The sequence below is a fragment of the Streptomyces sp. NPDC004111 genome (genome assembly GCF_042874215.1).
Lineage (GTDB): Bacteria > Actinomycetota > Actinomycetes > Streptomycetales > Streptomycetaceae > Streptomyces.
Window position 1 is genome coordinate 112,269 of sequence record NZ_JBIAMU010000015.1, and the last position, 56,499, is coordinate 168,767.

The following is a 56,499-nucleotide window of genomic DNA, read 5'->3' on the forward strand; positions in this document are numbered from 1 at the left end:
CTCTCCGAGGCGGTCATCCTGATCGACAGCTCCGGCGAGAACATCCGCTTCCTCAACGTGGTCAAGCGCCTGCAGAAGGACTACGACGCGTCGTACGACGAGTTCTACGGAATGGTCGCGGCCGTCAACAACACCTACACCGTGCTCTTCCGCGGCCACCAGCTGCCGGACTTCGCGGCGGCGGTCAAGGCGGACCCGAGCGTCCTCACCGGCCTGCGCGACTTCGCCGTCGCCCACGACGACCTGCTCGGCACCGACAGGTCCTACCTGGTCAGCAACGCGGGCCTGGAACTCGGCCGCTTCCTCCAGCACGCCGACCTGCGGGAGACCGTCAAGCCCCTGGTCAAGGAACTCCTGGCGCGCAGCCAGATCACCGGGCGCACCGCCTCGCTGTGGGTCGCCCTCGCCGGTGCGACGGACGCCTTCGACAAGGCGAACTGCGCCGAGTACGGCACCTGCGACCTGCAGAACCGGGTGCGCGAGGCCGTACTGACCGTCAAGCACTCCTGCGGCCCGAGCGCGAAGATCCTCGGCCAGGAACTGTCCGCGGCCGAACTGGCCGCCACCTGCGACAGCGTCCTCAAGCAGGACCCGGTCTTCCACAACGTCGTCAAGGACCCCGGCCCGGTCAAGGACGACAACAACACCAACATCGAGATCGTCGCCTTCAACTCCGGCAACGACTACCGCACGTACGCCGGCATCGTCTTCGGCATCGACACCAACAACGGCGGCATGTACCTGGAGGGCGACCCGGCCGCCCCGGGCAACCAGCCCCGCTTCATCGCCTACGAGCAGCCCGCCCAGGACGGCACGTTCCAGATCTGGAACCTCAACCACGAGTACACCCACTACCTCGACGGCCGCTACAACATGCACGGCGACTTCGCCGCCGGACAGACCACCGCGACCGTGATGTGGGTCGAGGGCTTCGCCGAGTACCTCTCCTACTCCTACCGCGACGTCCCCTACGACCGCGCGATCGAGGAAGCGGGCAAGAAGACCTACACCCTCAGCCAGCTCTTCGGCACCACCTACGAGAACGCCGACTCCACCCGCATCTACCAGTGGGGCTACCTCGCGGTCCGCTACCTGCTCCAGTCCCACCCCGACGACGTGGCCACCCTGCTGGGCCACTACCGCGCGGGCGAGTACGAAGCGGCCCAGACCTTCCTCCGCGACACCATCGGCACCCGCTACGACACCGACTTCGCCGACTGGCTCGACAAGTGCGCGGGCGGCAACTGCGGAACCCTGCCCACCCTGACCCCAACAACCTGACCGGCCCCTCCCGGGCCGCGCCTGTGACCGGCCCTGAGCCTTCGACCCCATAAAAGAAGCCCCAGGACTCACCGTGAGTGAGTCCTGGGGCTTCGTCCGAGCCGCCTTCGGGATTCGAACCCGAGACCTACGCATTACGAGCTCAAGATCGAAGGTGACTCGGGGGTTCAGGTCCTGACACTGCCTGACGATTCGTGCAGGTCAGAAGGTAGCTGCCGACCAACTGCTGACAGTGGTTGACGGCCGGTCCAGGGCAATCCGGCCACACATCGGCCACACGTTGGCTGCGGGTCACGGCCCGCAGAAGGGCCGCGCGGAGCGATCCGCGCGGCCCTTCTTTCACCCCTGGCGCTTCCCCTGCTCGGGTTTCGGCTGCCGCGCCTGCAAGCCGTTCAGCACGAGCTCTAAAGCAGCAGCTCCGGCGGGAGTGATGTGACGGGGGTCAATGGCGATGCGGGATTCATCAGCGCCTCGGTACGCGAGTGCTGGCACCCCCTCATCGAGCTGTACCCGTTGTACTCGGAACATCGGTCCGCCCCCCTGGTTCGGCGCGGCAGACGCCGCGCCATCCACCGCGCTTAGCCCCAGTGAGAGTCAGCAGGGGTGACAACCGCGACGGGGGTGTCGACAGGGGCGACGCCCCAATGCGAGTCGGCCAGGGTCGCCGTCGCTGCGCGATCGGCCACGCCTGCGCTGTCGTGGCTGAACGCTGCCGCACCGGTAAGAACTGCAACGGCCAGGAGGGCGGCCGAGGCGGCCCGCGCAAGGCTCTTCATGCTCTTCGTGCTCCGTTCCTCTTCTGCTTCACTCGAACGCGTGTGCGTCCAAGTGACTTACGTCCTACGGTGGACCCTTACGCAGACATGATCAAGCCGTTACCCAGTGCGTTTGTACGCACTGCGGATAGACGAAGGAGTGCCGATGAGTGAGTCGACGGGAGAGCCGTCGTTCAGGGGACCGCGTCTCTCCGCCGCCGCTGCCGCCCTTCATGCACGGCTGGGAGTCGGCGAGGCGATTGACGTCGTAGCTGATGAGCCCGCCCTCGCCGAGCTTGTCGAGATGCGGCTCGCACTTCGGCACCCTCGTGTTCCGGAGCGGCCTACCCTGCTCACTCGTGCGGACGCTGAACGCGCGATGCGCGAGGGGGTCGAGCAGCAGCTCGGTGAAGCCTTTGCGTACATGGAAGGAATCCCTTCGTTCCTTGACGAGCTGCATACGCGTTCCCGGCGTAGTTGCGGCGGCGTCACGTGGGTTGACGGAGGGGACGGAGTCAACGCCCTAATCAACGGAATCGCCGCCCAAGCCGAGAAGCTGCTCGCCTCACAACCCGGGTTGCAGCGCAACGTTCGTGAAGTGCTTCCGACCGAGCGGGACATAGCACTCTTGGAGCGAGGCGGAAGCATCCGGACCCTGTATCCCGCCAGTGCGCGTCACGAGGGGATTCAACAGCAGTGGGTCAACTCTGTAGCTCCCCTTGGCGCGCAGGTGCGGACACTGCACGGCCGATTTATGCGGTACATCGTGGCGGATCGTCGGCACCTGATCATGCGAGATCACGTGGCGGACCGAACACCCACGGAGGGCGCCTATCACGTAACGGACCCTGCGGTAATCGCATTCGTCGCCGAGTGGTTCGAACTGGACTGGGCAAGGGCGACGCCATGGGGAGCGGATGCCTCTCTACCTGGCGAGGCCATAACGAACGCGCTCCAGCGTTCTATCTTGCGCGAGCTCTGCGCGGGCCTCGATCAAGGGCAGATCGCTAAGCGCTTGACCTACAGCAAGCGCACGGTCACCAACGCCCTGACCAAGTTGCGCGAGAAGTTGGGTTTCGCCACGCTCTACCAGGTGGTCGCCTGGTGGGCGACGTCCGACGAGCAGGAGCTCGACTAGCCCTCGTCGTTCTTCCACTGGGCGAGAAGTTCAGTGGCCCGGGGCATGTCCTGGGCCGTGAGCCCCGGCACGTACGCCACGACGAGTGAGCCGTCCTCGGAGCCTTCGAGAGGGTCGCCGGCCATGAGGCCGACGAACTGCTGCGCGGCGGCGATCTGTACCTCGCGCAGCGGTCGACCTACTGCTGCGGCGACGGCCCCCACCAACGGGGGGTGGATCTTGACCGCTTCGCCTTGGCCGATCTTCCACAGAGTGTGACGGGACGCGCGATACTGCGTCTTCGGGTCGACCGCGCGTTCTGTCAGCTCGCGAATGGTGCAGGTCCCCAAGGCTTCGCGGACTAGGTCCGCGAAGGGTGCGCCGGAATCCCACACGGGCTCTCATCTCCACTCTGTCCCTGTTTCCGAACGCGGACAGTTAACCACTCATAGGGCCGATTCGCAGCCCCGGGATATGCGTTGACGTGCAGTTGTTGTGAACCTACGTTGTCCCTGTCTGCGAACGATGACAGAGCTGATCAAGGTTTCCGCATCGTTCCTGGGCTGGTCAGAGACATGTCAGGTACGCCTTTCCGGCGTCCGCTCGTGGGGAGATTCAGTGTCTGTCGAGTTCATCGGTCCGCCGCCGGCGGGGAAGAACACCAAGCACCACCGGGCCGCTACCGCGCTGCGCGGGCGTCCCGAGGAGTGGGGCGTGGTCCTGCGCTCGGCCTCACCGGCCGCCGCCGCTTCCGCCGCGCAGTCCATCCGTACGGCGCGGCTCGCCGCCTACGCCCCCGCGGGCAGCTTCCAGGCCATCGCCCGGACGATCGACGAGGGCAAGACCGAGCACCGGGTGTACGCCCGGTACGTCGGCGGCTCGCAGTGACGATGACCGAAACCCCAACTGCCGCCGCCGTCCACGGGACGAACGGGCGCGCCGAGCTCGGAAACGGGCTGCGCATCGGCTCGTTGTGCTCCGGTTACGGCGGTCTCGACCTCGGAGTGCAGCAGGCCCTCGGGGGCTCGATCGCGTGGCACTGCGAGATCGACCCGCACGCATCCAAGATCCTCGCCTCTCGATGGCCGGACGTCCCGAACCTGGGCGACCTCACGGCCGTGAACTTCGACCAGGTGCAGCCGGTCGACATCGTCACCGCCGGATTCCCCTGCCAGGACGTCAGCCTCGCCGGTCGTCGGGCCGGTATCGCCGAGGGCACCCGCTCGGGCCTGTGGCTGCACGTCGCACGGGCGATCCGAGCTCTTCAACCAAGATTGGTGGTGATCGAGAATGTCCGGGGGCTTCTCTCGGCGACGGCCCATAGCGACATGGAACCGTGCCCGTGGTGTGTGGGAGACGGAAGCGATCAACCTGCTCTGCGAGCACTCGGTGCCGTACTCGGCGACTTGGCCGGCCTCGGGCTTGATGCGACATGGGCGTGCGTTCGCGCTTCGGAGATCGGTGCGCCGCACCGCCGCGAGCGCGTGTTCGTCCTCGCCTGGCCTGCCGGCGCTGGCGGCCCGGGACTGCAAGGGCGACGGGCAGGCGGGACAACTGCCCGCCGCGGTTGTCTCGCTCCTACCGACTCCATCAGCGTCCGAGGCGACGGGCCCCGGGCACACCGGTCAGGGCGGCATGAACTTGCGGCACGTCGTATCCCTTCTGCCGACGGACACCGCTGCGCTTCTCCCCACTCCCCGATCAAGCGACGGCGAGAAGGGGAGCCCGAACCAGCGGTATCGCGACGGGACTCTGACTCTGGCGAGCACCGCCGCCCGGCTGCTGCCCACGCCCCGTGCAAGCGCCACCGGGACGCCGGGCAGAAGGGCGAGCGAGGGGTTCCGTCCTCCCCTGTCCCAAGTGGTGCTCAATGGGGCTCCTTCCGCCCGGCCATCGAGCGATGGGAGCGGCTCACCGGCCCCGCTCCCCGGCCAACTGACGATCACAGTCGGCTGAATCCGGAGTTCGTCGAGTGGCTCATGGGACTTGACCCGGGCCACGTGACCGGCGTCGGTGGCCTGTCGCGTTCGGCGCAGCTCAAGGCGTTGGGGAACGGTGTCGTACCGCAGCAGGCGGCATACGCGGTGCGAATGCTGCTCGACCGCCTCGGCTCATGATCTGCCGCCATTGGGACGGCTCCGCTCGTCGCTACTGCCGTTCGCTCCTTCGCGTCCGGCGCTACGTCATCGGGGACCGGTGCCCCCTGCACACCCCCGCAGCCCTTGCCGGACGGCCCGAACCGCCCGGTGCGACAACCCCGCACAGGAGAAGGACCGTTGAGCCTCGACGCGATGGATTGGGTGTGGACGAAGTCCACGGCCAAGGGCACCGCCCGCGTGGTGCTGCTCGCCATCGCCGACAAGTGCCCTGACGAGTCCTGCACGGCCTACGCCGGTACGACGATGCTCGTGCAGCGCACGAACGCCGCCCGCTCGTCCGTGCAGGCCGCCGTCGACAAGCTGCTCGACGGCGCCGAGCTCGACGTCGTAGGGGGTGAGACCGGGCCCCGGGGTGAAACGGTCTACCGGCTCCCGCTCGCCATCGGGCACTTCCGGGCCACGCCCGACGAGGCCCGTTCGAGGGGCCCGGAATCCGGGCCGGTACGGAATCCGGGCCCGCCCGGAAACCGGGCCCCCGGGGGCAGTGAAACCGGGCCCCAGGGGCCCGGAAACGAGGCCCCCACCGGCCCGGATTCCGGGCCCCAGAACGCAAGAGAACGCAAGCACCAAGCAGAACAGCAGCCCCGCGCGAGCTCGTCGCCGTTGATTCCCGAGCTGCGCCCCCTCGGCGATGCCCTCGACGCTTCCGGCGTCGCGGTCCGCTGGACCCTCGGCCTCGGCGAGCAGCGCGACACCTTCCGTCTCGTCCAGGCGCACGGCGTCGAGGCCCTCGTCGACCTAGCCGCCCGCCGCACCTCCCCCGGTGCCGAGGCCAAACCCGCCCGCTACTGGCTCAAGGTCTGGTCCGACCTCGACATCGTCCCGCCCGTCCGCCCCGGCTCCAACGCCGTGCCGATGCGAGCCCCGGATCCCGCCGGTCACGTCGACAACCTCGCCGCTGGCCTCGCCCTGCTGAAAGCCCAGAAGAAGGGCAACACCTGATGACTGAAGACGAGTTGACGGCCCTGCTGGCTTTCGCCCGCACCCGCGATTCCCGGGTGCGCCGCGCCCTCGCCGACCCGCAGCAGTCCGCCCGCACCATCGCCGAGTGGACCGACGCCCTCGCCGACGTCCCCGCCATGCTTCCCGCGACCGGATGGGACGCCTCGCACGCCGTGCGCCGCTACTACGAGCAGCGCACGGGCGATCGGTCCTCGCAGTTCCGGCCCGTCGAGCCGCACGACGTCCTCGCCGCATGGGCACCGCACCGGGCCGAGCTCATGAACCGGCACACCGACCCCGTACCGGCCGCCGACCCGGACAACCCGCAGGCATGGCGCGAGGAACTGCTCGGCACCCGCGCCGCCGTCGCACACGGTCACGTGCCGCCCGCGCAGTACCGGGCCGCCATTGACCGCCCCGGGCAGCGACGAGCCCTCGCTCTGGTCGAGGACGTCGGCACCATGCCCCGCCCGTACGTACCGCCCGCGGTAGCCGACGAGCTCGCCGCCCAGGGGTTCGGCACCCGGCGCAAGGCGTTTCCCGAGCTGGAAGTCGGATGCCCGCTCCACACCTGCCGCGCGCACCCTCGCCGACGCTGCCGGCGGCCCAGCGGCACCGAACTGCGCGAGCACACACACGACCTGCGCCAACGCGCCTACTCCGAACACCTCGGCCACCTCATGACCCAGACACCCGCAGCACGGCCCGTCCGCGCCCGCCACACGACCGGAGGACAGCACCGATGACCCCCGCCGCCGTCCGCGCGTCCATCGCCGCACTCTTGGCCGACGATCTCAACCTGCACCACGACGCCGCCGCAGCAACCGCGCAGAACCTCGTCGACCGCCTCACCGCCGACGGATGGGAGATCAAGAGCACCTCCCCCGCGCGACCGGTCGCGCCTCGCGCGCGGGAATCCTCCCGCGCGCTCGTCGCTCCCGTGCTCGGGGACGAGGACACCCCGACCCGTCGTCTCGTCCCTCGTCGTACCCGGACGGACGGAGCGACCCCGTGAACGGTCACCTCGTCGCCGCCCTCGTCGTCCTGCTCGTCCTCGCCTCGGGTGTCCCGCTCGGCCTGCTCGCCTGCCGGCGCGACCCCGGGCCGAGACGACGTCACCCTGCCGACACCCGGGGCGCGTGCCTCGCCGAATGCCGAACCTGCAACGCACTGAAGGAGCGCCACCAGTGAGCCGCCGTACCGAAAGCCGCCGAGCACGCGCCGCCCACCGCGACGCCGCACGCGACGAACGCCGGGCACGGCTGCGCCTGCTGCTCGCCCGCGCCGACCGAGGCGTGCTCACTCCCGAGGACTGCGCGGCCCTGCGCGCCGAGGTCGAGGCCGAGGTCGCCGAGTCGGACACCTACCGGCGCAGCGCGACCGGGCAGCAGGCAGCAGCGATGCGGCTGCACCACCGCATCGCCGCCGCCGAGCAGGCCCTCGTCGAGACCGAGACCGAACGCGACCAGGTGCTCGCCCACCTCGCCCAGGCACGCGCATGAGACCCGAGCAGACAGGAGCAGCGCCGATGCACCACGCCACCGCCGTACACGAAACCCGCGCCGCCCTGCGCACCATCCGGGAGCAGTGGGGCGAGCTGCTGCTCGCCGTCGCCACCCCGCCCGCCGACGTCTGGCCCCCGAGGCAGCTCGCGCACACCCTGCGCGGCGACGAGCAGCAGCTCGTCGTCGAGGACCGGGCGCCCCTCGTCCTGCGCGAGCACCCCGCCCCGCTGAACGTCGAAGCCCTCGACGCCGGCATCGCGATCGAGCGGGCGATCTTCGACGCAGCCGACACCCTCGCCGCCGCCGTCCAGCATGGGCAGGACCCGCAGGACCCCCGGCGGTGGACGTACGCGGACCCGGGGGCGGTCGACATCCGGCGCAGCCACGGGTCGAGGGCGCACGGCCTGCACTATGCGTGCGTGTGGGTCGAGGGGCGGGTGCTCGACGAGGACACCGAGCCCGAGCAGCAGCTCGACGGCCGCCTCGGCGCACCCCCGTTCGCGCCCCTGCCCCCGCACCTGCTGCACGAGGTGCGGCGTACCGCCCGGATCGCCGAGGCGCGGCTGCTGCGCACGCTCGGTCTCGATCAGCGGCACACCCCCGTCCCCGTGGCGTGCCCGTGGTGCGAGGGCGAGCTCACCCTGCACACCGGGCCCGACGAGGGGCCGAGGGTGACCTGCGCGGGCGGGCAGGGGTGCACCGCGCCGGTCGCTCTCGACGGCAGGGTGCGGGTGTGGGAGTGGGGTGATCTCCCCGCGTTGCTGGGTGTGTTGGGGGCCCTGCCTGCCGCAGCCTGATCGCGTCTAGGTCTGGTCCGTGTTGTCCGCCGGTACGGGGGGACGCTCGGGGAGCTCGGCCCCGGGACGTCGCAGGTACCAGCCGACGAGTTCCTTGATGACCGCCGAGCGGTCGCCGCTGCGCGTCTTCAGGTCTTCCCAGTCCTCGTCCGAGAGGCGGACGGACCGGTGCTGTGTCTTCGGCTGATTGGGCATGGCGGCGACTTTACGGGGTGTACGTACACCAATCCAGCCCCACCCCTTGAGGTGTACGTACACCTCGTGCTTAGGTGTACGTACACCCCGAGGCGGAAGCCAGACGAGAGGTCAACTCCCATGCTGCTCAAGAACGTTGAACCCGACATGCGCGTCGCCGTGACCACCCGTCGAGGCACGGCGGCCGGCACCGTACTGGAGATCACCCCGCCGTCCGACTCAGCCCCCGCCCGGGTGCGCGTCGCCTACGACCGTGGCGGGGAGTGGCAGGACGTGAGCGCGCGCGCCCTGTCGCTGCTCGACCCCGAGCAGGACACGCGCGACCCGAACACCCTCCCTCGCACTTGGCGTTGGGACATGGGTTGGCTGTTCTGGCGCGGCGGGCAGGCGTACCTCGCGTACTGCCTGGATCGCGCGTGGTGCGTGATGGAGTGGTTCGACGGCCCGGGGAGCGGACGCGTGACGTCCGGCCACCGGACGCGCGAGGCTGCCATCGCCGAGGCCGTCGAGAAGATCGACGCACGCGCGGCCATGACCTTCCACAAGTCGACCATGCCCTCGATGCGCGACGGCGAGCCCCCGGCCGGCCTGAAGCGCGAGGGGTGGGAGGTCTGGCCGAGCGCGACCCGTGTCAACCGGCGCGAGGTCGCCCACCACGGCGAACTCAAGGGGTGGATCGAGTTGCGGCACTCGGGGTGGGCCATGGTCGTACTGAACGCCGACGACGAAGAGTTCGAGCTCTGCACCGGCCTGCCCCATCCGGAGCGGGCGGCGATGCTGCTGCGCGCCGAGTTCCCGTTCGCCGACGACGAGTGAGAAGGGGTTGCGCCGTTATCGTTTCGTGACCTAGAGTCGGGAGCGCCTCCGGCGTGCCCGGAAACTCTCGCCCCCCCCGATCCGTACGCCCCGCCACCTTCCCCCCGGTGGCGGGGCGTACGCATGTCCGCCGGGAGGTGAGCAGGTGGCCGAGCCGATCACCGACCGGGACCGGGCCGAGGTCCGCCGCCTGCACGCCGAGGGCAAGTCCCGGAACCAGATCGCCCGCTCGACCGGCCGCAGCGCATCCACCATCAGCAAAATCGCCCGAGCCGAGGGCCTCGCGTTCAGCGGGGGCGCACGCGTCGCCGCCGCCACCGAGGCACGGCGGGCGGACGCTGCCGCACGGCGCGAGCAGCTCGCCGACGAGGCCCTCAACGGCGCGCTGGGCCAAGTCGTCCGCACGGGCGGGGCCGAGAACGCCCGGGACGCACGCGACCACGCCACCGCCGCCCGCGCCCTCACCGAGGTGCACGCCCGAGTCGCCGAGCTCACCCGCCGCACCGGCACCGGGAGCAGCGGCGGCTCGATGCTCGACCGTCTCGGCGAGGCCCTGCTCGGCCGTCCCGGGGGTGACAGTGAGGGGGCGTGATGGGCGGGCCCCTTCCCCTCTCCGACAAGCAGCTCGCCTCGATCCGGGGAGCGACCGCCCGGATCAACTTGTGGCACGGGTCGGTGCGCAGCGGTAAGACGATCGCCTCGCTTGTCTTCTTCCTGCTCATGGTGCGCCGCGCCCCCGCATCGGGCCTGATCGTCGTGTGCGGGCGCAGTCTCCAGACGATCGAGCGCAACTGCCTTGACGTTCTCCAGGACCCGGAACTCTTCGGAGAGGTCGCCGCCGAGGTGCACCACACCCGGGGCGCGACAACCGCCGTGATCCTGGGGCGCGTTGTGCACCTGATCGGGGCGAGCGACGCGCGGGCCGAGGGCCGGCTGCGAGGTCTGACGGCGTGCCTCGCGTACTGCGACGAGGTGACGCTGCTGCCCGCAGCGTTCTTCCGTCAACTGCTCGCCCGTCTCTCCGTGGCGGGCGCGAAGCTGGTCGGGACGACCAACCCGGACGGGCCTCGGCACTGGCTGCGGACCGAGTACCTCGACCGGGCCGACGAGCTCGACCTCGTCGATTTCCATTTCAAGCTGTCCGACAACCCGAGTCTTTCGGCTGAGTACGTCTCCGCGCTCGCCGCCGAGTTCACGGGCCTATGGCGCCGCAGGATGATCGAGGGCGAGTGGGTTGTCGCCGAGGGCTCGATCTACGACTGCTACGACGAGCAGCGGCACGTCGTCGACGAGCTGCCGGCCATGCACCGGTACTGGTGCGGCGTGGACTACGGCACGTCGAATCCCTTCTCTGCGGTTCTGCTCGGCCTCGGCGTCGACGGGCACCTGTATGCAGTGAGCGAGTGGCGTCACGACGCCCGCAAAGCGCACCGTCAGATGACCGACGCCGAGTACAGCCGTGCCGTACGCGGGTGGCTCGACGAGCTCGGCGTCGCCCCCGAGTGGACGTTCGTGGACCCCTCGGCCCTGAGCTTCTCCACCCAGCTTTGGGCCGACGGGCACCAGGGCGTCACCCGGGCCGTGAACGACGTCCTCGACGGCATCCGGTCGACCTCGGTCGCTCTGTCATCGGGCCTGCTCCGCATTCATCGCTCGTGCGCGGGCCTGCTCGCTGAGTTCCCCAACTACGTGTGGGATGACGCCGCCGCCGAGCGGGGCGAGGACAAGCCGGTGAAGAAGGACGACCACTCGCTCGACGCCCTGCGGTACGTGCTCCATTCGACGGCGCACGAGTGGCGGCACCTCGTCGCCCCCTCCACCTGAACCACCGCGCCCCGGCGCCTGCTCACACGAGGGGGTGCACCGTGGCACGCACATGGGCCGACCGCCTGCTCGACCGTCTCATCGACGCCCCGGGCGGCTGCTGGATATGGACCGGCTGCCTCGACCGCGACGGGTACGGGCGGATGCGGGTGGACGGCCGCCGGCAGTACGTGCACCGCCTCTCTTACGAGGGCCTGCGTGGGCGGATACCGGCGGGGCTGGAGATAGACCATCTGTGCAGGGTGCGCGCCTGCGCGAACCCTGACCACCTAGAACCGGTCCCGCACCGGGTCAACGTGCTGCGCGGCGAGTCCTTCGCCGCCCTCAAGGCCCGTCAGACGCAATGCGTCAACGGCCACACCTTCACCGCGGGCAGCGTCTACCGGGCGCCCAACGGCACCCGCAAGTGCCGGCCGTGCAGGGCCGCCGCAAACCAGCGATACCGGCAACGGCGAACGGGGGTGCACCGTGCCCCTTCCTGACACCAACGCACCGTGGCCCCCGCCGCATCTTGCCCGGCTGCTCGCCGAGATGCGCGTCGATGACGCGTGGTACTCCGGGGATCACAAGCGGCTCGCCGCCGTCTACCGGAACAACCCGACGCGCAAGGACGGACGCCGCCGGCTGTGGGCACGCGACAACCCAGTGCCCGGCAAGCACGAGTCGCGCCTGCACATCCCCCTCGCCGGCGACATCGCCACCGCCTCCGCTGATCTCCTTTTCGCCGAACCGCCCGTGTTCACTGTGGGGGACCCGGCGACGCAGGACCGGCTCGACGAGCTCGCCGAGACCGACGGCATCGCGAACACCCTTCTGGAAGCGGCCGAGGTCGCCGCCGCCCTCGGCGGCGTCTATCTCCGTGTGACATGGGACCGTGAACTCGTCGACCGGCCCCTGCTCACGGTCGTGCACGCCGACGCCGCCGTGCCCACCTTCCGATGGGGGCAGTTGATCGCCGTCACTTTCTGGCGCGAGCTCCCGTCGGACGCCGCCACCGTGTGGCGCCACTTGGAGAGGCACGAGACGGGTCGCATCCTGCACGGCTTGTACCAGGGGACGCCCGACAACCTCGGCCGACGGGTGCCGCTCACCGAGCACCCCGACACCGCGCCGCTCGCCGCTTCCCTCGGCCCCGAGGGCGACGCCATCGAGACCGGCCTCGACCGGCTCACCGCCGCCTACGTTCCCAACGTCCGCCCGAACCGCCGTCACCGCGGGAGCCCGTTCGGCCTCAGTGACTACGGCGTCCCGCTGTACGACCTGTTCGACGCCCTCGACACCACATGGACGTCATGGATTCGCGACCTGCGGCTCGCCCGAGCCCGGTTGATCATCCCCGACGCCTACCTGCGCGACCACGGGCCGGGCAGGGGTGCCTCGTTCGACGACGACCGCGAGGTCTGGCAGCTCCTGAACATCCCGCCGACCGAGACCAACGGCGGTATCACCATGGCCCAGTTCGCGATCCGGGTCGAGGAGCACGAGCGGACATCCGACGCAGCCACCAAGCAGGCCGTACGGTCCGCCGGCTACTCGCTCGGGACATTCGGCCTCGGCGATGACGGCGGCGCGGTCACCGCGACCGAGGTCAAGTCCCGGGACCGCCGCAGCCTGACCACCCGGGGTAAGAAGTCGCGTTACTGGGTGCCGCAGGTCGGCGAGATGCTGTTCGTGATGCTGCTGCTCGACCGGGCCCTGTTCACTCCGAGCCTCGTGCCTGAGCGTCCTCGAACCGAGTTCGGCGATTCCGTGAGCGAGGACATGAACACCCTCGCGCAGACCCTTTCCCTGTTCCAGCAGGCACAGGCCGTAAGCGTCGACACGAAGGTGCGCATGGTCCACCCCGAGTGGGACGAGACGGCCGTGCAGGAAGAGGTCGCGCGCATCCTCACCGAAACCGGCGCGGATGTGCCCGACCCTATGCAGTCTGGTGCCCTGGTTTAACTAACCGGCCCTGAAGATCACTCCCAAAAGGCGTTCAGCCCTTGCGCGCACTTCCGGGTCGGGGTGCGCCATCGCTACAGCAAGCAGCACTGTGAGCAGCGCAAAGAAGGGGGCAGAGACGGCCGCAACGGCCTGCACATCTGTCGTCATGCGGGAACAGTAGGCCAACTCCGTGACTCTTTAAATATACCCATTGCGAGAATCTGGATTACATTTAAAGAGTCACGCCCTAAATGCGCAGCTCACGCATTACGCAAGTTGACTTTCCTTTACGTGCGTTCGAATAGAGGCGTGATGCAAGTCACTTGAGAGTGCCTGGTTCACCATTCTCTGCACTTCTTTAGCAGCGAATGGGGGACTTGATGCCCATTCACCCCGGGATGGTCGAGGATCTCTCGGCCGGTGTCCGCGACCTGTACGCGGACGCCGAGCAGCGGCTGCTCGGCATCGTCGCCCGGCAGCTCGCCGCCGGGTACGACGCCCCCGGTTGGGCCGTGGCCAAGCTCGCCGACATCCAGCCCCTTCGCCGAGCCGCGCAGGGAGTCGTCGACTCCCTCGCCACGGCGACGCAGTTGGAAGTGTGGGACGCCGTCGCCGAGGCGTACAACGACGGCTCACGCGCAGGACTCGCCGAGCTCGGCGCCCTGCACGACGACGACGTACGACGCATCGCCGAGAGCACCCCCAACACGCGGGCGCTCGACCGCCTCGCCGCCGAGACAACCCAGCTCGTCACCGAGACCCATCGGGGCATCCTGCGCGGCGTCGAGGACGGATACCGGCAGGTGATCGCCGAAGTCTCCGCGACGCCGCTCCTGGGCATCGACTCCCGAAGGCAGGCCACCCAACGGGCGATGGAACGGTTCGCCGACCGGGGGCTGCGGACGTTCGTCGACCGCGCCGGCCGCTCCTGGCAGATGACGTCCTACGCCGAGATGGCCACCCGTACCGCTGTAGGGCGTGCCGCAGTCGAGGGGCACGGCGACCGGCTGCGCGCGGCCGGACTCGACCTCGTCATCGTGTCCGCCGCCCCGCACCACTGCCCGCTCTGCGACCCGTTCGAGGGCAAGGTCTTGTCCCTCGACGGCCCCGACGGCGCCCGTACGGTCGAGGCCGAGCACACCGTCGAGGACGGGCGCACCGTGCGCGTGGACATCGCCGGAAGCCTCGACGAGGCGCGGCGCGCTGGGCTGCAACACCCCAACTGCCGACACGCCACCTCGGCTTACCTTCCGGGCATCACGGTGGCCCCGGTCGAGCACTCCGAGGACCCCGACGGGTACGAGGCGTCGCAGAAGCAGCGGGCGATCGAGCGCGGAATCAGGAAGTGGAAGAACCGCGCCGCCGCCTCACCCTCACCCGAGGGCAAGCGTGCGGCCGAGGCGAAGGTGCGCGCCTGGCAGAAGAAGCAGCGCGAGCACCTCGCCGCCCACCCCGAACTCATCCGGCGACGCGAACGCGAGCAGCCCGGAGCGAGCAACCTCCCGCCGGACAACGGCACGGCCGGACGCCCCGGGGCCCCCGCCGGCCCGGGGTCGGACCCGTTCGAGGCGGCGCGCGTGCGCGCGGGCGATGCCCGGACGCTTCCGGAAATGGGCGACGAGCAGCTCGGCGCGGCGATGCGGCCCGGGGTCCTGGACGACCGCGACCTCGGCCGTATCCGGGCCGATAGTGACCGGCGCGACGAGCAGGCCCTGCTCGACCGCATCCGGCCGCAGGGGCGGCTCGCCGACAACCTCGCCGAGTTCAGCGACGACGAGCTCGCCCGCGTCTCCTCCCGCCTCGGCGACGAGGACATGCTGCGCGTCATGGCGGAGATGGACCGGCGCGACGTCGACGCCGCCATTCCGGGCATCCGGCGGGACCTCGTCGGCATGTCCGAGCAGGAACTCGCGCAGCGCGCCCGCCACGTCGAGGGCGACCAAGCGGCGATCGGTGCCGAAGTGCACCGCCGCCGCCTGCTCGCCGACCTCTTCCCCGGCGGGCGCCTTACCGCGGACCTGTCCGCGCTCGGCGACGACGTCCTCGTCTGGGGGGTGCGGTACGCCGCCCCGGACGACGCCGCCCGAATCGCCGCCGAGATCGACCGCCGGTACCCCGCTCCCCCGCCCCCGGCGACGAGCGGCGCCACCGTCGCCGACACGCTCGCCAACCGGGCCGCCCTCGACGACGCGATGCAGCCCGTCCGCCTCGACGACCCGCCGCCCGCCGACCCCGACGAGTGGGGCGCGTACGGGCGCGACATCGAGAAGGGCCCCGACGGAACCGAGCACATGTCCGCCGCCGAACGCTGGGCGTACGAGAAGGAGCTCGCCGAACGGCAGGCCCAAGTCGCCTACACCCGGGCCGAGATACGCGAGATGTACCAAGAACACATCCACCTGCAATGGCTCGCCGCCGAGGACGCCACCCGGGGTCATCTGCTCAGCCGCAGCGCCGAGGCCGCCGGCGTCGACCCCCGGTCACTGTTCACCGGCCCCTCGCACATCGCCTACGCCCGAGCCTCCGAGGACTTGATCAGGTTCTGGGAGGACGAGTCACCACGCGTGACCTTGACCGAGTTCACCGAGCAGGTAACCGGGGTGCGCACCAGCGCGGGCGACACCGCCCGCAGCGCGCGCGACGACCAACGCCGCAAGCAGTAGAGACGGGGTGGCGATGGGATTCCGCGAGGACGCCGTACGTGCACAGCAGGCCGGACGCGAGGCAGCCCGCGCGGGACAACCGCCGACCGTCTGCCCGCACCGCGCCGCCGAGCCCCTGCTGCGCGCCGCATGGGTGCGCGGGTACGCCGCCGCCCAGCAGCCCGCCCCGCCCGAGTAGCCCCTCTCCCCTCCCTCTTCCAGGGCCGCCGATCCGGCGGCCCTTTCTCATGTCCGCACGAGCCCCGGAGGGCCACCCCGCCATGCCCGAGCAGTACCTCGACGTACCCCTGCCCAGCCACCCGCGCACGGGCGAGGCCGCCCTCGGCTTCCGCCGCGACGGCCGCCCGATCTGGCCCATCAAGGGAGGGTCCGGCGAGGGCGAGGGCACCGCCCCGCCCGCCCCGGAAGGCGCACCGGACAGCGGCCCGGCCACGCCGCCCGCACCGCAGGGTGACCCGGCCGCCGAGCAGCAGCTCGCCGACGCGACGCAGCGCGCAGAGCAGGCCGCCACCGAGCGGGACGAGCTGCGCGCCGCACTCGACGCCGTGACCAAGGCACTCAACCCGAACGGGGGCGAGGCCGAGCAGGACCCGGCGAAATTGGCCGCCGCCGTCGCCGAGCGCGACCGGCTGCTCGCTGAGCACGCCGACGAGCTGCGGTCCGCACGAGTCGAGCTCGCCATCGCGCGCGCCGCCGCCGACCAGGGCGCGCGCGGCGACCGCCTGCTGAACTCCCGCAGTTTCCTCGCCTCGGTCGCCGGCCTCAACCCCCTCGACAAGGGGTTCGACGAGCAGCTCGTCGCCGCCATCAAGAGCGCCGTCGACGCCGATCCGGACCTGTACCGCGCCGCCCCGCAGGGGCCGCCGCGCAGTGGTGCGGAGTTCAACGGCGCTCCGGACGGCGAGCAGCGCCGGCCCGCTTCCCTGCACGACGCCATCGCCGCCCGCCTCGGCGGCTGACCTTCTGAACTGGAGACACTGCACGTGGCAATCACTCTCGCCGACGCACGGCTGAACACGCAGGACGACGTCGATATGCAGGTGATCGACGAGTTCCGCAAGTCGTCTTGGCTGCTCGACAACCTCACCTTCGACGACTGCGTCTCGCCTGCGGGCGGGGGCGCGACCCTCTCGTACGGATACACCCGCCTCATCACCGAGCGGCCAGCCGGATTCCGTCCGTACAACACGGAGTACCCCAAGGCACAGGCCGCGCGGAAACGCTTCTCCGTCGACCTGTCCCCGCTCGGCGGAAAGTTCGAGGTCGACCGTGTCCTCGCCACGCTCGGCGCGGCGGCGACCAACGAGACCACGTTCCAGATGAACCAGACGATCAAGAGCGCGAACGCGTTCTTTTCCGATCAGGTCATCAACGGCAAGCGGGTCACCACCCCGGGCGCCGAGCAGGGATTCGATGGTCTCGACAAGGGGCTCGTCGGCTCCAACACCGAGATGGGTGCCGGGGCTTCGGTCGACTGGACCGGCGCGACGCTCGGCGAATCCCGCGCCAGGGCGAACGACGCGATCGACCTGCTCGACGAGTTCCTGTCCCTGCTCGACGGGCAGCCCTCGGCGCTGTTCGGGAACAAGAAGACCATCGCCCGCGTGCGCAGCCTCGCCCGACGGGCCGGCTACTACGACCGGACGCAGGGCGCTTTCGGGCAGCGCATCGAGTCGTACAACGGAATCGTGCTCGTCGACCTCGGCGAGAAGGCGGGCGCGACCACCCCCGTGATCCCGGTCGAGTCGCGCGACGTCGACGGCGCGGGCGCCGGTACGGCGATCTCTGGACTGTCCGACCTGTACGCCGTCCGCCTCGGCATCGACGGTTTCCACGCGGTATCCACAACCGGTGGACAGCTCGTGCGTCAGTGGCTGCCCGACTTCACCACCGCCGGCGCGGTCAAGGAAGGCGAGGTAGAGCTCGGCCCGGTCGCCGTGGTGCTCAAGGCGACCAAGGCCGCCGCCGTCCTGCGGAACATCAAGGTGCAGTGATGGCCCGATACAAGATCACCGCCCCGCACGAGGGCGACGAGCAGATCGGCGGCGTCACCTTCACCGACGGCCGGGCGACCGCGACCGAGCTCGGCGCGGGGGTGCTGCTGTACTTCCGGCGCCACGGCTACACCGTCGAGCAGCTCGACGACGATCCGCCGGGCACACCCCCGGACACCGACCAGGACGGCCCGCCAGGCACCAAGCCGGCGGGCCGTTCTGCTGCCCGCACCAAGAGGGGGTGAGCGTGGCCCGGCAGCCCTACGCCACCCCCGAGCAACTCGCGACATGGCTCGGCACCCCCGCCCCGGCGGGTGCCGAGCGGCTGCTCGCCCGAGCGGGCGAGGACATCGACTCGGCACTGCTCACCGCCGTTTACCGGGTCGACGAGGACGGCGACCCCATCGAGCCTCGCGTCGTGGCCGCGCTCGGCGACGCCACCTGTGCGCAGGTCGAGCACTGGCTCGCCACGGGGGACGACGGCACGGGCGCCGGGGGCGTCTGGGACTCGGTCTCGATCGGCCCGGTAAGCCTGTCGGGGCGCAGCCGCACCCCCGCCGCAGCGTCCGGTGTCGAGCTCGCGCCGCGCGCCGACCGTGCGCTGCGGCGCGCTGGACTCACCCCGGGGCGGGTGATCGCGTGGTGAACCTTCCGCTCTTCCTGCTGCGTCACCGGGTGACCGTCGAGCCCTACCTCGGCGACGGCGCGTACGGGCCCACATTTGGCGATCCGGCCGTCGACGTGCCCGCCCTGGTGGGCGAGTCCGTGCGCATGGTGCGTACCGCGGACCGCGAAGTGACCAGTACCGCACAGGTCATCGCGACCGCGGAACTGCACTGCCCGGTCGGCTCACGCATCACTCTTCCCGACGGACGTACGGCGACCGCCCTCGTCGTTTCCCGCCACACCGCCCCGGGGCTCCCGGTGCCCGCGTGCACAGAGGTGATGTGCGGATGAGCCGTGCCCGACTGCGCTGGACCGGTGACGCCGCCACAGCGGCGATCCGGCAGGCCGCCGCCCGAGGGCTGCTGCTCGCCGGCGAGCACGTGCTCGGCGCGAGCAGGCAGCGCGTACCGATCAACGAGGGCACCCTCGAACGGTCCGGCGCCGTGTCGGTCGACGAGCAGCAGATGACCGTCGCCGTCTCGTACGACACCCCGTACGCACGCAGGGTGCACGAGGACATGACCGCCCGGCACGCCCCCGGGCGTTCGGCGAAGTACCTCGAAAGCGTGCTGCCCGAGCAGGCCGCAACGGTGCAGGCGATCATCGCCGCGCAGGTACGGCGGGCGCTGCACTGATGACCTACACCGTCGACCTGCTCGACGGCCTCGCCCGCCTGCTGCACTCCGCCGGCGTCGGCATCTACCGCCCCGACGGCCTGTACGCCCCGGGCGAGACCGCGATCACCATCGCCGCCCTTCCGCCCTCCCCCGACCGCTGCATCTGCCTGTCCGCCTACCCGGTCGCCGACTCGTCGGTGCTGACCGACACCACGACCGGTGTGCAGGCCCGTACCCGTGCGGGCGCGGACCCGCGCGAGGTCGACGCCCTCGACGACCAGGTGCACGGCGTCTTGCACGCGTCCGGCCCCCACCTCTTCGGGGCCGTGCCGGTGCAGCTCGTCTTTCGCGTCTCGGCCGCCGCGATCGGCGCGGACGCCTCGGGCCGCTGGGAGCGGACCAGCAACTACTACGCGCGCGCCCACCGGGCGCACCCGAACCTCGAATAGGAGGCGCCTTGAGCACCCCGACGCCACCGGCCGAGACGATCACCGCGCTTGCCCGCCGCTACCGCCTTGAGATCGACATGGGCACGACGCCGGGCACCCCGAATTGGTCGCTCGTCCCCGGAGTCACCGAGTTCTCTCCGAAGATCGAACCCACCCAGCAGGACGTCACGACGTACGACGCCGAGGGATGGGTCGAGCAGGTCGTGACCTCGCTCGCGTGGTCGGTCGAGACGACAATCGCCCACCGCGCGCACCCGACCACGGGGAAGTTCAACGCCGCCCAAGAGGCCCTGCGCAAGGCCGCCCGCACGTTCGGTGCCAAGAGCTATGTCTCGGTCCGCTACTACGACCGCAACGGGGCCGACGACGCGCAGCAGGGCCTCGCGCTGGTGACGTGGGAGCCGGACGGAGGCGGCCCCGACGAGGTCGACACCATCAAGGTCACGCTTACCGGCTCGGGCCCGTTGACCGAGATAGCCAACCCCGTTGCCGGGGGAGGGACGTTCTCCAAGATGGTCAAGGAGGGCGAGGCGTAGTGGCGTTCAAGGCCCTCGGTGAACTCCTCGACGAGTCCCTGTCCCTTCCGCGCGGCGACACCCTGTACGTGGTCGCCGCCCCGTCCGCCGAGGTGGGTCTGCGGACACAGGCACTGATCAATGCCGCCGCCGTCGCCGCCGACGGCGGGGCGGTCGACGAGCAGGTGCTCGGCGATGCCGCCGAGCGCGACCTGTACCGCGATGTCCTGGGAGCCGCCCACGATCAGATGGTCGCGGACGGCGTCCCGTGGCCCTACCTGAAGCACGCCGCTTTGACGGCGATGGTGTGGATCGCGCAGGACATGGCCGCCGCCGAACGCTTCTGGAACGCGGGCGGCGACCCTTCTCGGCTGGCCCCGAACCGGGCAGCTCGACGCCGGTCGGATGCGGCGAGCTCGACCCCGTCTCGGGGCTCTACGAGTGGTACGAGTACCCGCAAGGGCACCACCCGAGCCAAGTCAAAGGGCAAGCGCAAGACCTGACTTGGGCCCGGATTCTCGGCGAGTGGGACCTCGTCGAGGCTGATCTGCACGAGGTCTACGGCATCGACGTAGGCACTCCCGGTCTGCTGCAACAACGCTCCTGGCGATGGCTGCGCGTGCGCGTCCTCGCCCTGCTCTCGGCCGAGTCCCGCCTCGCCCGCGTGCTCACCCCTCCGCCCGACTCCCCTCCCACGGGAGGTCAGACCGCCCGGAGGTGATGAGCCATGGCCCTTATGGTCGGCGAGCTCGCCGCGACCGTCGTCATCGACGACTCGGGCACGGGCGCGGGCATGAACCGCGCCCGCGCCCGCGTGCAGGCGGGCGGCGACCAGATCGCCGCCACCGCCGACCGGGCCGGACAGCAGGCGGGCGACAGTCTCGGCGGCGGCCTCGCGGACGGCGCGGCCGAGGGCGGCGAGCGCGCCTCGCGCGGCATGGGCACCGCGCTGAAAGGTTTCGCCGCGATGGCGATCGGCGCGGGCATCGGGGCCGCGCTCCTGGCCGGCGTCGGCCAGGCCCTCGACCAAGGCAAGATTCCCGGACAGCTTCAGGCGCAGCTCGGTACGACCGGACCGGTCGCCGCGAAGTACGGCAAGGTCGCCGGCGACCTGTACGCGGGGGCGATCGTCGACTCGGTGCAGACCGGCGCCGACGTCATCAAGGGCATCGCTCAAAACGGGCTGCTGCCCCCGGAGGCGACCAACGCGCAGATCCAGACCATGAGTCGGCGCGTCGCCGACACCGCCAGCATGATGGGCGAGGACGTCGGCAAGGTCAGCCGCGCCGTGGGCGTCATGCTCAAGTCGGGGATCGCCAAGTCGGCCGACGAGGCGATGAACGTCCTCGTCAAGGGCACCCAGCGGGGCGCGAATTCCGCCGAGGATCTCCTCGACACGTTCTCTGAATACCCGACGCAGTTCCGGGATTTGGGGCTCGACGCGCAGACCGCAATGGGCCTCATGCAACAGGGGTTGCAGGGTGGCGCGCGCGATGCGGACACGGTCGCGGATGGCTTGAAGGAATTCGCCATCCGCAGCAAGGACATGTCCGAGGGGTCCGTCGAGGCTTTCAAGGCCATCGGCCTCAACGCGGGTCAGATGGCGAAGGTCTTCACGGACGGCGGGCCGAAAGCAGCGACCGCGCTCGATACGGTCCTCGACCGGCTGCGCAACATCGAAGACCCGGCCAAACGGAATGCCGTTGCCGTTGGGCTCTTCGGAACCAAGGCCGAGGACTTGCAGGCCGCCTTGTTCAAGATGGACCCGAGCTCGGCGGTAAGTGCCCTCGGGAGCGTCAAGGGTGCGGTCGACGGCGCGGGCAACGCGATGCGCGACAACGCCGCGACGAAAATCGAGGTCTTCAAAAGGGCTGCGATTCAGGGTGTCGTCGAGCTGCTCGGCACGTACGTCATTCCGGCCCTGATGAAGGGTGCCGAGTGGGTCGGCAGTCTCGGCTCGGCGTTCGCTACCGCGGGCGCGTTCATCTCCCAGCACTCGACGGTCTTCTCGATCGTCGCGGGGGTCATCGGCGCGATTCTCCTGCCGACGTTGATCGTCCTCGCCGTGCAGGCAGGGACGACCGCCGTCGCGGTGGTCGCGAGCTGGATCGCGCAGGGAGCCGCCGGAACCGCTGCCGGCGTGCGCTTCCTCGCGACCAACGCCTTGATGCTCGCCGGGTGGATCGCGCAGGGGGCGGGCGCGGGAGCAGCGGCGGCGCGCGTCGTTGCGGCATGGGTCCTCATGGGCGCGCAGTCCATGATTCAGGGGGCCCGGATGGCCGCTGCATGGGTCCTCGCGATGGGCCCGGTCGGCTGGATCATCACCGCCGTCGTCGCCCTCGTCGCCCTGATCGTCTCCAACTGGGATTCGATCGTCTCGGCGACGCGCACCGCCTGGGATTGGGTGTGGGGAAAGATCAAGGGAGTGGGTCAGTTCCTGCTCGACCTGTTCCTGAACTTCACGCTCGTCGGCATCATCATCAAGCACTGGGACTCCATCAAGGCCGGAACACAACGCGCGTGGGACGCCGTCGTGAACTGGGTCAAGGGAATCCCCGGGGCGATCGTCCGCTTCTTCCTGAACTGGACCCTGGTCGGCTTGATCATCAAGCACTGGGACTCCATCAAGGTCGGCGTCGCCCGTAAGGGACTTGAGCTGATCGCGTGGGTGCGCGGACTGCCCGCGACGATCGGCCGCGCGGTGGGAAATCTGGGACGGCTCCTGTACGACAAGGGGCTCGACGTCGTGCGCGGCTTGTGGAACGGCATCAAGTCCATGGGTGCTTGGCTCGGACGACAGCTCGTCAGCTTCGCGAAGAACATGATCCCCGGGCCGATCGCCTCGGCGCTCGGCATCAAGAGCCCCTCACGCCTGATGCGCGACAAGATCGGAAAGTTCATTCCGGCGGGCATCATCGAGGGCATCAAGGCAGGGTCCCCCGCGCTCGACCGCACCATGCGCCGCCTGATCCCCACACCGGCCGCACCGCAGTTCGCCACCGCCGGGGCACCCGCCAACTCGGGCGGACGCACCGGGGGTTGGGGCGGTTCGGTGCACATCGAGAACTGGCACGCGGGCAGCGCGAGCGCAGACCAGACCGCCGCCGCGCTCGCCTGGCACGCCAAGGGCAGGGGGTAACGATGGCTGGCGACCTCGTCACCCGCCCCGGACACATCCAGTTCGGCGACCTGCTGCTCGGCCCCTCCACCCCCTACCGCTGGACGGAGCTCGAAGGATGGGAGGACACGACCGGTACCGACTCGGGGAACGTCAACCGGGCGGACGGTCACGGCGCCTACCCCGGGCACCTGCTCGCGCAGGTCCGCACGGTCACGCTCGACGGCATGGTGCTGCGCACCGAACCGGGCCGGATGAGCTCAGTCGTAAGGGAGTTGAAGGCAGGAACGGCGCTGCGCGACGACGAGCTGCCGCTCGTCATCAAGCTGGACGACGAGCCGCCGCTGCTGTGCTGGGCGCGCTGCCTGCGCAGCGCGATACCCGTTACCGCCGGCGGGTACGCGATCGGTGTCGTCACGGACGGCGCCTTGCAGTTCGAGGCGACCGACCCCCGCCGGTACAGCCTGATCGAGCAGCACGTCGAGGCTCGTCTGCCGGTCGCCGAGCCGGGGCTCGACTGGCACCTCGCCCCCGGTCCCGAGCGGCTCACTTACCCGATGGAGTTCGGGGCCCCGGGCAGTACCGGCACGGTCGTGGCGGTCAACGGGGGCGATGCCCTCGCGCACCCCCTGATCACCTTCCGGGGACCGGTCGCGCTGCCCTCCCTGATGAATCTCGGCACGGGTGAGGCGATCGAGTACGACATCGAGCTCGCCCCCGACGACGTGCTGCTCGTCGACACCGCAGCCGGAACCGTCACGCTCAATGGCACCGCCTCGCGTCTCTACACCGCGACCGCCCGCTCGGTGCCCGAGCAGCTTTTCTTTCTCGCCCGCGGTACGTCCTCGCTCGCGTTCCGCGCGGCCCCGGGGTCTACCTCTCCGCGCGCCGCCTGCTCCCTGCGGTGGCGCTCGGCCTACTGGTAAGGAGACGCCGTGACTGTGCGCGCCGCATGGCTGCTGCCCAACGGCCAGACACGGGAAGACACCCGCCTCGCCCCGACCGGGGTCATGGTGCCCGACTCGGCCATGACGAGCCGTTCCGGGGTGATCGCCGGCGGGAATCCGCTGAACGCGTCCGGCGTCGCCGCGATGCAGGTACAGGTCGCCACCGGCCGCGCCCTGGTGCAGGGCACCGCCGCCCAAGGCGCCTACCCGGTCGCCGTGACGTCGCCCGAGACGCTCACGCTCGCCGACGGGAACGCGCAGTACGCCCGTATCGACTCGGTCGTGCTGCGCGTCCTCGACGGCCTGTACGACGTGAACGAGCAGACCCTCGCCCGCGTCGAGATCGTGCAGGGGGAACCGCTCGCCACCCCGCAACCGCCGAACCTTCCGCCCGCCTCGCTGCGGCTGTGGGACGTCACCGTTCCGGCGGGAACCTCGGCCGGTACCGGCGGCATCACCTGGGGGTCCGCGCTCGCCGATCGCCGCCACTACACCGCCTCGTACGGCGGGATCATCCCCCGGGGGTGGGGCGCCTCGTACGCCGGAAGCTACCCGGGACAGTACCGCGACAACGGCAGCGGTCTGGACCGATGGGACGGGACGGCGTGGCAGCCCCTCGACGTGTCGGTCGGCTGGACCCCGGTCACCCTCGCCTCGGGCTACACCAACGCCGGCAACGCACAGGGAACCGTGCGGTACCGGCGGCTGATGATCTCCGGGGTACCTCACATGCAGTGGCGCGGCGGCGTCTCCTGGGCGGCGAACGGCAACCCGCCGAACACCACGTACCCGCTCGCCGGGCCCGTCCCCGCCGCCTGTCGGCCCGCTTCCCTCATCTCCGTTCCCATCGCCGCCGGCGGCGTCGACATCAAGGCCGACTTTCAGACTGGCGGACTGCTGAAACTCATCGTGAGCCCCGGCCTGACGAACTGGGCCTCGCTGCACGGCGTGCTCTACCCGCTCGACGCCTGACGAGGGGGTGCCGTTGAACGCCTCGACCTACCGCGCCGTCCTGTGTGATCTGCGCAGCGACCAAGTCCTCGACGTGCTGCCCCTCACCGAGCTTTCCCTCGACGACTACATAGGCAAGATCGGGTCCGCGACCGCGACCGTCCCCCTGCCGAACCGCAGCATCGCCGCCCGCGCCCGCGCCGCCGTCGAACCGGGGCGCACGGCCCTGTGGATCGAGCGGGGGCGAGAAATCTGGTGGGGCGGCATCCTGTGGACCGCGAACCTCACCGGAGACGAGCGGGGGCGTCTCGGGCTTCAGGTGCAGGCCGCCGGGTGGGCGAGCTACCTCGAACACCGCAGCGTCTTTCACACCCAAGAGGCCAAACAGACAGACCAGTACGACATCGTGCGGGGGCTGATCGCGTACGCGCAGAACACCGAGGGCGGCGACATCGGCATCGAGTACGGGGCCGAGCCGTCCGGGACGCTCCGCGACCGCACGTACCGCCGTTACGATCAGCCGCGCATCGGCGAACTGATCGACCAACTCGCCTCCGTCGAGGGCGGGTTCGAGTGGCGCATCATGAGCTTCCGCGACCCCGGAAGCGGCCGGCGCGTCAAGCGGCTGCAACTCGGCTCCCCCATCATCCAGGCCGGTACGAGCGAGGTCGTTCTCGACCGCCCCGGCCCGGTCCTCTCGTACGGGTGGCCGGTCGACGCCACCGTGCAGGCCACGGCGTGGCAGACACGCGGCGCCACCGACAACCGCAACCAGGCCGCCGAGTCCGTGCCGCTGCTGTCCGAGCTGCTCGTCGACCGGGACGGAATCGCCGCCGGGTGGCCACGCCTCGACGGCACCTCGGACCACTCCACCGTGACCGAGCAGCGCACCCTCGACGCGCACGCCCGCGCCGACCTCGCCGCCGCACGCCGCCCGCAGACGATTCCCGAGGTGACCGTCGCCCTCGGCCGCATCGCCCTTTCCCCCGCCCTGCTCGGCGTGATTGTTCGCCTGCGCATCCGCGACGACTGGTTCGCCGAGGGCCTCGACGAGCGGTACCGCGTAGTCGGCATCGCCGTCTCGCCGCCGCTGCGGGGCCGCCCCGAAACCGCCCGACTCTTCTTGGAGGCCGCCTGAATGGCAGCGATACCGCTCGACCTGCTCGACCGCATCCGTGCCCTTGAGCAACAGGTGCGGCAGCTCACCGGGCGCGCGCAGATCCGCCCCGCCCTCGACCAGGTCCTGCACGGCGATGTGACCGTCGGCGAGGGCGGGCGCCTGCTCGTCCAGGACCCTGACGGCACCAACATCGTGGAAACCGGGCAGTCTGCGGCCGGCGACTGGTTCGTGCGGCTGCGCAGGGACAACGGCTCGCCCGCGCTCGGCGTCGGAGCGAACACCTACACCGGCGACGAGACCAAGCAGATGGTGCGCATCTTCAGCCGCAACGGCGCCGCCGTGGTCATGGATGACTACTACTCCGACGAGTACCTCGGCCGGCCGTCCATCCCGATTCCGTGGCAGCCGAGCTACCCGACCACTTCCAGCGCCAACCCGGTGACGGCATGGATCGCCCTCGGCCGGGTGCAGTGCGCCGTGTTCTACGTCGCCGCCGAGGTCTACGCACCGCCGAACGCGACCGTGACCGTCGACATCGAGACCCGACCCCCGGGCGGCGACTGGGAGAACTGGGAGACCTGGACGGTCACCGGGACTGCCGCCGGACGCTGGGAAGCGCGCGAGCTCACCCGCCCCATGCACGGCATCCCCCACTTCACCCACACCATGTGGCGGCTGCGCCACCACGTCAGCAAGGGCACCGGGCAGGCGATGACCGTTGTTCTCGGCGGCTACCAGCGGCACACCTTCACCGCAGCCGAGACACCCGACCCGCCGCCCGCCGCCGCCCGCGCCGCCGCAGCCGAAGCGGAGACGCCGCAGCTCGCCGCCCTCCGCACCCCGGCCGACGAGGGCACCGCCGCCCCGGGGCCGGTCGAGCCGGGACTGCGCACCATCGACGACTAAGGAGGCGTGCCCTGCTCCCCGAAAGCATCCCCACCGTGACCGTCTCCGGTCGCTTCCTCACCCCCGAAGGGCGCCCCCTGTCCGGGGCCGTGACCTTCCGCGCGCCCGCGCAGCTCACGTTTCCCGCCGCCGACGTCATCCTCGGCGGCCCCGTGGTCGCCCAGCTCGACGCGCAGGGCCAGATATCGGCGACGCTCCCCGCCACCGACGCCCCGGGCATGGACCCGAGCGGCTGGTCGTACACCGTGTCGGAGCAGCTCGCCGGAATCCCGACCGGCCGCACCTATCAACTGCTGCTCCCCCGGGCGCGGCCGGTCGTCGACCTCGCCGACGTCGCCCCGACCGACCCGACCAAGCCGAACTATGTCGGCGTCATCGGACCGCAGGGGCCGCGCGGCGAGCGCGGACAGTCGGCGTACGAGGTCGCCGTCGCGGGCGGGTACGTCGGAACCTCGGTTGCCTGGCTCGCCTCGCTCGTCGGCCCACGCGGGGCGACCGGAGCAACCGGAGCGCAGGGCGTTCCGGGGACGCCCGGCAAGGACGGCGCACCGGGTGCCGCTGGTGCACCCGGGGTGGTGCAGTCCGTGAACGGCAAGAGCGCGGCTGCCATCACCTTGGCCGCCGCCGACGTCGGGGCGATGCCCGCCAATGGGCAAGTCGGCTCGTACCTCTTCCTGAACACCCCCGTCGCGGATTACCGCGGGCTCGCCTTCCAGACCAACAACGCGAATCGCTGGGTGTACCAAGTCGACGCCACGGCCGAGGGCGCCGGGGACACCGGCAGCAACTTCGAGCTGGCCGCCTGGTCCAACGCGAACCAGTGGAAGAGCACCGTTCTCTATGCCGACCGCGGAACCGGCAATCTCGGCATCGGCTCCGCCACCCTGGCCGCGAACGCGAAGGTGACCATCGCGGGGGCCCTCGCGCTGCGCAATGTCGCCGCCGCCCCCGCGCCCGTGGCCGGATCGGTGCTGCTGTACGCCGAGGGCGGGCAGCTCAAGGCCGTGAACGCAGCCGGCACCCGAGTCACGCTCGCCTGACCCCCTCCCCCACCTCTTCGCCCCGTCCGGCATCCCGGGCGGGGCTTTCTCGTACCCGAAGGAAGGGCCGCACATGGCAACCCCTCTCACCGCAGACCGCTTCCTCGCCGCGCTGCGCGGCGAGCAGCTCGACGTCGTCGAGGTAGGCAACTGGCGCACGCACAACCGAAAGGGCCACGGCGCGTGGGGCCCGATGCACGGCGTGATGATCCACCACACCGTGACCGAGGGCACCGGCAACTCGGTCCGGCTGTGCCGCGACGGACACGCGACGCTGCCCGGCCCGCTCTGTCACGGCGTGATCGACAAGGCCGGCCGCATTCACCTCGTCGGGTACGGGCGCGCGAATCACGCGGGCCTCGGCGACGACGACGTGCTGCGCGCCGTCCTCGCCGAGCAGCCCCTGCCGGCCGACAACGAGGCCAACACCGACGGCAACTCGCGCTTCTACGGGTTCGAGTGCATCAACCTCGGCGACGGCCGCGACCCGTGGCCCGAGCAGCAGGTCGAGGCGACCGCCCGCGCCGCCGCCGCGCTCTGCCGTGCGCACGGGTGGGGTGCCCGCTCGGTCATCGGCCACTCGGAGTGGCAGCCCGGCAAGGTCGACCCGCGCGGACCGATCGGCCGGCTCGACGGCCCGCCGCTCACCATGGACCGCATCCGTACGCGCGTCGCCGAGCTGCTCGCCGCCACCCCGGGCAGGCCCTCGCCGCCGCCTCGGCCGAGGCCGCCGTACGCGCCGCCGCCGTTCCCGATCGGCCTCGCCCCGGGCAAGGCGACACCCTCGGCCCGGGGGTTGCAGCGCGCGCTCAAGGCCGCCGGATTCATGGCGAAGAACGTCGTCGAGTCGGACAACTACGGGCCGTCGACGCAGACGAGCGTCGCGCGCTTCCACAACGCCCACCCTGCCTACCGGGCGATCGGCACGGCGTACGACCCAGCGATCGGCACCCGCGGTTGGGCATTCCTGCACCGCCTCGCCCACGGCAAGTAGCACCCCCCTACAGAAGGAGAGTTCCCCATGACTGACGCGTCCCGCCGCACCGTACGTACCGTCGTGCAGACCGCGCTCGCCCTCACGGCCGGCCTGCCGCTCATCCTCGACGCCTCGGGCATTCCGCAGACAGCCGCTGGTGTCGGTGTCGCCCTGGCCGTGGCGGGCGGCATCACGCGCGTGATGCGGCTCCCGGTCGTCGAGGCCCTGCTGCCCACGTGGCTGCGCGCCGAGCCGTCCACCGACGACGAGCTGCTCGCCCTGCACCAGAAGGGCCGCGACGAGTGAACAGTGCCGCACCGACCGGTGTCGCCGAGGTCGACGCCGTCGTGCTCTGGTGCGGGGCGATCGTCGCCACGGCCGGCGCGCTTGCCGTGGTCTGGCGAGCCATCCGGCCCTTACGCCAACTCGCCCGCCGGGTAGAGGACTTCGTCGACGACTGGCAGGGAACCGAGGCACGGCCCGGAGTACCCGCCCGCCCCGGCGTGATGACCCGCCTCGGTGCCATCGAGGAGCAGCTCGCCGCCGTCGAGCACGAGCTGCATCCCAACAGCGGCGGAAGCCTCCGGGACGCCGTCGACCGAGTCGACCAGCGCACCGCCCAACTCACGGACGACACCCCCACCCCGTAACGCAGAACGCCCCCGTACCGGCCTCGTGCCGGTACGGGGGCGTCTCTGCCGTTGGTGGGCATGGGAGTGGACCCGTACCGGCCGCAGGTACGGGCCCACTCTTCGGGGTCACCGTGCGGACACGCCTATGCGGCTGCCCGTACGGGAGGTGCGCCCCGTTTCCCTCCGCCGCCCGCCCCCACGTGGGAGACATGATCCGGGCGGGTGCGGTGGTCTGGTGGTGCCTTCCGGGCATGACGTCCGCCCGGTGCTGGACGAGTGCCCGGAGGGACGTCGATTCGAATCGACGCCGCAGGGTCGACGATCAGCACCCGCAGGGGCCGCTCGAAGCAGTAGCAGGAGTAGACACGCCCCGGCTGCCCGACGGGGGGCGGCGACACCGCCCGCGCAGGGTCCGGCATCGAGGCGTAGATCGCGACGAGGCTCAACACCCCGAGGCCGATCGCGAGGGCGACAACGCCCCAGAGAACGGGGCTAGTTGCTGACACTGGGGTCCCCCTCGTCGAGCAGGAACCACACGGACTTTCCAGCGACCGGCCCACTGAAGAACGTCACACCCCATTTGGCGGACAGGCTCTCGATGATGCCCAACCCCCGCCCCTTCTCCGCGTCGGAGTGGTGGTCATGAGGCACCGGGACGGGGTAGGGCGAGGTGTCGTGAACCGTGACGCCGACGCTCCGCTCACGCAGGATGACGTCGGTGACGATCATCGGAGTGCGGGTGTGCTCAACGACGTTGGTCACAGCCTCGGAGACGCACAGGCGTGCGTCGTCGACGAGGCCCTCGAAACCGGCGTCGCGGCAGAGGCTGGCGACCCAGTCACGGACCACGCGCGGCGTGGTGTTCCGACGGGGGGCCATGAATCGGTACGCGCCCACTTCGGGCGGGGGTGCTGGTGTTGCTAAGACTGCGATCATCTCGACGTCTCCCAACGCGGTCTGAGCTGCTCGCGTTGCTCGCCCTGCGTGGCAATGGCCGCCCCCGGGCGCACGCCAACTAGGCGTGCAGCGGCTGCACTTCGGTCTTACAGGCGTGCTTCGCGGTGCTACGTGGACCATAGGGGGCAACCTTGCTCCGGGGCAAGGGTGCCCACCCCTCTACTCTCAGGAGGTGGACCGGCGCGGCCGTTACCGGCAAACTCAAGGGAGACAAGGGGAAGGGACACATGCCGCCGAGGGATAACCCGACCGCACGGCAGGCTCGATTGGGCGCGGAACTGCGGAAACTGCGCGAGCGCGCGGGCAAGACTGCGCGCGAATCGGCTGGCCTGCTGTCCACCGACCAAGCCAAGATCAGCCACATCGAAGCCGGCCGAATCGGCGTGAGCGAAGAACGCATTCGACGACTGGCGACGTTCTACACATGCGCTGACGAGGCTCTCATTTCAGCTCTGTGTGGCATCGCCGCCGAGCATCGCGGACAGCACTGGTTCGATGATTACCGGGGCATCCTTGCCCCCGGATTCCTCGACATCGCAGAGCTGGAACTACACGCGACCAAACTGCGGTCGATGCAGTCGGTCACGCTGCCTGGCCTCTTTCAGACCGAGAATTACGCTCGCAGTCTGTTCGAAGGTGTCACGCCCAAGCTGCCGCCGGACGAGGTCGAGGCACGGGTCGAACACCGACGCAAGCGCATCAGCATCTTCGAACGTGAGGTTCCGCCGCAGTTCGAGGCAGTCATTCACGAGGCAGCCCTGCGGATGCGATTCGGCGGCAGAAAAGTAGCGCGGGAACAACTGGAGTATCTGATTGAGGTTTCCCACTTGGAACCTGTCACCGTGCGGGTAATCCCCTTCACAAGTGAGGACTTCATCGAAGTAACACAACCCGTTCTCTACGCGCACGGGGTTGTACCGCAGCTTGACACTGTGCAAATCGACGCAGCGTTCGGGGGAAGGTTCCTTGACGCCGAGGCAGACCTAAAGAAGTACAGGGCCCTGCTGGAAATCGCCGAGCACGCATCCCTCGACCCAGACGAGTCGCGGCAGCTTATCCACCACATCGCACGAGAAATGTGAGAACAAAGGGCATGAGCACATCGCCTATCAATTGGCAGAAGTCCTCTTTTTCCGGTGGCGGAGGAGAGAACTGCGTCGAGGTTGGCACCGGAGCCGAGGGCGTGATCGTCATGCGCGAAAGCGACGACCCTGAAAGCATCATCGCGACCTCGCGCGAGAAGATGGCCGCCTTCATCCTGGGGGTGAAGGCCGGCGAGTTTGATCACTTCGTCAACTGACGAACCAGCGCGCGCCCCCGCGCGCCGCAAGTGTGCCCCCCGCCTGACCAGGGCGGGGGGTTTTTGCATATGCCATTCCGCATGTATGCCCCGGGGCACCCTTGTCCGTCCGCACTCGCAGCGCTACGGTCACAACCTCTGGCAGACAGAACAGCTAGCAGGGGACGTATCCCCTGCTAGCCGCCTCTACTTCGTCACGCCTTACTCGGCTCCGAAGCCTGTCAGCCCCCGCCGCTCACCGGCTAGACCCTCCGGCCAGTGAGCTAAGGGAACAACCCTGGCACTCCATGACAGGAGCGGGACGTGTCCACCGCACAACAGGCCACACCATCCGAGGGAGCAAGGTTGGTACTTGCTCCCCACCTCGGCTACTGGTTCGAGATGCTGATGCAGGGCTCGACCCCGGGTTCCCTTCCGGAAGCCCGCGCCCTTGAAATGCTTCCTTTCGCGAAGGATGCCATTCGAACGATCCGGATTCAGATACGCACTTTCCACATGCTGGGAATGAATCCTCGTGAGATCGGGCGCGCCGCCGAGTGGGCGAATTTCGGTTGGATTCAAGCCCTCGCCGCACTCGACCGGGGCGAGCCTTGCGGGTTTTCTCTCCTGCTGAGTAGCGGGCAGAGTGCCGAGTGGCACGTGACACCGAAGGACTGTTTCCCGCTTTACGGCACGGTCCCGTGCATGGATCAAGTCCGTTCGTTGCGACTGGAATTGAGCAGATGAGTACCACAATCATGGTTGACCATCCCTCGTGGCAGCGCACACGGAACGGGGAGCTTTTACGCGTCGTCGAGTTCAACCGGGTTGTCTGGGTGGCTCATTGGCTCGACGAAAGCCTCGTGCTTCGCCCGGTTAACAGCGCCTCGATGGATGGCCCGCCGCCTGCGTACACCTCGTCGGTACGCCTACCTCTCTTGCCGGAAGCGCAGCCCCTCATCGCCGAGTTGACGAAACTCGGCACGGTGGCACGGCTCACCAATCCCTCTCTGTGGGACTCCGTGGCAAGCGCAGTGCTGCGCCAAGAAGCACGAGGTGTTGACGCTCGCGAGGTCTACCGCAGGTTGTGCAGCGCCTGCGGAGACACCGTTGACACCGTCGCCGGCCCCATGTCGCTGATGCCCGGCCCCCGAACCATCCTGGCCATGTCCGACGCCAAGTTCGCCGAGGTCGGCGCGGCCCTCGACCGCGTAGCCCTGCGCTCCGCCGCCGAGGCGTACCTCGACCGCGCGACGGACTGGCCCCTCCGTGATGCCGACGACCTCGCGAGGAGTCTCGCCGAGCTCCCCCACATCTCCCGATGGGCCGCCCGCGTCGCCACTGCGGACTACACGGGCGACTTCTCGGTCTACCCGTACGACGACCTCACCGTGCGCACGCTCGCCCACAAGATCGCGCCCGCCCTGCATCTCCCCAGCTCTGACCACGAGTTCGTACGGATGTGGCGGCGATGGGCCTCCGACCGCACCACCCTGCACTCCCTGACCCTGTTCACACTCACTTGGGGGGCACATGCCCGCACCCACGCATGAACTGATCGCGTCCCCGTTCCTCGACGAGTACCACCTCTTACGCCCCGGCCACGACGCCGGCGTGCAGATCCCGCTCGGCCGGTACCTCGAACTCAGCAAGGCATCTAGCGCCGCTGCTCCGCCGCCTCAGTGGCTCGTCGAAGGTGCCGCGCAGGTCTGGGGCGTCGCCCTCGCCCCGGACCGCGCCGTGTCCGACTCGGTCATCGTGCGCCCGCCGTCCGAATACGGCATGGCGCGTGCCTCGTACGAGATCAACCTCGGCTGCGACTATGACTGTGCGTTCTGCTACCTCGGGGCCAAGAAGTTCGAGGGCCTCCCGATGGCCGACAAGATCCGGCTACTCGACATCATGCGCGACGCCGGCGTGCTCTGGCTTCAGATGACCGGGGGCGAGCCCCTAATCGACCGGGATTTCCCCGAGGCGTACTCGTACGCCTACGACCTCGGCATCATGCTGACCATCTCGACGAACGGCTCGTCGCTCCACAAGGCGAAGATCCTCGACACGCTCACCGAGCGACCGCCCCACCACCTCTCGCTCAGCGTCTACGGCGCGACCGCCGCCACGTACGACGGGGTCACCAAGAACCGAGGCGCGTTCGACCGCTTCACACGAGGGCTGGACGCAGCACGCGAGGCCGGCCTGCGGTTGCAGCTCAACATCGTGATGTCGAAGGACAACGCCGACGAGTTCACCGAGATGCAGCAGCTCGCCGAGAAGTACGGCGAGGTGTTCGTCTTCACGAACATGTCCCCCACCATCCAGGGCGACGCGACCCCGTTCCCGAAGCAGGCCGAGCAGTTCCTGCGGCAGCGCAAGCCCTTCACCGGCTGCAACGCGGGACACACCTTCTTTCACGCCGACCCACTCGGCCACGCGTCCATTTGCAAGATCGGCCGAGACCCCCACATCCCGCTGATGCAGGAAGGCATCGAGGGACTCAAACGCCTCGGCGGTATCGCCGATGGCCTGCAACTCCGCACGGGAGGGTGCGCCGGGTGCTCGTTCGGCCAGCCAAAGGCCGACGGTTCCCCGGGCGGCTGCACCACCTGCCGCCCCATGGCGAAGCTCTCCCAGGAGGCGCGCGCACCACGCAACACGTACTGCCAGCACCCCGACCCCGAACCAGTGAGGTAGGCCATGACAACCGCAACCGTGCCCCGTACCGGGACCGGCCCCGTGCCGGTCACCATCGCTCCGCGCCGTCCCGAGTTCGCCGAGCCCGGACCGCTTCCGGTCGCGATCAACCCGCGCCCGATCGGCGATGACGAGTTCCGCGTGACCGCGAACATCGGTGTCTTCTCCGAGGCCCTCGGCTGCTCCTGCCAGGCCGACGACGACCAGCCGTACTAGACCGGCACACGGCCCGACGCACCACCGAGCCGTCCTCGCCCGCCATAGGGTCGAGGGCGGCTCGCCCGTCCACCCCAGGAAGCCCCCACATGCCCGTAACCCGTATCCACTGGGAAGACCTCCCCGCCGTCGCCCGCGCCGCCGTCGAGGAGCACACCGGCCCCGTCCAGGGCGCCGCGACCGCAACCGCGGGCGCGAACTCAGGCATCGCCGCGACCGTCCGCACGGCGGATGCGACGGTATTCGTCAAGGGTGTGCCGCTCGATCACCCGCAGATCCGTACGCAGCAGCGCGAGGTCGCCATCGCCCCGTACCTCCCCGCAGCGTCCCCGCGCCTGCTCTGGCACGTCCAGGCCGCCGGGTGGGACCTGATCGGGTACGAGCGTCTCGTCGGCCGGCACGCCGACTACTCCCCCGGCTCCCCCGACCTCCCGCTCGTCGCCCGCGCCCTGGTCGAGCTCCAGGAAACCCCGTGCCCGGACATCCCGATGAAGCTCGCCCAAGACCGGTGGAGCGGCTACGCCGGCCCCGGGGGTGCCGAGCAGCTCGTCGGCGACACGCTGCTGCACACGGACCTCGCCCCGCACAACATGCTCGTCAACGACCGGGCGCACCTCATCGACTGGGCATGGCCCACCCGGGGCGCGGCATGGATCGACCCTGCGGTGCTCATCCTGCGACTCATGGAAGCCGGCCACCGGGCACCCGCCGCCGACGCGTGGGCACGCGAGCAGTTCACCTCATGGGCAACCGCACCGCACGAGGGCGTCGCCCTCTTCTCCGACGCGAACGCCCGGCTCTGGGATGAGATCGCCCGCCACGACGCCGAGGCGTGGAAGAAGAACATGGGCCGCCTGGCACATGACTGGGTGACCTACTGGCGAGGTCGCCAGTAGGTCACCCGTTCACTCAGCGGCACCCGGGGCGCTGGGCTCCGCCGCGGCACCGAGGTACCGGTGCAGGTGGTACCTCGACACCACGTAGCCGCGCCTGCCGGGGAGAAGGGGAACGGGATACATGCCGCGCTTCGCGAGGCTGTAGCCCGTTGTCCTGCCGATCATCAACGCCCTGTTGGCGGTCTCCAGGGTCACAGTCACCGGGAGCGCCATCAGCTCATCGTGGGTCATCTCTTCACTCAAGGTGTACCCCCTTGTTCGTGATCGGCACGGTAGCGAACCTAGTTGACATTGCGCAACAGGCACACTTCACTGTGCGATATGCACAGCAACCTCACGGCGAGCGACACCATCGCCGCCCAACTCCGCCGACACCGGGCCCGTCGCGGCATGACCCGCGAACAGCTCGCCGCCGCCTGTGACCGCCTCGGCGCTACCGGCCTCACCTACGCCGCGATCGTCAGCATCGAAACGGGCCGCCGGAAACCGGACGGCACCCGCCGCCGCGAGGTGAGCGTCGACGAACTGCTCGCCCTCGGCCTCGCCCTCGCCGTCCCGCCACTGTTGCTCGCCCTCCCCCTCGGGAGCGAGGAGCGAGTGCCCACCGTCCCGGGACGCGACCCGCGCGAGACACACACCGTGTGGAAGTGGTGGACCGGCGAGGAAACCCCCACGCTCGACGGCCCCATCGACGGCCGGTACGTACCCGAGACACAGCCCGTCGGCGAGGACGGCCCGAAATGGTCCGCAGCATGGGCCGAGAACGCCTATCCGGCCTCCCTGTACCCCGAGTTCGAACGCCGCCGTCAGGCAGTCCACAAGGCGTATCTACGGGCCGAGGCATCCGACAAGCGCAGAGCCGATCAGAAGGGCCGCACCGACGCATGGACCGACTACACCCATCGCCTCGAAGAACTCGCCCACCAAATCGAAGACATGGCGCGCGCGGGCCTCCGCATCCCCTCCCTGCGACCGGACTTGATCGAAGACATGAAAGGGCTCGACATGCTGCTCGACCCCTCCATCCTCGAACTGAAGGACACCGAGTGAACGGCACAATCACCAAGCGCTGCGGCTGCCGCGACGACGAGGGCAAACAGCTCAACAGCTCATGCACCAAGCTGAATCAGCGCAATCATGGGTTGTTCAGCCTCGTGCAGGAACTGCCGCTCCGCGCGGACGGCACCCGCCGCCGCTTCCGCCGCAGCGGCTACAAGACCAAGACCGCCGCGCAGACCGACATCGACAAGCTGCGCGCCCTGCTCAACATCGCCGACGAGCACGACACCGAGGGCCGCGCACGCCTCGCCGACATGCTCGAAACCGTCGGGGCGAGCAAGGACCCCATCCCCGAGTACGACGAGACGCGCCGCAAGTTCGCGACCGGCCAATCGCTCTCCCAGCACATGACCGTCGGCGAGTGGCTCGAACTGTGGCTCGACGGAAAGAAGGGGCTGCGCACCAGCGGGAAGAACCGGTACGACACCGACCTGCGCGTGCACCTCATACCCCGGATCGGGCACATCCGCCTCGACCGGCTCACTGTGGCCCACCTCGACGAGATGTTCGCCGCCATCGCCGAGACGAACATCGAGATCAACGACGCGAACATCCTGCGCCGCGCCGCAGACGACGAGCTAAAGCTCATTCCGTGGAAGGGCCTTGAGAACCGCCGCCGCCGCAAGGCGATCAAGGAGACCATCGCCGCGATGCCGCCGTTCCGGCGGGTGACCAACGTTGCGACGCAGCACCACATCAAGGCGACGCTGCGCGCCGCGCTGAACGTCGCCATCGCGCGCGGGCTGATCATCTTCAACGCCGCCGCGCACGTCGAGCTCGAAGCACACAAGCGGCCGAAGGCCCTCGTGTGGACCGAGGAGCGCATCGCCGAGTGGCTGCGGACCGGCGTCAAGCCATCGCCGGTCATGGTGTGGACCCCGGAGCAGGCAGGGCAGTTCCTCGACTTCCTCGCCGACACGGGCGAGCGTCTGTATGGACTCTTCCACCTGATCACCTTCCGGGGCCTGCGACGAGGTGAGGCGTGCGGGCTGCGTCGCACCGACCGCGCCCGCGCGGCAGGAACCCTCACCGTCGCGACGCAGCTCGTACAGGACGGTTGGGAGGTCGTAGAGAACGCACCGAAGACGGACAGTGGCGAGCGCGTGATCGACCTCGACGAGTACACCGACGAGATCCTCGACGACCAAGCCGCCCGCCAGGATGCCGAGCGTCTCGCGTTCGGCGAGGCGTGGGTCGACTCCGGACGGCTGTTCACCATGCCCGGCGGATCGTTCATCCACCCCGGGTGGCTGACCGACTATTTCGAGCGGCTCGTCGAGGTCTCCGGGCTCCCGCCGATCCGGCTGCACGACCTGCGGCACGTCGCCGCATCGCTCATGCTCGCCGCCGGCGTCGACATCAAGATCGTGTCCGAGACCCTCGGGCACAGTGAGAGCCGGATCACCCGGGACATCTATCAGTCGGTCATGCCGAAGGCTGCGCGCGACGCCGCCGAGGCGACGGCCGCCATCGTGCCGCGCCGCACGCCGCGCAGCCCCGAGCCGGACCCCGCCACAACCGAGGCGACCGTCGACTCGCGTATCGAGCAGGTCGCGCAGCTCGCCCTCGATCACCTCGTCGCGCAGATCCTCGCCTCGGCCGAGCAGGACGGCCGCAGCGTCGAGGAGCTCGCGCAGTTGGCGCTCGCCCGGGTGGTCGAGCGGCCAGTCAAGCAGGCAACGAATCAGGATGGCCACACAACGGCCACACATGAAGACGCGAAGATCATCGCGTTCCGGCCCCGGCGCGTCCCGGCATAAGAAAAAGCCCAGGTCACGGGCTATGTGACCTGGACTTTCGCTGAGCCGCCTTCGGGATTCGAACCCGAGACCTACGCATTACGAGTGCGTTGCTCTGGCCAACTGAGCTAAGGCGGCGCCGCCACCGTTCGCACCATGGTGCGATCAGCAGCGCGCCCAAGTCTACACAGTTTTCGGGGGTGCCCCGCACACGGGCCGTGCGGGGCACTCTTCGCAGGTCACGGGTGGGTCAGGAGCACTTCTTGCCGTTCTGCGGAGGGGTGCCTTCCAGGAGGTATGTGTTGATCGCGGTGTCGATGCAGTCGCTGCCCCGGTTGTACGCCGTGTGGCCGTCGCCGTCGTAGGTCAGCAGGGTGCCGGTGGTCAGCTGGGTGGCGAGGGACTTGGCCCACTTGTACGGGGTGGCGGGGTCGCGGGTGGTGCCGACCACCACGATCGGGGCGGCGCCCCTGGCCTCGATGCGGTGGGCCCTGCCGGTGGCGGGCAGCGGCCAGGAGCCGCAGTTCAGGGAGGCCCAGGCGAGGCCCTCGCCGAAGACGGGGGACGCCTTCTCGAAGGAGGGGAGGGCGGCGCGGACGTCGTCCGGGGCGGCGAAGGCGGCCGGGAGGTCGAGGCAGTTCACGGCGGTGTTGGCGTACATGAGGTTCGCGTACTTGCCGCGGGAATCGCGCTCGTAGTAGCTGTCCGCGAGGGACAGGAGGGGGGTGCCGTCGCCGGACTGGGCGGCCTTGATGCCGGAGCGCAGCTGGGGCCAGGCGCCCTCGTCGTACATCGCGGCGATCGCACCGGTGGTGGCGAGGGCCTCGCCGAGGGGGCGGTTCTTGTCCTTGGTGGGGACGGGCTTGGTGTCGAGTGCCTTGAAGAGTGCCTTCAGGCTGGTGCCGGCCTCGGCGGGGGTGCCGGTGCCCAGCGGGCAGTCCCGCTGCTTGACGCAGTCGGCGGCGAACGACTGGAACGCGGTCTCGAAGCCCTCGGTCTGCTCGCGGTTCATGTCGCGGGCGTCCAGGGAGGGGTCCAGCGCGCCGTCCAGCACGAGCCGGCCCGTGCGGTCGGGGAACAGCTCGGCGTACGTCGCGCCGAGGAAGGTGCCGTACGAGGCGCCCACGTAGTGGAGCTTCTTGTCGCCGAGTACCTCGCGCAGGATGTCCATGTCGCGGGCCGCCTCGACCGTGGAGACGTGCGGGAGGATCCGCCCGGAGCGCTTCTCGCAGCCCGACGCGAACTTCTGGAAATCGGCCGAGAGCTTCGTCACCTCCGCCTCGTCGTCGGGGGTCTGGTCGACCTGCGTGTGGGCGTCCATCTCCGGGCCCGTCAGGCAGTCGACCGGCTCGCTGCGGGCGACGCCGCGCGGGTCGACCGCCACCATGTCGTAGCGGGCGCGGACCGGCGCCGGGTAGCCGAGGGCGGCGAACGCCTGGAGGTAACCGATCGCGGAACCGCCGGGTCCGCCCGGGTTGACCTGAAGCGATCCGATGCGCTTTCCGGGGCCCGTGGCCTTCTTGCGGGAGACCGCCAGCTTGATGTCGCCGCTGCCGCCGTCGGCCTTGCCGGGCTTCGCGTAGTCGAGCGGCGCCAGCATGGTCGCGCACGCGAAACCGGGGACGCCGCACTCCTTCCAGTTCAGCTTCTGGGCGTAGTACGGGGCGAGCGCTGCCGGGTCCACGGACTGCCCGGCGCCCTGGCCCTGCGCGCCCGACGACACGCTTCTGCTCGGCTGGGCCGACGTACCCGAGGAGCAGCCGGAGGAGCCGGCGACCAGCAGGCCGGTCGCGGCGAACAGAGTGGCGGACGTACGGAGCAGGCGGCTGGTATCCATGCTCGGAGCGTAGTGGGGTGATGACGTTGGGTGCATTCCCGGTGGGTGCAGTTGCCCGTACGAGTGAGGGGGTCAACGTCTCGTACGGTCCCGGGTGCCGTCCCGCGGCCCGGTCCCGGGTGACGCCTCGCAGCCCGGACCCCGGTGACGCCCCGCAGCCCGGGTCAGCCCGTTCTCAGGGACACCGCCATCGCCTCCACCGCCAGCAGCGGTGCCACGTTCCGGTCGAGAGCCTGGCGGCAGGCGATGATCGACTCGATGCGACGCAGGGTGCGTTCGGGCGTGGAGTCGCGGGCGATCCGGTCCAGGGACTCGCGGACGTCCTCGTTGGCGAGGGCCACCGAGGAGCCCAGCTGGAGGGCGAGCACGTCGCGGTAGAAGCCGGTCAGGTCGCTGAGCGCGAGGTCCAGGCTGTCGCGCTGCGTACGGGTGGAGCGGCGCTTCTGGCGGTCGGCCAGCTCCTTCATCGCGCCCGCCGTACCGCGCGGCATCCGGCCCCCGGCGGCGGCGCCGAGTGCCGCCTTCAGCTCCTCGGTCTCCTTCTCGTCGACCTCCTCCGCGACCTGCTTGGCGTCCTCGCCCGCCGCGTCGACCAGTTCCTGCGCGGCCTTGAGGCAGCCGCCGATGTCGTCGGTGCGGAGCGGGAGGCGCAGCACGGCGGCGCGTCTCTTGCGGGCCCGCTCGTCGGTGGCGAGCCGGCGGGCGCGGCCGATGTGGCCCTGGGTGGCGCGGGCGGCGGTCATCGCCGCTTCCGGGTCGATGCCGTCGCGCCGCACCAGGACGTCCGCCACGGCGGCGACGGACGGCGTACTGAGGGTGAGGTGGCGGCAGCGGGAGCGGATGGTCGGCAGCACGTCCTCCAGGGAGGGGGCGCAGAGCAGCCAGACCGTACGCGGTGCGGGCTCCTCGACGGCCTTGAGGAGTACGTTGCCCGCGCCCTCGGTGAGGCGGTCGGCGTCCTCCAGCACGATGACCTGCCAGCGGCCCACCGCCGGGGAGAGCTGGGCCCGGCGGACCAGGTCGCGGGTCTCCTTCACGCCGATGGACAGCAGATCGGTGCGGACGATCTCCACGTCCGCGTGCGTCCCGACGAGGGTGGTGTGGCAGCCGTCGCAGAACCCGCAGCCGGGCACCCCGCCCAGCGCGCGGTCGGGGCTGACGCACTGGAGGGCGGCTGCGAAGGCACGGGCGGCGGTGGAGCGCCCGGAGCCGGGAGGTCCGGTGAACAGCCAGGCGTGCGTCATTTTGGACGCGTCGGGGCTGGTACCGCCCTCGGTCTGGAGGGTGACCTGGGTGTCGGCGTCCCTGGCGGCACCGGCCAGCTGCTCCTGGACCCGGTCCTGGCCGACGAGGTCGTCCCATACGGTCATCCGGTCCCGCCCTCCCTCTTCTGCTCGCTGCGCCCTCCGGTGCGGGGTGCGCTCTCCATTGTGGGCGAGAGCACTGACAACGCGGAAATGACGCGAAACGAAGGGGGAGCCGGCCTCGGCCGACTCCCCCTCTCACCTCGTTCCGTGCCCGGTGCTCACCGCGCGAGCGGACTCAGGACCTGCGTCCGCCCCGGCGTCCGCGCCCCTCGTCGGCGTCGTTCTGGCCGCCGAGCAGTTCGTCCGCCAGGGACGGCAGGTCGTCCAGCGGGGTCTCCTCTGCCCAGTCGGAACGCCGCCGCGGCCGGTCGGAGTGGTCGCCTCCGGGGTTGTCCGGGTCGAACTGCGGCAGCTCCCGCGTCCGCTCGTTCGCGTCGTTGCCCGACCGGGGCCCGCTCTCGCCGGCGGCCTCGTCCCGGAAGTAGCCCGGCGGAACCCGGTCCCCCGGCCCCCCGTCCCGTACCGGAGGAAGCACCGCCGTCTCGTCCGCCGCACCCGCGGGGGCGTCCTGCCCCGGACGTACGGGGGGCAGCACGGCGGTCTCGTCCGCCGCACCGCGCGGCGCGTCCGGTGCCTGCGGGAGCACCGTCGTCTCCTCCATGTCGGAGGGGGCGGCAGCGGGCTCGGCGGCCTCGCGCCGGGGTTCCGGTTCGGCGTCCTTCGTCATGTTCAGCCGTACGACCGGGGTCGGCACGGTCACCTCGCTGTCCGACTCGGGCTTCCGAGCGGCGGCGGCAGCACCGGAGGACGCGGAACCGGCCGCCGTCCCCGACCCAGCGGTCTCGGCAGCCTCAGCGGTCTTCCCCGCCCCCGCCGCCGCACGCCTCGCCGCGGCCGTCGCGGAGGCCGTCGCCGCCGAAGCCGAGGCCGAAGCGGCCGTCTCGGCAGCCCGTCGTGCCTCCTCGGCCCTGAGCAGTGCCTCCTCCGCCTTGCGCTGCTTCTCGCGGCGGCGCTCCTCGGCCTCCGCGCGCAGCCTGGCCTCTTCCTCGGCCTGCTTGCGCCGGCGCTCCTCCTCGGCGGCCCTGGCCTTGGCCTCCGCCTCGCGGCGCGCCCGCTCCTCCTCGGCCAGCCGGCGTGCCTCCTCGGCGCGCTGCCTGGCCTCCTCGGCCTGGCGCTCCGCCTCGCGACGCCGCGCCTCCTCGATCTCGCGGCGCTTGCGCTCCTCCTCCTCGGCGCGGAGCCGGGCGAGCTGTTCCTGCCGCTCGCGCTCGATCCGCTCCTCCTCGGCCTTGCGCGCGGCCTCCTCCTCGGCGAGGCGTCGCGCCTCCTCCTCGGCTGCCTTGCGCGCGGCCTCGGCGGCGGCGATCTCCTGCTCGGACATCGGCAGCATCTGGTCGAGCCGGTGCCGTACGACGGTGGTGACCGCCTCGGGCTCCTGGCCCGCGTCGACGACCAGGTAGCGGCTCGCGTCGGCGGCGGCCAGCGTCAGGAACCCGGACCGCACCCGGGCGTGGAACTCCGGAGGCTCCGATTCCAGCCGGTCCGGCGCCTCCGTGAACCGCTCCCGCGCGGTCTCCGGCGACACGTCCAGCAGCACGGTCAGATGCGGTACGAGGCCGTGGGTGGCCCACCGCGACATCCGCGCGATCTCGGTCGGGGCCAGGTCGCGCCCGGCCCCCTGGTAGGCCACCGACGAGTCGATGTAGCGGTCGGTGATGACGACGGCGCCGCGCTCCAGCGCGGGCCGAACGACCGAGTCGACGTGCTCGGCGCGGTCCGCCGCGTACAGCAGTGCCTCGGCACGGTTCGACAGACCGGCGCTCGACACGTCCAGCAGGATGGACCGCAGCCGCTTGCCGATCGGCGTCGCACCCGGCTCCCGCGTCACCACGACCTCGTGGCCCTTCGCCCTTATCCAGTCGGCGATGGCCTTGGCCTGGGTGGACTTGCCCGCGCCGTCGCCGCCCTCCAGAGCGATGAAGAAGCCGGTCGCGGAGGGCGCCTGCTCGGGCTCCCCGCCGCGGATCGCCTCGCGCAGATCGCGCCGCAGCGGAACGCCCTGCCGGTCGTCCGATTTCGCGAGTACGAGCGCGGCGACGGGCAGCAGCAGCGCGCCGACCAGCATCAGCGTGTATCCGGCGCCACCGCCCCGGACGAAGACGAAGGTTCCGCTCTGGAGCCGGTGGAAGCCGATCGCGGCGGTCAGCAGCGGCCCGGCGAGCACGCCGACCGCGGCGGTCAGCCGGACCACGGCCTGGAGGTGCTCGGTGGTGCGGGCCCGCCGGTAGTCCTCGGTCTCCAGGTCGAGCAGGGTGTGCCCGGTGTTGGCGGCGACACCGCCGGCGAAGCCCGCGAGGAGCGCGAGCAGCAGCACGGTGGTGGTGTCGGGCACCAGCCCCATGGCGAGCAGCGCGACCCCGGTGACGGCGATGGCCAGGGACAGCAGGCGGCGGCGCGACAGGGTGGGCAGCACCTTGGCCGCGCTGCGGATGCCGATCGCGGTACCGGCGGTCAGGCCGAGCACCAGCAGCGCGAAGACGGCGGCACCCCGCCCGAGGTCGCTCGCGTGCAGTACGGAGACGGCTCCGGCGGCGGCGATGGCGCAGGTCACGGCGGCGCAGGCGAAGACCAGCAGCGGGATGGCCCCGGTGCGGCCCTTGTCGGGGCCGTTGCCGGTGCTGGGGCGGCGCAGCCCCTCCAGCGGGGAGCGCGGGCGCGGCGTGTGCGCGTCCGGCAGCGCCAGCAGCGTCAGGGTCGTGAGGGAGGCGGCGAAGAGTCCGGCGGCGACATATGAGCCCAGCGCCGCCTGGTGCCGGGAGAACCAGTCGAGCCCGACGCCGAGCAGCCGGCCGAGCAGGGTGGCCACGAGCAGGGTGGCGGCAGCGATGGGAATCGCCGCGAAATTCGTACGGAGGGACAGCTTCCGCAGCGCTTCGAGGTGATCCGGAAGCGGCCGTACCGCAGCGCCCTCCAGAGGCGGCGCGGGCAGCAGGGCCGGGGCGGCGCTGTCGTGCGCCACCGCCCAGAACCGCTCGGCGACTCCCACGATGAACACGCTGACCAGCAGCATCGCGGGCGCCTTGGCCGGCAGCCAGACCACCCACAGCGGCGCGACGACCAGCAGCGCGAGCCTTACCCCGTCGGCGGCCAGCATCGCCCACCGCCGGTCCAGCGGCCCGCCGGGCGCCACCAGCGCGGACATCGGCCCGAGCAGTACGGCGCCGAAGAGCAGCGTGGCGAGGAGGCGGGCGCCGAACACCGCGGCGACGACGAAGGCGTCGGCGCGGTAGTCACCGCCGAAGAACCCCCGGGGGCCCGCGGCCTCCAGCGTCAGCAGAAGTAGGACAAGAAGGGCGAGAGCGTCCCCGATACCGCCGACGAGCTGTGCGCTCCACAGCCGCCGGAGCGGCTGGTGGCGCAGAAGAGCCCGTACGGCTCGCTCGCGTGAGTCTGCGGCAAGTGCGTCGGAGGTGGGGCTCACGACCGTTGGCTGCTCGGCTCGCGTCATCCCGCCAGCCTATCCGGCCGGGCGGGGGGCCATGCGTGGGTGTCCGAACGTATGGACGGTTGCCGGGGTGTGCGCCCGTCCGACCGGCCGGGACCGTCGCCGGACCGCCCGCGCACGGGCCCCGCACGACGGCGAAGGGCCCCGCTCCCTCGGGGGAGCGGGGCCCGTACGCCCCGGCCGTGCGGCGGCCGGTCCGAACCCGCTGCGCGTCCTACTCGGCGGAGTCGGCCGAGGCCGCCGCCGTCTTCTTCGCAGGTGCCTTCTTGGCGGGCGCCTTCTTGGCGGCCGAGGCCGTCGTCTTCTTGGCCGCGGTCTTCGTGGCGGCCGTCTTCTTCGCCGCCGTCTTCTTCGCGGCGGTCTTCTTCGCCGGCGCCTTCTTGGCCGCCTTCTTCGCGGTCTTCTTCGCCGGTCCCTTGGCCCGCTTCTCGGCGAGCAGCTCGTAGCCGCGCTCCGGAGTGATCTCCTCCACGCTGTCGCCGGAGCGCAGCGTCGCGTTGGTCTCGCCGTCGGTGACGTACGGGCCGAACCGGCCGTCCTTCACCACGACGGGACGCTCGCTGACCGGGTCGGTGCCCAGTTCCTTCAGCGGCGGCTTGGCCGCGGCGCGGCCCCGCTGCTTCGGCTGGGCGTAGATCGCCAGTGCCTCTTCGACCGTGATGGAGAAGAGCTGGTCCTCGGTCTCCAGCGACCGCGAGTCCGTGCCCTTCTTCAGGTACGGCCCGTAGCGCCCGTTCTGCGCGGTGATCTCGACGCCCTCGGCGTCGGTGCCCACCACCCGGGGCAGCGACATCAGCTTGAGCGCGTCCGCCAGGGTCACGGTGTCCAGCGACATCGACTTGAAGAGCGAGGCGGTCCGCGGCTTCACCGCGTTCTTGCCGGTCTTCGGCGTCCCCTCGGGCAGGATCTCCGTGACGTACGGGCCGTAGCGGCCGTCCTTCGCGACGATCTGCCGCCCGGTCTCCGGGTCGGCGCCCAGCTCGAAGTCACCGCTCGGCTTGGCGAGCAGTTCCTCCGCGTACTCCACCGTCAGCTCGTCCGGAGCCATGTCGTCCGGTACGTCGGCGCGCTGGTGGTTCTCCGCGTCCTTGTCACCGCGCTCGACGTACGGACCGTAGCGGCCGACCCGCAGCACGATGCCGTCGCCGACCGGGAACGACGAGATCTCCCGCGCGTCGATCGCGCCGAGGTCGGTCACCAGTTCCTTGAGCCCGCCGAGGTGGTCGCCGTCGCCGTTGCCCGCGTCGGAGGCGGCGCCCGCCGCCTCGCCCTCACCGAAGTAGAACCGCTTCAGCCACGGCACGGACTGGGCCTCGCCCCGCGCGATGCGGTCGAGGTCGTCCTCCATCCGGGCGGTGAAGTCGTAGTCGACGAGCCGGCCGAAGTGCTTCTCCAGCAGGTTGACCACGGCGAAGGACAGGAAGGACGGGACGAGCGCCGTCCCCTTCTTGAAGACGTACCCCCGGTCCAGGATCGTGCCGATGATCGAGGCGTACGTGGACGGGCGGCCGATCTCGCGCTCTTCCAGCTCCTTGACCAGCGAGGCCTCGGTGTAGCGGGCCGGCGGCTTGGTGGCGTGGCCGTCGACGGTGATCTCCTCGGCGGCCAGCGCGTCGCCCTCGGCGACCTGCGGGAGCCTGCGCTCGCGGTCGTCCAGCTCCGCGTTCGGGTCGTCGGCGCCCTCGACGTACGCCTTCATGAAGCCGTGGAAGGTGATCGTCTTGCCGGAGGCGGAGAACTCGGCGACCCGGCCGTCGGAGGCGGTGCCGGCGATCTTCACGGTGACGGAGTTGCCGACCGCGTCCTTCATCTGGGAGGCGACGGTCCGCTTCCAGATCAGCTCGTAGAGCTTGAACTGGTCGCCGGTCAGTCCGGTCTCGGCCGGAGTGCGGAAGCGGTCCCCGGACGGACGGATCGCCTCGTGCGCCTCCTGCGCGTTCTTGACCTTGCCGGCGTACGTGCGCGGCTTGTCCGGCAGGTACGAGGCGCCGTACAGCTGGGTCACCTGGGTGCGCGCGGCCTGGACTGCGGTGTCGGACAGCGTCGTGGAGTCCGTACGCATATAGGTGATGAAGCCGTTCTCGTACAGCTTCTGGGCCACCTGCATCGTCGACTTCGCACCGAAACCGAGCTTGCGGGACGCCTCCTGCTGGAGGGTCGTCGTACGGAAGGGGGCGTACGGCGAGCGGCGGTAGGGCTTGGACTCGACCGAGCGCACGGCGAAGGAGGAGTCGGCGAGCGCGGCGGCCAGGGCCCGCGCGTTCGCCTCGTCGAGGTGCTGGACGTCGCTCTTCAGTTGTCCGGCCGCGTTGAAGTCGCGGCCCTGGGCGATGCGCCTGCCGTCGACCGTCACCAGGCGGGCGACCAGGGAGGACGGGTCGGAGGCGTCACCGGCGCGTCCGGTGGAGAACGTACCGGTGAGGTCCCAGTACTCAGCAGAACGAAAAGCGATGCGCTCGCGTTCCCGGGCGACGACCAGTCGGGTGGCGACGGACTGGACACGGCCGGCCGACAGCCGCGGCATGACCTTCTTCCACAGGACCGGCGAGACCTCGTAGCCGTAGAGCCGGTCGAGGATGCGGCGGGTCTCCTGGGCGTCGACCATCGGCTGGTTCAGCTCGCGCGGGTTCGACACCGCCTCGCGGATCGCGTCCTTGGTGATCTCGTGGAAGACCATCCGGTGGACCGGGACCTTGGGCTTCAGTACCTCTTGCAGGTGCCACGCGATGGCTTCGCCCTCGCGGTCCTCATCGGTGGCGAGGAAGAGTTCGTCCGACTCGGCCAGCAGCTCCTTGAGCTTCTTGACCTGCGCCTTCTTGTCGGAGTTCACGACGTAGATGGGCTGGAAGTCGTGCTCGACGTCCACGCCGAGGCGGCGCACCTCGCCGGTGTACTTGTCCGGCACCTCGGCGGCGCCGTTGGGGAGGTCGCGGATGTGCCCGACGCTCGCCTCGACTACGTATCCGGGGCCGAGGTAGCCCTTGATCGTCTTCGCCTTGGCAGGAGACTCGACGATGACGAGTCGGCGGCCGCCCTGTGCGGTCTCGCTGGTCGGGGACAACTTGGCTCTTCTCTCCGGTCGACACTCGTGGTCACAAGCGGTGGTCCGTGGGCGCCGGGCACGGGTCGTGCCGACGCTCAACGCTGCGGAGTGTGACGGTACAACCCGCCCCCGTGTCAAACGGCAAAAGCCCGAAAGCCCGCAACGGCCACTCCGGAGACGGTAACCCGACAATCGCCATTCCTGCCGCCCGGACCGACACACCACCCCTTACGGGTCCGACGCCCTCCGCCCACTGGTCCACCGCCGCACCGCACCGCCGGACGCCCTCCCACCTGGTCTCCCTCACCCGCCGCCGACCGGCGTGAGCTTCCCCGCCTCCGCCTTCCCGTCGGCGCGGCCGACCGTGCAAACGATCTTGTTGAAGCCGCTGTTCCACTCCTCCTCGCCGGCGATCCGGCCCAGCACGGTCAGTTTCGCGCCGGGCGCCCAGGCCGCCTCGAACCGGTTGCCGCAGAGCTTGTGGACGTTGTCGAGCGCCCGCTTGAACGTCATGCCCGCCGGTGCCCCCACCGACCCGACCACCTGGTCGGTGTGCGGCTCCGTGCAGTCCGTGAGCAGCGCGGAGAAGGTCGTCTTCAGGTCCTTGTAGTTCCAGCAGTCGCCGACCGCCATCGCCGGTACCGGCAGGTCCAGGCCGATGTCCCGGAACCTGCCGACCTCGCTGCCGATCCCGGTGTGCCGCCCGAGCACCAGGCAGACCACCTCGCCGCCGGCCCGGTCGAACCCCTGGGCCGTCGGGATCAGCGGGTACGACGCCGCGTCGGGCAGCGCGTCCACCACCCCGCGGGTCTCGCTCCGGCAGACGGCGGCCCCGTCCTGCCGGGCGGCCTCCGCGGTGTCGAACCTGGCCACCGCCATCGCCTGGCCGTCCGGCTGGTCGTTCGCGCAGTCCGCGACCCCGATGTTGGGCTGCCCGGAGAACGGCCCGCTCGTCCACACCGCGTTGACGCAGTCCCCCACGGTCAGGGACTTGGTCAGGCCGATGTCCGCCCCGTACGGATAGAGCCCGCCGGAGCCCGTGGCCGGTTCGCTCGGCCGGGCGGACGGCGTACGGGACGCGGACGAAGTGGCTCCGGCGCCGCCGGCCCGGTCCTTCTTGCCCGCCTCGGTGGTGAGCACCGCCCAGGTGGTGCCGCCCGCCGCGAGCACCAGGAGCACGACCGCCCCCACGACGACGGCCTTCCGGGGCCTGGGCCGACGTTGCCCACCCGCACCGGAAGCCGATGCTCCGGGAGGGGGGCCGGGGGTGGGGGTGGGAGTAGCGGTGGTGTCGGGGGTGGGGGTGTGCGCGGGGCCGGGCGGCTGTGCTGCGCCGGGCGCGTGAGCTGCGCCGATGGTCTCGGCGTCCCGGTCGACTTCGGGGGTGCCGAGGGGGTTGGGGGTACCGGTGGGGCCGGGCGTGCCGACGGGGCTAGGGCTGCCGAACGGGCTGGGGGTGCCTGGTGCGCCAGGTGTATTGGGGGTCCCGGGGGCGCCTTGGGCTCCGTACTCCCTGTACGCCCCGTACGTCTCGTACATTCCGTGCATCCCAGGGGTACCTGGGGTCCCGGGAGTCCCAGGTGCACCGGGGTTTCCAGGACCTCCGGGACTCCCGGGCGTCCCGCCTTCAGGAGTGCCGGGCGTGCCGGGAGTTCCCGAGGCGTCGGGTGCGCCCGGAGTGGCAGGTGTGCCGGACGCACCGGGTATGCCGGGCGTGCCAGGGGTGCTGAGCGCGCCAGGTGTGCCAGGGGTGCCCGGTGTCGCGGGTGCCGTCGGCGTTCCCGCGCCGCTCCCGCCGGGCGTCCCCGGGGTGTGCGGGTCTCCCGGGCCGCCGCGTGCGTACGGATTCTGCTCGTACGGGTAGGGATGGGGCCCCTGGCGGGGGTCGTACGGGCCCCGGGGCGGGGTTCCGCCCGCGCCGCCCGGGGTGGACGCCCCCGCACCCAACGGCACGGTCCCGCTCCCCGGAGCCGCACCGGGACCAATGCCTCCGCCACCGATTCCGTACGGCGGCACCGGTCCGAACCCCCGCACCGGCCCCTGCCGCACCCGTTCCAGCCCGTGCGCCACGGTCTCGGGCGCGGACCGCCGGAGCGGGTTCTTCCGCAGCAGTTCCAGCAGTACGGGGCCCAGCAGTTCCCCGGCCCGCACCGGTGGAGCCGGAGGCTCCGTCAGCAGGGCGGTGAGCATGGCGTAGTTGTCGTCCCGGTCGAAGGCGCCCCGCCCCTCGACGGCCGTGTACAGCGTCGCGCCGAGCGAGAAGAGGTCGGCGGCCGGTGTCGGCGGATCCCCGTGGGCCCGCTCGGGCGCCAAGTAGCCGGGGGTGCCGAGGATTCCGGCGGTGGCCGTCAGCCGGGGTTCGTTCAGGCCGGGCCGGAGCGCGATCCCGTAGTCGGTCAGCAGCACCCGCCCGTACGGTCCGGAACTGTCCGGGGCCAGCAGGATGTTGGCCGGTTTCACATCTCGGTGGAGGATGCCGATCCGGTGGCCGAAAGTGAGCGCGTCGAGCACACCGAGCCCGATCCGGGCGGTCTCCTGCGGCGACAGCGGTCCCGAACTCCGCACCAGCGCCTGGAGATCCACCGCATCGGGCACGAACTCCATGACGATCCAGGGCAGTCCGTCGTGCACCACCACGTCGTGCACGGTGACCACGTGCGGATGGCCGCGCAGCCGGGCCGCGTTGCGGGCCTCGCTGCGCGCGCGGGCGATCCGCTCGGACCGGTCGCGCTCACCGGCCGAGTCCCCGTCCGCCGCCGGCGGCATGACGATCTCCTTGATGGAGACCTCGGTGGTCAGCTCCTGGTCGTAGGCCAGCCACACCCGGCCCATGCCGCCCAGGCCCAGCTTCCGAACCAGCCGGTACCGTCCCGCGACGATCCGCTGCCCACCCCGCTCCGGCGTGCTGCCCGCCATGGCGCCTCCCCCGAGACCACTCCCCCGGGAGCGCGCTCCCGGGACGGCTTCCTGCGCGGACACGGCACACGCGCCCGCGCCTTCTCCGAAGGTAGCCGCGCACCGGGGGCAGTACGGAGACCCTTACCGGGTAAATGCCGTCACTCGGTACCCATGGCCTCCTCGTCCCCCAGCGGCACCAGGAATCCCTGTTCCACCATGGACCGAATGGCTTCCGGGGTCCGGTCCCGCAGCAGTACCGGGTCCTCGTCCATGAGCTGGGCGATGGCGTCCAGGATCTGTCCGGCGCTCAGGGTCCCGTCACAGACCCCGGCGAAGCCCGCACCGACCGTGTCGGCCCTGGTCGCCCTTCGCATGCCGCGGTTCTGCCGCAGCACCACGTACTCCGGGTCCTCCTGGCCGGGCACCCCGATCTGCTCCTGCACGACCTCGTCCGCCAGCACGAACCGGTCGGCGAGCAGCGCGGCGTCGTCGTGCCCGCTCAGGTAGTCCTGGCGCTCGAAGTGGGCCCTGATCACCGGGCCGAGCGGCTGCTCGACCGGGTGCGGCCACTCCTCGACGGTGACCGAGGGCTCGCCGGGCAGCTCGGCCGGACGCTTGCGCAGGGTGATCCAGCCGAAGCCGACGCCGGTGGTCTTCCGCTCCTCGAACTCGTCCAGCCACGCCTCGTACCGCGCCGCGTACTCGGCCGGGTCGGTGCGGTGGTCGCCGCCGTCGCGCAGCCACAGTTCGGCGTACTGCGTGATGTCCTGCACCTCGCGCTGCACGATCCACGCGTCGCAGTCACGCGGCACCCAGGAGCGGAGCCGGTCCTTCCAGTCCTCGCCCTCCACGTGCTGCCAGTTGGCCAGGAACTGGGCGAAGCCGCCCGCGTTCAGCCGCTGCCCCGCGCCGGAGACGAGCGTGCGGCACAGGTCGTCGCCGCCCATCCCGCCGTCGCGGTAGGTGAGCCGGGCACCGGGCGAGATGACGAACGGCGGGTTGGAGACGATCAGGTCGTACGTCGCCTCCCCGACCGGCTCGAAGAGCGACCCCTCCAGCAGTTCGGCCTGTGCCGCCCCCGACAGCGCGAGGGTGAGCCGGGTGAAGTCCAGGGCACGGGGGTTCAGGTCGGTGGCGGTGACCCGCACCGCGTGCTGCGCGGCGTGCAGCGCCTGGATGCCGGACCCGGTACCGAGGTCGAGGGCCGAGCCGACGGGCGTCCGTACGGTGATCCCGGCGAGCGTGGTGGAGGCGCCGCCGACGCCGAGCACGACGCCCTCCTCGCGGGTGCCCGCACCGCCGGCGCCGCCGACCGCGCGCCCGAGGTCGGACACGATGAACCAGTCCTGGCCCTCGTCCCCGCCGTACGGCCGCACGTCGACGCGACCGCGCAGCTCGCCGGTGTCCGCGTCGGCCGCCAGCCATCCGTCGGCCAGGCACAGGTCCACCGGCAGCACCTCGGCGGCGCGGGCGGCGGGCACGGACTCCTGGAGCAGGAAGAGCCGCACCAGCGTGGCGAGGGGGCCGTCGCCACGGGTCGCCCGCAGCGCGGGCACGGTCTCGCCGCGGGCCAGCGCGCTGTAGGCGGGCGCGCCGAGCAGATCGAGCAGCCCGTCGGCGGTGAAGGCCGCGGCGAGCAGGGCGTCCCGCAGTCGGGCCGCGTTCTGCGGGGTGGGCAGGGACTCGGGCAGGGGCGCGGAAAGGCTGGTCTGACTCACCCCGCCATTGTCACCGCTGCCACTGACAATCCCGGTACCGCAGGGCCCGGACCGGCCCCGGCCGCGGCAACCGCCCGCACCCCGCACACCGTCCGGACCCCGCACACCGCCCGCACCTCGCACACCGTCCGTACCCCGCGCACCACCGCTGCCGTGCACACCACCAGCGCGACATACGCCCCGCCCGCCCCGACGGTCCGTTACGAGGCCTTGGCGTACTTCTCGTTCGCCGCGCAGAGGATCGGCTGGCCGGCGACCTTGCCCATGTCCTTGCCGAGCTTGTCCAGGCCCTTGGCGAACTCGCCCTGGTTCTTGGTGTCCAGCGCGTCGGCCTGCTTCTTCAGCTCGGTGAAGGAGGCGGCCCGCTTCTCCAGGTCCTGGATCATCTTCTTGTGCCGCTCCTCACCGCCCTTGATCGGCGGCGCACCGGCCTGCCGCAGCACCGTGACCAGCTCCTTGTCCGCGTCCACCATCTGCTGGAGGGAGGCGGAGTCGGCCTTCTTGATGTCCTCCGGCTTGCCGTCGTCCGTCACCGCGGCCATCGTGCGGTCCGCCTTCTTCCCCTTCTCCAGGGAAGCCTTCTCCTTGGGGCAGTAGGAGTTGAACCACGCCTCCGCTTCCTTCTTGGCCTTCTCCTCGGGGCTGTCCCCGCAGCCGGTCAGCGTGGTCATCATCACCAGTACCGCACCGCCGGACAGTGCGGCCGCAAGCTTCTTGTTCACCGGATTGGTCCCTTCCAAGGCTCTCGGCCCCGGAACATACACGCCAAGTGGGTCGTCCCCGCGTGTCGGCCATCCGGTTTACCCACCATTGAAGCCATTTGCACCAAGAGAGAGACAGCTCACGAACCCCGCCCGCACCCCCTGCCGCACCTCGGCGCGAACGGGCGGCCGGCGCTCCAACCAGCGCAGACCGCCCGTCTTTTGATCATTTGTCACCCGCCTCGCCGCACGCTCGGCTAGGTCACCGCCTTCGTTGCCACGGGCGGCTTCGGCTGCTCGGGAACACCGCCCGAGTTGCCTTCGTCACCCATCACGATCCCGCGCCGTTTGGACACGTACACCGCGCCGACGATCACACCGACGGCGATCACCGCGACCACGGCCCGTACCCACGGATTGGCGTCGACGCCGAAGCTGAACTGCACCACCGCGGGCGCGATCAGCAGTGCCACCAGGTTCATCACCTTCAGCAGCGGATTGATCGCGGGACCCGCCGTGTCCTTGAACGGGTCACCGACGGTGTCCCCGATCACGGTCGCGGCATGCGCCTCGCCGCCCTTGCCGCCGTGGTGCCCGTCCTCGACGAGCTTCTTGGCGTTGTCCCAGGCGCCGCCCGAGTTCGCGAGGAAGACGGCCATCAGCGTGCCCGCCCCGATCGCCCCCGCGAGGTACGCGCCGAGCGCGCCGACGCCGAAGGTGAAGCCGACCGCGATCGGTGCCATGACGGCCAGCAGCCCGGGTGTCGCCAGCTCCCGCAGCGCGTCCTTGGTGCAGATGTCGACGACCCGCCCGTACTCCGGTTTCTCGGTGTAGTCCATGATCCCGGGGTGCTCGCGGAACTGCCTGCGCACCTCGAAGACCACGGCACCGGCGGACCGGGAGACCGCGTTGATCGCCAGCCCCGAGAAGAGGAAGACGACCGCGGCGCCCAGCATCAGCCCGACGAGGTTGTTGGGCTGCGCGATGTCCATGACGATGTTGACCGGCGCCCCCTCGCCGCTGGTCCTGACGATCCCCGCGTCCTTCGCGGCCCCGAGGATCGCGTCCCGGTACGAGCCGAAGAGCGCCGCCGCCGCGAGGACCGCGGTGGCGATCGCGATGCCCTTGGTGATGGCCTTCGTCGTGTTGCCCACCGCGTCCAGGTCGGTCAGCACCTGGGCGCCGGCCCCGGTGACGTCGCCGGACATCTCCGCGATGCCCTGCGCGTTGTCGGAGACCGGGCCGAAGGTGTCCATCGCGACGATGACACCGACGGTGGTGAGCAGCCCGGTCCCGGCCAGCGCCACCGCGAACAGGGCCAGGATGATCGACGTCCCGCCCAGCAGGAACGCCCCGTACACGCCGAGCCCGATGAGCAGCGCGGTGTAGACGGCGGACTCCAGCCCGATGGAGATGCCGGCCAGCACCACGGTCGCGGGCCCGGTCAGCGACGACTTGCCGATGTCGCGGACCGGCCGCCGGGTGGTCTCGGTGAAGTACCCGGTCAGCTGCTGGATGAGTGCGGCCAGCACGATCCCGATGGCGACCGCGACCAGCGCGAGCATCCGCGGGTCGCCGCTGTGCCCGAGGACCGACTTGTCCGCGACGCCCTCCAGGTCGGCGTACGACGACGGCAGGTGCACGAAGACGGCCACGGCCACCAGGACGAGCGAGATCACCGCGGAGATGAAGAACCCGCGGTTGATCGCGGACATGCCACTGCGGTCGCTGCGCCGGGGTGCCACGGCGAAGATCCCGATCATGGCGGTGACCACCCCGATCGCCGGGACGATCAGCGGGAACGCGAGCCCCGCGTCGCCGAAGGCCGCCATGCCGAGGATCAGCGCGGCGACCAGGGTCACGGCGTACGACTCGAACAGGTCGGCCGCCATGCCCGCGCAGTCGCCGACGTTGTCGCCCACGTTGTCCGCGATGGTCGCGGCATTGCGCGGATCGTCCTCCGGAATGCCCTGTTCGACCTTGCCGACCAGGTCGGCGCCGACGTCGGCGGCCTTGGTGAAGATGCCGCCGCCGACCCTCATGAACATCGCGATGAGGGCCGCCCCCAGTCCGAAGCCCTCCAGGACCTTCGGCGCGTGCTCGGCGTACACGAGGACGACGACGGCCGCGCCCAGCAGGCCGAGGCCCACCGTAATCATGCCGACGACGCCGCCCGTACGAAATGCGATCTTCATTGCCTTGTGCGAGACGGAGGTCAGATCCTTTTCCGCCGAACAGTTTTCCGTCTCCCCATCCACAGGGGTCGCTTCCCGCGCAGCCGCAGCAACACGCACATTGCTTCGTACGGCCAGACGCATACCGATGTAACCGGTGGCCGCCGAGAACGCCGCGCCGACGAGGAAGAACACCGAACGCCCTATCCGCTGCGAGGTGTTGTCCGCCGGGAGAAGCAGCAGAAGAAAGACCACGACCACCGCGAAGATCCCGAGGGTGCGCAACTGCCTCATGAGATAGGCATTCGCGCCCTCCTGCACGGCGGCGGCGATCTTCTTCATGGATTCGGTGCCTTCACCGGCCGCCAGTACCTGACGTACCAGCAGCTGAGCGACGATCAGCGCGGCGACCGCGACGGCCGCGATGACGATCACGACGAGCCGGTTGTTGTCGGTCAGTGAGACCGCGAGATTCGTGAAGTGTTCGGACTGTGGGGAGTTGAGAAGTCCCGCCATTCGTCCTCCTTGATGCAGAGCTCAAGATGTGGACGGATTGTAGGTAGCGGAA

The 56,499-nt window shown here is 70.5% G+C and carries 57 protein-coding genes, 1 tRNA gene and 1 pseudogene (1 of these 59 cut by a window edge); 45 read left to right on the forward strand and 14 right to left on the reverse strand.

Annotation, left to right across the window (positions count from 1 at the left end):
- Both ACFYVL_RS27695 and ACFYVL_RS27700 read left to right on the forward strand, forming a co-directional pair.
- A protein-coding gene (locus ACFYVL_RS27695) for a collagenase (protein WP_389249443.1) crosses the window boundary here: on the forward strand, positions 1–1,281 show its 3' portion. The gene continues 732 nt to the left of window position 1, outside the view; 1,281 of the gene's 2,013 nt are visible here — the last part of the coding sequence; its start codon lies off the left edge, out of view; it ends in the stop codon at positions 1,279–1,281.
- Between the two features lie 921 nt (positions 1,282–2,202).
- On the forward strand, positions 2,203–3,174 hold the full coding sequence (locus ACFYVL_RS27700) for a LuxR C-terminal-related transcriptional regulator (protein WP_389249445.1): 972 nt from the start codon (positions 2,203–2,205) through the stop codon (positions 3,172–3,174).
- Here the strand turns inward: ACFYVL_RS27700 and ACFYVL_RS27705 are convergent.
- Positions 3,171–3,380 (reverse strand): hypothetical protein, encoded by a 210-nt coding sequence (locus ACFYVL_RS27705; RefSeq protein ID WP_389249447.1) that lies wholly within the window; start codon positions 3,378–3,380, stop codon positions 3,171–3,173. The genes ACFYVL_RS27700 and ACFYVL_RS27705 overlap by 4 nt on opposite strands.
- A 391-nt stretch (positions 3,381–3,771) precedes the next feature.
- Here ACFYVL_RS27705 and ACFYVL_RS27710 point away from each other — a divergent pair, with 391 nt between their 5' ends.
- The 9 genes and pseudogenes from ACFYVL_RS27710 (at position 3,772) to ACFYVL_RS27750 (ending at position 8,556) form a co-directional block, all read left to right on the forward strand.
- On the forward strand, positions 3,772–4,041 hold the full coding sequence (locus tag ACFYVL_RS27710; protein ID WP_389249449.1) for a hypothetical protein: 270 nt from the start codon (positions 3,772–3,774) through the stop codon (positions 4,039–4,041).
- A 2-nt stretch (positions 4,042–4,043) separates the two neighbouring features.
- Positions 4,044–4,592: pseudogene (locus ACFYVL_RS27715) on the forward strand (DNA cytosine methyltransferase); the annotation flags it as partial.
- Between the two features lie 540 nt (positions 4,593–5,132).
- Positions 5,133–5,270 carry a hypothetical protein gene (locus ACFYVL_RS27720; protein WP_389249804.1) on the forward strand — a complete coding sequence of 46 codons (138 nt, stop codon included), beginning with the start codon at positions 5,133–5,135 and terminating at the stop codon, positions 5,268–5,270.
- A 159-nt stretch (positions 5,271–5,429) separates the two neighbouring features.
- The gene (locus tag ACFYVL_RS27725) at positions 5,430–6,254 is read left to right on the forward strand and encodes a hypothetical protein (RefSeq protein ID WP_389249451.1); all 825 of its coding nucleotides are present in this window, start codon (positions 5,430–5,432) and stop codon (positions 6,252–6,254) included.
- Complete coding sequence (locus tag ACFYVL_RS27730; RefSeq protein WP_389249453.1) at positions 6,254–7,000, forward strand: hypothetical protein; 747 nt, start codon at positions 6,254–6,256, stop codon at positions 6,998–7,000. Before ACFYVL_RS27725 ends, ACFYVL_RS27730 begins: the two co-directional genes overlap by 1 nt.
- Positions 6,997–7,269, forward strand: a complete 273-nt coding sequence (locus ACFYVL_RS27735) for a hypothetical protein (protein ID WP_389249455.1) — start codon at positions 6,997–6,999, stop codon at positions 7,267–7,269. Before ACFYVL_RS27730 ends, ACFYVL_RS27735 begins: the two co-directional genes overlap by 4 nt.
- Positions 7,266–7,445 carry a hypothetical protein gene (locus ACFYVL_RS27740; RefSeq protein ID WP_389249457.1) on the forward strand — a complete coding sequence of 60 codons (180 nt, stop codon included), beginning with the start codon at positions 7,266–7,268 and terminating at the stop codon, positions 7,443–7,445. Before ACFYVL_RS27735 ends, ACFYVL_RS27740 begins: the two co-directional genes overlap by 4 nt.
- The gene (locus tag ACFYVL_RS27745) at positions 7,442–7,756 is read left to right on the forward strand and encodes a hypothetical protein (RefSeq protein ID WP_389249459.1); all 315 of its coding nucleotides are present in this window, start codon (positions 7,442–7,444) and stop codon (positions 7,754–7,756) included. The genes ACFYVL_RS27740 and ACFYVL_RS27745 overlap by 4 nt, the downstream gene beginning before the upstream one ends.
- A gap of 26 nt (positions 7,757–7,782) precedes the next feature.
- Positions 7,783–8,556 (forward strand): hypothetical protein, encoded by a 774-nt coding sequence (locus tag ACFYVL_RS27750; protein ID WP_389249461.1) that lies wholly within the window; start codon positions 7,783–7,785, stop codon positions 8,554–8,556.
- A gap of 6 nt (positions 8,557–8,562) precedes the next feature.
- Here ACFYVL_RS27750 and ACFYVL_RS27755 read toward each other — a convergent pair whose 3' ends face one another.
- Positions 8,563–8,751 (reverse strand): hypothetical protein, encoded by a 189-nt coding sequence (locus tag ACFYVL_RS27755; protein ID WP_389249463.1) that lies wholly within the window; start codon positions 8,749–8,751, stop codon positions 8,563–8,565.
- Between the two features lie 120 nt (positions 8,752–8,871).
- On the opposite strand from ACFYVL_RS27755, the gene ACFYVL_RS27760 reads away from it, so the two are divergent.
- The 5 genes from ACFYVL_RS27760 (at position 8,872) to ACFYVL_RS27780 (ending at position 13,335) form a co-directional block, all read left to right on the forward strand.
- A complete protein-coding gene (locus tag ACFYVL_RS27760) occupies positions 8,872–9,567 on the forward strand; it encodes a hypothetical protein (RefSeq protein WP_389249465.1) in 696 nt (231 codons plus the stop codon).
- Positions 9,568–9,712: 145 nt separating this feature from the next.
- Positions 9,713–10,159 (forward strand): helix-turn-helix domain-containing protein, encoded by a 447-nt coding sequence (locus ACFYVL_RS27765; RefSeq protein WP_389249467.1) that lies wholly within the window; start codon positions 9,713–9,715, stop codon positions 10,157–10,159.
- Positions 10,159–11,391 (forward strand): PBSX family phage terminase large subunit, encoded by a 1,233-nt coding sequence (locus ACFYVL_RS27770; protein WP_389249469.1) that lies wholly within the window; start codon positions 10,159–10,161, stop codon positions 11,389–11,391. The genes ACFYVL_RS27765 and ACFYVL_RS27770 overlap by 1 nt, the downstream gene beginning before the upstream one ends.
- Positions 11,392–11,432: 41 nt before the next feature.
- Positions 11,433–11,873 (forward strand): HNH endonuclease signature motif containing protein, encoded by a 441-nt coding sequence (locus ACFYVL_RS27775; RefSeq protein ID WP_389249471.1) that lies wholly within the window; start codon positions 11,433–11,435, stop codon positions 11,871–11,873.
- Complete coding sequence (locus ACFYVL_RS27780; protein WP_389249473.1) at positions 11,860–13,335, forward strand: phage portal protein; 1,476 nt, start codon at positions 11,860–11,862, stop codon at positions 13,333–13,335. The genes ACFYVL_RS27775 and ACFYVL_RS27780 overlap by 14 nt, the downstream gene beginning before the upstream one ends.
- On the opposite strand, the gene ACFYVL_RS27785 is transcribed toward ACFYVL_RS27780, so the two are convergent.
- A complete protein-coding gene (locus ACFYVL_RS27785) occupies positions 13,336–13,485 on the reverse strand; it encodes a hypothetical protein (RefSeq protein WP_389249475.1) in 150 nt (49 codons plus the stop codon).
- A gap of 212 nt (positions 13,486–13,697) precedes the next feature.
- On the opposite strand from ACFYVL_RS27785, the gene ACFYVL_RS27790 reads away from it, so the two are divergent.
- From ACFYVL_RS27790 to ACFYVL_RS27885, 20 genes are all read left to right on the forward strand, one after another.
- Positions 13,698–15,980: a phage minor capsid protein gene (locus ACFYVL_RS27790; RefSeq protein WP_389249477.1), complete on the forward strand. Its 2,283-nt coding sequence runs from the start codon at positions 13,698–13,700 to the stop codon at positions 15,978–15,980.
- A 13-nt stretch (positions 15,981–15,993) separates the two neighbouring features.
- Positions 15,994–16,158 (forward strand): Rmf/CrpP fold protein, encoded by a 165-nt coding sequence (locus ACFYVL_RS27795; protein ID WP_389249479.1) that lies wholly within the window; start codon positions 15,994–15,996, stop codon positions 16,156–16,158.
- Positions 16,159–16,207: 49 nt separating this feature from the next.
- Complete coding sequence (locus tag ACFYVL_RS27800) at positions 16,208–16,939, forward strand: hypothetical protein (protein WP_389249481.1); 732 nt, start codon at positions 16,208–16,210, stop codon at positions 16,937–16,939.
- Between the two features lie 24 nt (positions 16,940–16,963).
- Positions 16,964–17,974, forward strand: coding sequence for a major capsid protein (locus tag ACFYVL_RS27805; protein WP_389249483.1), 1,011 nt, complete (start codon positions 16,964–16,966; stop codon positions 17,972–17,974).
- Positions 17,974–18,219 carry a hypothetical protein gene (locus ACFYVL_RS27810; RefSeq protein ID WP_389249485.1) on the forward strand — a complete coding sequence of 82 codons (246 nt, stop codon included), beginning with the start codon at positions 17,974–17,976 and terminating at the stop codon, positions 18,217–18,219. Before ACFYVL_RS27805 ends, ACFYVL_RS27810 begins: the two co-directional genes overlap by 1 nt.
- 2 nt (positions 18,220–18,221) lie before the next feature.
- Entirely contained in the window at positions 18,222–18,620 is a 399-nt protein-coding gene (locus ACFYVL_RS27815) for a hypothetical protein (protein WP_389249487.1), read from the forward strand.
- Positions 18,614–18,931 (forward strand): hypothetical protein, encoded by a 318-nt coding sequence (locus ACFYVL_RS27820; RefSeq protein WP_389249489.1) that lies wholly within the window; start codon positions 18,614–18,616, stop codon positions 18,929–18,931. The genes ACFYVL_RS27815 and ACFYVL_RS27820 overlap by 7 nt, the downstream gene beginning before the upstream one ends.
- Positions 18,928–19,275 carry a hypothetical protein gene (locus ACFYVL_RS27825; RefSeq protein WP_389249491.1) on the forward strand — a complete coding sequence of 116 codons (348 nt, stop codon included), beginning with the start codon at positions 18,928–18,930 and terminating at the stop codon, positions 19,273–19,275. The genes ACFYVL_RS27820 and ACFYVL_RS27825 overlap by 4 nt, the downstream gene beginning before the upstream one ends.
- Complete coding sequence (locus tag ACFYVL_RS27830) at positions 19,275–19,706, forward strand: minor capsid protein (RefSeq protein ID WP_389249493.1); 432 nt, start codon at positions 19,275–19,277, stop codon at positions 19,704–19,706. The genes ACFYVL_RS27825 and ACFYVL_RS27830 overlap by 1 nt, the downstream gene beginning before the upstream one ends.
- 8 nt (positions 19,707–19,714) lie before the next feature.
- On the forward strand, positions 19,715–20,242 hold the full coding sequence (locus ACFYVL_RS27835; protein ID WP_389249494.1) for a phage tail tube protein: 528 nt from the start codon (positions 19,715–19,717) through the stop codon (positions 20,240–20,242).
- Entirely contained in the window at positions 20,242–20,724 is a 483-nt protein-coding gene (locus ACFYVL_RS27840; protein WP_389249496.1) for a hypothetical protein, read from the forward strand. The genes ACFYVL_RS27835 and ACFYVL_RS27840 overlap by 1 nt, the downstream gene beginning before the upstream one ends.
- A 224-nt stretch (positions 20,725–20,948) precedes the next feature.
- Complete coding sequence (locus tag ACFYVL_RS27845) at positions 20,949–23,360, forward strand: phage tail tape measure protein (RefSeq protein WP_389249498.1); 2,412 nt, start codon at positions 20,949–20,951, stop codon at positions 23,358–23,360.
- 2 nt (positions 23,361–23,362) lie between these two features.
- Positions 23,363–24,265 carry a hypothetical protein gene (locus tag ACFYVL_RS27850; protein WP_389249806.1) on the forward strand — a complete coding sequence of 301 codons (903 nt, stop codon included), beginning with the start codon at positions 23,363–23,365 and terminating at the stop codon, positions 24,263–24,265.
- A gap of 9 nt (positions 24,266–24,274) precedes the next feature.
- Positions 24,275–25,258, forward strand: coding sequence for a hypothetical protein (locus tag ACFYVL_RS27855; RefSeq protein ID WP_389249500.1), 984 nt, complete (start codon positions 24,275–24,277; stop codon positions 25,256–25,258).
- Positions 25,259–25,271: 13 nt separating this feature from the next.
- On the forward strand, positions 25,272–26,375 hold the full coding sequence (locus ACFYVL_RS27860) for a hypothetical protein (protein WP_389249503.1): 1,104 nt from the start codon (positions 25,272–25,274) through the stop codon (positions 26,373–26,375).
- Positions 26,376–27,263, forward strand: a complete 888-nt coding sequence (locus tag ACFYVL_RS27865; RefSeq protein ID WP_389249505.1) for a hypothetical protein — start codon at positions 26,376–26,378, stop codon at positions 27,261–27,263.
- A 35-nt stretch (positions 27,264–27,298) separates the two neighbouring features.
- The gene (locus tag ACFYVL_RS27870) at positions 27,299–28,303 is read left to right on the forward strand and encodes a hypothetical protein (protein ID WP_389249507.1); all 1,005 of its coding nucleotides are present in this window, start codon (positions 27,299–27,301) and stop codon (positions 28,301–28,303) included.
- Positions 28,304–28,376: 73 nt separating this feature from the next.
- Complete coding sequence (locus ACFYVL_RS27875; RefSeq protein WP_389249509.1) at positions 28,377–29,297, forward strand: N-acetylmuramoyl-L-alanine amidase; 921 nt, start codon at positions 28,377–28,379, stop codon at positions 29,295–29,297.
- A 27-nt stretch (positions 29,298–29,324) separates the two neighbouring features.
- Positions 29,325–29,585 (forward strand): hypothetical protein, encoded by a 261-nt coding sequence (locus ACFYVL_RS27880; protein WP_389249511.1) that lies wholly within the window; start codon positions 29,325–29,327, stop codon positions 29,583–29,585.
- Positions 29,582–29,929 carry a hypothetical protein gene (locus tag ACFYVL_RS27885; RefSeq protein ID WP_389249513.1) on the forward strand — a complete coding sequence of 116 codons (348 nt, stop codon included), beginning with the start codon at positions 29,582–29,584 and terminating at the stop codon, positions 29,927–29,929. Before ACFYVL_RS27880 ends, ACFYVL_RS27885 begins: the two co-directional genes overlap by 4 nt.
- Before the next feature lie 474 nt (positions 29,930–30,403).
- Here ACFYVL_RS27885 and ACFYVL_RS27890 read toward each other — a convergent pair whose 3' ends face one another.
- Positions 30,404–30,760: an ATP-binding protein gene (locus tag ACFYVL_RS27890; RefSeq protein WP_389249515.1), complete on the reverse strand. Its 357-nt coding sequence runs from the start codon at positions 30,758–30,760 to the stop codon at positions 30,404–30,406.
- A gap of 335 nt (positions 30,761–31,095) precedes the next feature.
- On the opposite strand from ACFYVL_RS27890, the gene ACFYVL_RS27895 reads away from it, so the two are divergent.
- From ACFYVL_RS27895 to ACFYVL_RS27925, 7 genes are all read left to right on the forward strand, one after another.
- Positions 31,096–31,950 carry a helix-turn-helix domain-containing protein gene (locus tag ACFYVL_RS27895; protein ID WP_389249781.1) on the forward strand — a complete coding sequence of 285 codons (855 nt, stop codon included), beginning with the start codon at positions 31,096–31,098 and terminating at the stop codon, positions 31,948–31,950.
- 11 nt (positions 31,951–31,961) lie between these two features.
- Positions 31,962–32,168 (forward strand): DUF397 domain-containing protein, encoded by a 207-nt coding sequence (locus ACFYVL_RS27900; protein WP_389249517.1) that lies wholly within the window; start codon positions 31,962–31,964, stop codon positions 32,166–32,168.
- 303 nt (positions 32,169–32,471) lie between these two features.
- The gene (locus tag ACFYVL_RS27905) at positions 32,472–32,894 is read left to right on the forward strand and encodes a hypothetical protein (RefSeq protein ID WP_389249519.1); all 423 of its coding nucleotides are present in this window, start codon (positions 32,472–32,474) and stop codon (positions 32,892–32,894) included.
- Between the two features lie 419 nt (positions 32,895–33,313).
- Complete coding sequence (locus ACFYVL_RS27910; protein ID WP_389249521.1) at positions 33,314–33,700, forward strand: hypothetical protein; 387 nt, start codon at positions 33,314–33,316, stop codon at positions 33,698–33,700.
- Complete coding sequence (locus ACFYVL_RS27915) at positions 33,681–34,838, forward strand: radical SAM protein (protein WP_389249523.1); 1,158 nt, start codon at positions 33,681–33,683, stop codon at positions 34,836–34,838. Before ACFYVL_RS27910 ends, ACFYVL_RS27915 begins: the two co-directional genes overlap by 20 nt.
- A 3-nt stretch (positions 34,839–34,841) precedes the next feature.
- Positions 34,842–35,054 (forward strand): hypothetical protein, encoded by a 213-nt coding sequence (locus ACFYVL_RS27920; RefSeq protein ID WP_389249525.1) that lies wholly within the window; start codon positions 34,842–34,844, stop codon positions 35,052–35,054.
- Positions 35,055–35,143: 89 nt separating this feature from the next.
- Positions 35,144–35,950, forward strand: coding sequence for an aminoglycoside phosphotransferase (locus ACFYVL_RS27925; RefSeq protein WP_389249527.1), 807 nt, complete (start codon positions 35,144–35,146; stop codon positions 35,948–35,950).
- Positions 35,951–35,959: 9 nt separating this feature from the next.
- Here the strand turns inward: ACFYVL_RS27925 and ACFYVL_RS27930 are convergent, their stop codons facing one another.
- Entirely contained in the window at positions 35,960–36,181 is a 222-nt protein-coding gene (locus tag ACFYVL_RS27930; protein ID WP_389249529.1) for an integrase, read from the reverse strand.
- Positions 36,182–36,271: 90 nt separating this feature from the next.
- On the opposite strand from ACFYVL_RS27930, the gene ACFYVL_RS27935 reads away from it, so the two are divergent.
- Positions 36,272–37,000, forward strand: coding sequence for a helix-turn-helix transcriptional regulator (locus ACFYVL_RS27935; RefSeq protein ID WP_389249531.1), 729 nt, complete (start codon positions 36,272–36,274; stop codon positions 36,998–37,000).
- Complete coding sequence (locus ACFYVL_RS27940; RefSeq protein ID WP_389249533.1) at positions 36,997–38,769, forward strand: tyrosine-type recombinase/integrase; 1,773 nt, start codon at positions 36,997–36,999, stop codon at positions 38,767–38,769. The genes ACFYVL_RS27935 and ACFYVL_RS27940 overlap by 4 nt, the downstream gene beginning before the upstream one ends.
- A 43-nt stretch (positions 38,770–38,812) precedes the next feature.
- Here ACFYVL_RS27940 and ACFYVL_RS27945 read toward each other — a convergent pair.
- From ACFYVL_RS27945 to ACFYVL_RS27985, 9 genes are all read right to left on the reverse strand, one after another.
- Positions 38,813–38,886: transfer RNA gene (locus ACFYVL_RS27945), tRNA-Thr, on the reverse strand.
- Positions 38,887–38,998: 112 nt separating this feature from the next.
- Entirely contained in the window at positions 38,999–40,585 is a 1,587-nt protein-coding gene (locus tag ACFYVL_RS27950; protein ID WP_389249535.1) for an alpha/beta hydrolase, read from the reverse strand.
- A 164-nt stretch (positions 40,586–40,749) separates the two neighbouring features.
- Positions 40,750–41,955 (reverse strand): DNA polymerase III subunit delta', encoded by a 1,206-nt coding sequence (locus ACFYVL_RS27955; protein WP_389249537.1) that lies wholly within the window; start codon positions 41,953–41,955, stop codon positions 40,750–40,752.
- Positions 41,956–42,127: 172 nt separating this feature from the next.
- Positions 42,128–45,400, reverse strand: a complete 3,273-nt coding sequence (gene tmk, locus ACFYVL_RS27960) for a dTMP kinase (RefSeq protein WP_389249539.1) — start codon at positions 45,398–45,400, stop codon at positions 42,128–42,130.
- A 211-nt stretch (positions 45,401–45,611) separates the two neighbouring features.
- Positions 45,612–48,458, reverse strand: coding sequence for a type I DNA topoisomerase (gene topA, locus ACFYVL_RS27965; RefSeq protein WP_389249542.1), 2,847 nt, complete (start codon positions 48,456–48,458; stop codon positions 45,612–45,614).
- Positions 48,459–48,743: 285 nt separating this feature from the next.
- Positions 48,744–51,356, reverse strand: coding sequence for a protein kinase (locus ACFYVL_RS27970; protein WP_389249545.1), 2,613 nt, complete (start codon positions 51,354–51,356; stop codon positions 48,744–48,746).
- 140 nt (positions 51,357–51,496) lie between these two features.
- Complete coding sequence (locus tag ACFYVL_RS27975) at positions 51,497–53,056, reverse strand: methyltransferase (RefSeq protein ID WP_389249548.1); 1,560 nt, start codon at positions 53,054–53,056, stop codon at positions 51,497–51,499.
- Between the two features lie 200 nt (positions 53,057–53,256).
- Entirely contained in the window at positions 53,257–53,778 is a 522-nt protein-coding gene (locus ACFYVL_RS27980; protein ID WP_389249550.1) for a small secreted protein, read from the reverse strand.
- Positions 53,779–54,014: 236 nt separating this feature from the next.
- Positions 54,015–56,447, reverse strand: a complete 2,433-nt coding sequence (locus ACFYVL_RS27985; protein WP_389249552.1) for a sodium-translocating pyrophosphatase — start codon at positions 56,445–56,447, stop codon at positions 54,015–54,017.
- Positions 56,448–56,499: the final 52 nt, after the last annotated feature.

Excerpts from the sequence above, each read along its gene's own strand:
- ACFYVL_RS27700 (WP_389249445.1), top strand. The coding sequence starts at position 2,203 with ATGAGTGAGTCGACGGGAGAGCCGTCGTTCAGGGGACCGCGTCTCTCC.
- ACFYVL_RS27720 (WP_389249804.1), top strand. The coding sequence starts at position 5,133 with ATGGGACTTGACCCGGGCCACGTGACCGGCGTCGGTGGCCTGTCGCGT.
- ACFYVL_RS27730 (WP_389249453.1), top strand. The coding sequence starts at position 6,254 with ATGACTGAAGACGAGTTGACGGCCCTGCTGGCTTTCGCCCGCACCCGC.
- ACFYVL_RS27735 (WP_389249455.1), top strand. The coding sequence starts at position 6,997 with ATGACCCCCGCCGCCGTCCGCGCGTCCATCGCCGCACTCTTGGCCGAC.
- ACFYVL_RS27750 (WP_389249461.1), top strand. The coding sequence starts at position 7,783 with ATGCACCACGCCACCGCCGTACACGAAACCCGCGCCGCCCTGCGCACC.
- ACFYVL_RS27755 (WP_389249463.1), bottom strand. The coding sequence starts at position 8,751 with ATGCCCAATCAGCCGAAGACACAGCACCGGTCCGTCCGCCTCTCGGAC.
- ACFYVL_RS27760 (WP_389249465.1), top strand. The coding sequence starts at position 8,872 with ATGCTGCTCAAGAACGTTGAACCCGACATGCGCGTCGCCGTGACCACC.
- ACFYVL_RS27770 (WP_389249469.1), top strand. The coding sequence starts at position 10,159 with ATGGGCGGGCCCCTTCCCCTCTCCGACAAGCAGCTCGCCTCGATCCGG.
- ACFYVL_RS27785 (WP_389249475.1), bottom strand. The coding sequence starts at position 13,485 with ATGACGACAGATGTGCAGGCCGTTGCGGCCGTCTCTGCCCCCTTCTTT.
- ACFYVL_RS27790 (WP_389249477.1), top strand. The coding sequence starts at position 13,698 with ATGCCCATTCACCCCGGGATGGTCGAGGATCTCTCGGCCGGTGTCCGC.
- ACFYVL_RS27795 (WP_389249479.1), top strand. The coding sequence starts at position 15,994 with ATGGGATTCCGCGAGGACGCCGTACGTGCACAGCAGGCCGGACGCGAG.
- ACFYVL_RS27800 (WP_389249481.1), top strand. The coding sequence starts at position 16,208 with ATGTCCGCACGAGCCCCGGAGGGCCACCCCGCCATGCCCGAGCAGTAC.
- ACFYVL_RS27810 (WP_389249485.1), top strand. The coding sequence starts at position 17,974 with ATGGCCCGATACAAGATCACCGCCCCGCACGAGGGCGACGAGCAGATC.
- ACFYVL_RS27825 (WP_389249491.1), top strand. The coding sequence starts at position 18,928 with ATGAGCCGTGCCCGACTGCGCTGGACCGGTGACGCCGCCACAGCGGCG.
- ACFYVL_RS27830 (WP_389249493.1), top strand. The coding sequence starts at position 19,275 with ATGACCTACACCGTCGACCTGCTCGACGGCCTCGCCCGCCTGCTGCAC.
- ACFYVL_RS27845 (WP_389249498.1), top strand. The coding sequence starts at position 20,949 with ATGGCCCTTATGGTCGGCGAGCTCGCCGCGACCGTCGTCATCGACGAC.
- ACFYVL_RS27850 (WP_389249806.1), top strand. The coding sequence starts at position 23,363 with ATGGCTGGCGACCTCGTCACCCGCCCCGGACACATCCAGTTCGGCGAC.
- ACFYVL_RS27865 (WP_389249505.1), top strand. The coding sequence starts at position 26,376 with ATGGCAGCGATACCGCTCGACCTGCTCGACCGCATCCGTGCCCTTGAG.
- ACFYVL_RS27875 (WP_389249509.1), top strand. The coding sequence starts at position 28,377 with ATGGCAACCCCTCTCACCGCAGACCGCTTCCTCGCCGCGCTGCGCGGC.
- ACFYVL_RS27880 (WP_389249511.1), top strand. The coding sequence starts at position 29,325 with ATGACTGACGCGTCCCGCCGCACCGTACGTACCGTCGTGCAGACCGCG.
- ACFYVL_RS27895 (WP_389249781.1), top strand. The coding sequence starts at position 31,096 with ATGCCGCCGAGGGATAACCCGACCGCACGGCAGGCTCGATTGGGCGCG.
- ACFYVL_RS27900 (WP_389249517.1), top strand. The coding sequence starts at position 31,962 with ATGAGCACATCGCCTATCAATTGGCAGAAGTCCTCTTTTTCCGGTGGC.
- ACFYVL_RS27910 (WP_389249521.1), top strand. The coding sequence starts at position 33,314 with ATGTCCGACGCCAAGTTCGCCGAGGTCGGCGCGGCCCTCGACCGCGTA.
- ACFYVL_RS27915 (WP_389249523.1), top strand. The coding sequence starts at position 33,681 with ATGCCCGCACCCACGCATGAACTGATCGCGTCCCCGTTCCTCGACGAG.
- ACFYVL_RS27920 (WP_389249525.1), top strand. The coding sequence starts at position 34,842 with ATGACAACCGCAACCGTGCCCCGTACCGGGACCGGCCCCGTGCCGGTC.
- ACFYVL_RS27925 (WP_389249527.1), top strand. The coding sequence starts at position 35,144 with ATGCCCGTAACCCGTATCCACTGGGAAGACCTCCCCGCCGTCGCCCGC.
- ACFYVL_RS27930 (WP_389249529.1), bottom strand. The coding sequence starts at position 36,181 with ATGACCCACGATGAGCTGATGGCGCTCCCGGTGACTGTGACCCTGGAG.
- ACFYVL_RS27935 (WP_389249531.1), top strand. The coding sequence starts at position 36,272 with ATGCACAGCAACCTCACGGCGAGCGACACCATCGCCGCCCAACTCCGC.
- ACFYVL_RS27950 (WP_389249535.1), bottom strand. The coding sequence starts at position 40,585 with ATGGATACCAGCCGCCTGCTCCGTACGTCCGCCACTCTGTTCGCCGCG.
- ACFYVL_RS27955 (WP_389249537.1), bottom strand. The coding sequence starts at position 41,955 with ATGACCGTATGGGACGACCTCGTCGGCCAGGACCGGGTCCAGGAGCAG.
- tmk (WP_389249539.1), bottom strand. The coding sequence starts at position 45,400 with ATGACGCGAGCCGAGCAGCCAACGGTCGTGAGCCCCACCTCCGACGCA.
- ACFYVL_RS27970 (WP_389249545.1), bottom strand. The coding sequence starts at position 51,356 with ATGGCGGGCAGCACGCCGGAGCGGGGTGGGCAGCGGATCGTCGCGGGA.
- ACFYVL_RS27985 (WP_389249552.1), bottom strand. The coding sequence starts at position 56,447 with ATGGCGGGACTTCTCAACTCCCCACAGTCCGAACACTTCACGAATCTC.